A 55959-nucleotide genomic window follows, 5' to 3' on the forward strand; every position below is an offset into this window, starting at 1 on the left:
ATCCGGCCCCACCAGACGTTGTACCAGCGCCACGCGCTGCACGCGGCGTGCCTGCATGGTGTCGACCAGCGTGGAAATGGCCTCGGCCACCGGGCCGAGTTCGGCCGCCTTGTGGCGCAGCGCGGCCTGGAACTGCTGCTGCAACAGCGTGTTGAGGGTTTGATAAGCTTGCAAATCGTCGGCGATGCCGCCCAGCAGCAGGCGCATGGCGTCCTGGCGGGAGAGCGCGGCCACGGCCGCGCCCGGGGTGTTGAAACTCACTGCTCGCTCCCATGGAAACGCTGGATCAGGCCGGCCAGCTTGGCGGGATCGAACGGCAGCTCGCCCTTGGCCAGCGCATCGCGCAGCATGTCCACTTTTTCCTGGTCGATTTCCGGCATCTCGCGCATCGCTTGCAGCGCGGGCTGCAGCACGGCCGATTGCAGGGGCGCCGGCGCGGGGGCGGCGAGCGCTTCGGCGGCGTCCACTGGGGCGCTGTCGGCCACGCGCTGGACGGCCATGCCGTCCGGGGTCGAAGTCGTGATTCTCATGCGGGTGCCTCGTGTTGGCTTGGTTTCCATACGAACTCTTATTTATTGCGGCGCAGATCACGCAACGGACTGTCGCCGCCGAGCTTGCTGCGCAGCTGCTGCAGCAGCGTGGCGTCCGGCAGGGCGGTGTCAACATCGTGGGTCAGCGGATCGGCAGCATCGGGTACGCCAAACATGGTGGCGATGGTCTTGGCTTGCGCCGTGGTCAGGATCAGCAATTCAATGCGGCGGTTGACGCCGGCATCGACGCGCTTGGTGTCGAGCGGCGCGCGGTCGGCCATGCCCACCACCTGCAGCACGGACTCGCGGTTCATGCCGCCCGCCAGCAGCTGCGCGCGCGCCGACATGGCGCGGTTGGCCGACAGCGTCCAGTTGGAGAATGCGGCGTAGCTGGTGTCGGCATACTGCAGCGAATCGGTATGGCCGACAATCAGCATCTGGTTGTCCATTTGCGCGAACAGCGGCCCCATCTTGCGCAGCAGCGCGCGGAATTTGTCGGTCGGCACGGCGCTGCCGCGCACGAACATGCCCTGGCGGTCGGTGTCGTGCAGCATCACGCGCAAGCCATACGGCGTGACGATGGATTCGAGGTTGCTCGACAGGCCGGCCTCGGCGCTCATCTTGGTCAGCACCTTGGAGAGCTGGGTCAGGTCGTCGGGCGAGTCGTACTTGACCTTGGACGACGGCGTGGTCGGCACATCGGTCTGCTCGGCCGTGGCCTTCTGCTTGCCTTCCGATTCCGAATTGCCAAAGTGCGGCATCGGGAAGCGGTCGATCAGGCTGCCGCGCGGGCCGCCCACCTGTTCCGGCATCACGCCTTTACCCTGGTCGGTCTTGGCGCCATCGGCCTCGGTCAGGATCTGCTGCAGCGATTCGGTATTACGCGCCGCCATCAGCCACAGCACCAGGAACAGACACATCAGCGCCAGACAAAAGTCGGCAAACGCTACCTTCCAGGCGCCGCCGTGATCGTCGTGCTTGTGCTTGCCGCCACCGCGTTTGACGATGGTCTGGTCATGCCCCTTGTCATGCGGCTTTAGCACCACGGCCTCCGCGTCCCGAATCCGAAGGCTCGCTGTCGCGGCCTTCCAGATCGTTAATCCAGCGTTCCAGCTGAGCGAAGCTCGGCTTGATGTTGAGCTGCACCAGGCGGCGGCCGGCGTCAATCGCCAGCAGTGGCGGTTTGCCGGCCACGTGGGTCACCAGCACCACCTTGACGGTTTCCTTGTTGGCCGCTTCCGAGTTGACCAGCTGTTTCAGCATATTGCACAGCGGGTCGATCAGGCCGTAGCAGAAGAAAATACCAATGAAGGTACCGACCATGGCGGCGCCCACGTGCTCGGCGATCTCGCCCGAGGTCGCGCCTTCGCTCACGGTGTTCATGGTAATCACGATGCCCAGCACGGCGGCCAGAATGCCGAAGCCCGGCATCGCCTCGCCGATCTTGTTGAGCGACTTGGCCGGCTGTTCCTGCTCGGTGTGGATGGCTTCCAGTTCCTGGTCCAGCACGCCTTCGAGTTCGTGTGCGTTGATCTTGCCCATCGCCATCAGGCGGAAGTTGTCGACGATGAAGGCCAGCAGTTTCGGCTCATCCAGCACGCGCGGATAGCGCTGGAACAGCGGGCTGTCCTTGGGCGCCTCGACGTGGGCGTCCAGCGCTTTCAGGCCGCCGGCGGCCAGTTGCAGCAGTTCGTACATCAGCAGCAGCAGCTGACGCTGGAACTCCGAGTCGTACTTCTTTTTCATGATCTTCTTGATCTGCGTGCCGAGCTCTTTCAACACATGGCTCGGGTTACCGATCACCAGCGCGCCCAGGCCCGAACCGGCAATCACGATCAGCTCGATCGGTTGCCAGATCTGATGGAAAGCCCCGCCCATCATGAAGAAGCCGCCGAAGACGCTGCCTAAAACTATGAGTATGCCGACTATTTGCTGCATGATGATTCGCCTTTCCGCGTCATTTTTCTAATCCCTAGCTGCGCTGCGCCAGTGCTCAGGCGCTTTGCAGTACTGCCTTCATTTTGTTGAGCGCCGCCTTGTTCAGCTGGCACACGCGGGCGTCCGTCAGGTCCAGCACGGCCGCGATTTCCTTGTAGCTCAGCTCGAATTCGTAGTACATCTGCACCACGCGCTGTTCGCGCTCGTCGAGACCGCGCAGCGCCTGCTCCAGGCTGCGGCGCACCACCAGCTGTTCTTCCGGGCTTGGCGCGCTGTCGTTGCTGACGCTTTCCTGCAGCACCTCGTCAAAGCTGGCAATCAGTTCGGCATTTTCGTCCATCAGGTAGGCCTGATAGGCTTCGGCCGTCAGCCCCAGCCCGCTCATGATTTCGTGCTCGGTCGGTTCGCGGCCCAGCTTGCGGGTGAGGGCGCGCACGGCGTCGCGCAGCTTGTGGCTTTGCTGACGCACTGCACGCGGACGCCAGTCCTGGCGGCGCAGCTCGTCCAGGATCGCGCCGCGGATGCGCAAGCTGGCGTAGCTGCCGAAGGCGCCGTCCGGCTCGCCGTAACGGCGCAACGCTTCCAGCAGGCCCATCAGGCCGATCTGTTCCATATCGTCGCGGTCGATGGCGCCGGCGATTTGCGAATTGAGCTGGCGCACGATGCGCTTGACCAGCGGCGCATATGCCAGCAGATGCTTTTGCTCGTCCGCTACGCTGTGCGTGAACGGCGCGTTGCCGTTCTCGCTGTAGCTTTCGGCATAAGCGTCTGCAAATTCCTCTACATATCCCATGCCCGCTCCACTTGTGTTCATGCTGCTTTGGCCTACTCCAGGATGAGCTTGCCAATCATGACTTCGTCAAACGGCTTTTCCCGGTTTTCTTCTTCGAAGGTGTGTTCAAACGCTTTGTTCAATTCTGCGGCAAACTGGTCGATGGTCATGACGCGCGCGGTGGCCATCGGCAGGCCGGACAAGGTCCGCACGGCCACGCTGCGCAGCAGCGGCAGGTTTTCCTTGGCTTCTTTCTCGCGCTTGGCGTCGGTGCTGACCACCAGGTCGGCCGACAGGTAATGCGTCAGGTTGTCGCCTGGCTGGGCCTTGAGCATCACCACTACCTTGTCCACCGTCAGATACTTGGGCGGCAGCTCGGATTTTTTCTCTTCCTTCTTGGCCGGTTTTTTCTTGGCGTCCTTGGCATCCTTGCCCTTGGCGTCGGCGGCCGATTCTTCGCTGTTACCTTTCGACATATACCAGACGGCGCCTCCGGCCACGGCGGCGCCAACCACGGCGACCAGGACAAAGGCGATGATGACTTTCATATTCTTCATTGTGCGAATTACTCCCCGGTCATGGCAAAGGTGGCGGTGCTGTCATCGTCGGACAGTGCGCGGCCTGGCGTGCGGCCGTCATCCTGGCCGCGCTGCTGGCCATTCTTACCATTCTGGCCGCCCTGGTCGGCCTGGGCCTGGGCGCGCGACGACGACACGGTCACCGCCACATCCACGAACTGCTTGTTGGACAGGTCCTGGCGTACGCTGTCGCCGATGGTATTGAGTTGACGCACCACCTCGCTGTTATTGGCCGACAGGTTGACCTGCAGCGCGCCCGCGCTGTGGCGGATCGAGATTTCGATGCTGCCCATATTCGGCGGTTCCAGGCGGATCACCGCGTGGTCGTTATTGCGTTGCAGTTGCACTTGCAGGCGGTCGCCGAGCGCGTCGCGCAGCGGCTGCTGCCACTGGTCCGGCGTGCCGGCCAGCTTGACCGTGGTGGCGGCCTGGCTGGTGGTGGCCGGCGTGGCGCTCTGGTTCACGTTGACGGTGGTGCTGGTCGCGGTGGTGGCAAAGCTGTGGCTGCTGTCGTCCTTGCTGGCGGCGCTGCTGACGCTTGGCGCTGGCGCCGCGCTCGCGCTGGTGCTGGCAGTGCTGCTGGCCACATCGGCGCTGCGTGGCGCCGCGCGCAGGGTGTTGGCGGCGATCACTGGCGTGTCGCTGGCCACGGTATCGGGCGCCACCGGTGCGGCGGTATCGACGGCCGGAGCCGGGGCGTCGCTGGTGGCGGCGCTGGTATCGCCCTGCAGCTGGCGGGCGGCAGCGGCGGCCAGTGTGGCGTTGTTGGCCAGGTTGTAGATGTTTTGCGGCACGGCGGCCTGGTTGGCGTTGACCTGGGCGGCGGCGTTGTCGTCGTTGACCGGCGCTGACGGCATCACGGCCACGCTGGCGGCGGCCAGGTTCAGGCGCGTGGCGCTGGCGTTCAGTATCGAAGTGGCGCTGATGGCGTCGATGCGGCCGGCGTCGCTGTCGGTGCTGGCGACCGGCGTGGCCGGCACCGGCGTCGCCAGGTTCAGCATCGAGCTGACCATGGCGGGCAGCACGGCGCTGGCGGTGGCGCTACCGCTGCCGGTGGCATCCGTGGCGACATCGGTGCTGGTGTCGGTTTTGCTGTCGTCGCCGGCGGCGGTGACATCGGTCAGGTTCAGCAATTGGGAAAACAGCGGCGCCACGACCGGCACCGCATCAGCGGCGGCCTGTGCCAGCTGCGCAGCGGCATCGGCGGCGCTGTTGCGCTCTGGCGGTTGCGCGGCTGGCGCAGCCTGGCGGCCCGGCGTGTTCTGTGCCGTGTTGCTGGGCTTGGCCGCAGCTGGCGGGGTGTTCTTGGTGTTGTTGGCGTTGCCTGCACTGGCGCCGTTGCTGGCGGGCGCCGGCTTGGCCACCGGCGCGCTCCTGGTGTTATTGGCGCTGTTGGCAGCCGCTGCCGCGAGAGCAGAATTATTGGCCGCCACCGGTGCGGTGAAGTCGGCCTGGTCGGCTTTGGCGGCCTTGGCCGCTGCGCTGGAGAGAGTCATGCTCATGCTCATGCTTGGATTCCGGTATCTGCGTGTTCGCTGTCGAGGGCGTAAGCCAGCCAGCCCTCTTTGTTTGCCTGCATTTCTTGCAACTTGCGTCCCAGTGCATCGGTGGCAAGGTTGCAGCGCCTGACTGCTTCGTTGTGCATCTGGTGCAGCGCCGACAGGGCGGCCCGCTCGGCCGCGCTCAACGGTCCCTGCGCCACCAGCTGCGGCAGCGTCGCGACCATTAACGTGTTAATCGCCGCCAGCGTCTTCCAGTCTTCGGAAGCGATGGCGGCGCTCATTTTCTGCGTCATCTGCAGTAACGTACGTTGCCTATCCATTGGTTTTGGCCTGCACGCCCAGCCAGCCCTTCTTGATCGTGGTCAGCAGTTTGGTGACCTCGTCGATGATGGCCGGGTCCAGGCTGACGCCGGCCGTGTACAGGCGGCCGGCGCAGTACTCGTATAAACGGCCCAGGTTTTCGACCACTTCACCGCCGTTGTCGAAGTCCAGCGAACTGGACAGGCCGTTGATGATGTCGGTGCATTTGTTCAGGCTTTTAGCCTTGAGCTCGTAACGCTTGCCGACGATGTGGCCACGCGCGCGCGCCAGCTCTTCGAGCAAGCCGTCGGTGAGCACCAGTACCAGCTCAATCGGCGACGCCCGCGAGACCTGGGCGTCGAGATTGGTGGAGTGATAACTGCTATAGGCTTCCTGGTTCAACATGGTATTCACCGTACGTTCAAAAAAATACTGAGGTTATGCTTAACTGTTGCTGGACGAGAACATCGCCGTGAACATATTCGAGGTGCTGGTCATGCTCGCCTGCAGCTGCTGCAGCGCGGTGAACTGCGTCAGATAGCGCTTGTAGGCGCTGTCGAACTGGTTCTTGAGCGTGGCCTGGCGGTCGGTCAGGTCGCTTTGCAGCTTGTCGTTCTGTTCGCGGCGCTGCACCAGGAAGCCACCGGCAGCGGTGGTCCACGAGGTGGTCAGCTTGCTCATCGCGCCCAGCACGCCGGTGTTGACACCGATGCCGGCGCGGCCGAACAGATTGTCGATTGCGCCCGGGTTGGCGGCAATCGTCTTGTTGAGACGGTTGGTGTCCAGCGTCAGCGAGCCATCCTTGGCGGCCGAGATGCCAAAGCTGATCAGCGATACGCCACCGGTGGCGCTGCGCAGCAACGAACCCAGGCGATCGCGCAGATTGTTGACGCCAGCATCGTTGTAGAACGCCGCATCTTCCGCAGTCGCGCTCGGCGAACCGTTCGGGTCGGTGGACTCCACCACGGTGTGGTCACCGGCCTTGGTCAGCGTGTTGAGCGCGGTCAGCAGGGTGTTGTAGGCGGTCACGAAGGATTGCACGTTGGCTGCGGTGCCGGTGTTGTCGGGACCGACCGTCAGCGTGACGGGCGCATCGCTGGCGCCTTGCGCCTGGTTGATGGTGAACTTGACGCCATCCACCACGTTGAACGTGTTGGAGGCCTGCTGCACCTTGGTGCCGTTTTTGCCGCCGACCCAGACGATGGCGTCCTTGGCGGTGGTCAGCACGTTTTGCGACGACAGGTTCGATTGCAGCGATGCGCTGCCCAGGCCGCTCACATCGATCGAGGCCACGGCATTGTTGGCGCCGGTCTGGGCCGAGGTCATCACGAGCTGGGTCTGGCCGTTGACGGTCATGGTCGAGGCGGTGACGCGCGAGCTGTTGTTGGCGGCCGAATTGATCGCAGCCGCGACTTCCTTGGCACTCAGCACGCCGTCCATATTGCTGTCGGCGTTGGCCAGGTCGACCTGGAACGAGGAACCGTCAGCCAGCACCACATTCATGGCGCCTGCATTGGTGGCGACGCTGTCGGCGACGTTGTAGGACACCTGGCCTGCCGTGGCCAGCTGCTCGACGTAGAAGGAATAGCTGCCAGCGACCGCGCTCGACGACGCGGTGGCGGTGCCGATCGCGGTATTGCTGAACGTGGCCGAGGTGGCGCTCACCGATTTGGTGCTCGACGCCAGCGCATTCAGCGAGGCCTGGAACGCGCTCAACGCCGAACCCAGCGTGGTCAGACCGGTGCCGACCGCCGTGGCTTTGGTGCCTTGCTTGTCCAAGATGGCCTTGGTCGGGGCGACATAGGCATTGGCCAGATTGGTCGCCGTGGTGGTTGGATCGTAAGTAGGGCTGGTGATGACTGCCATGATCGTGCTCCTGGAAAGGATAATGAAGTGTACCCTGATATAAGGCGACCTTAATCGTTTCCGTATGAAAATATTTCTAACTTTTTTTTGTAACCGCGCTTATTTCTGTCCACGCAGCCACAACTGGGTTGCCAATTCATCATGCTGCTTGCGTTCCTTGGCATTTTGCTGAGCTGACACCACCTTTTGCTCCTTGTTCAACACCTTGCCCATGACTTCGCGTTTGGCCCAGGCCGCGTTAAGCGCCTGTTGCGATACCGCCATGTCGGCCTCGTGCATGTGCAGGTCCAGGCGGTGGCTGTCGGCCATGGCCATCACCGCCTGCTTGTAGTCGCCGCAGTTACCGGCCAGGGCAGGGTGCAGATTGCCGCTGGCGCCGCTGTTGGTGTACAAGCTGGTCAGGCGCTCCAGATTTTTCTGGTAGCGGTCGCGCAGATTGGTCTTTTCCGCCATTTCCGTCTGCAGGCGCTCCACCTCGGTGTTGCGCAGCGCCACCAGCGTGGTCAGATTGCGTATCTTCTGGCTCATGTCATCAGCTTTTCAAGTTGAGCAATGCAGTGGGCGATCGGGGCTTCTTCCTTGGTACCCTGGCACAAAAATTCTTCCACGCGCGGGTGCAGCTGCACCGCCTTGTCGGTGACGGGATCGGCGCCCGGCACGTAGGCGCCGAGCGGAATCAGGTCGCGCACGCGGTCATGGCGCGCCATGCTGGCCTTGAGCGCGCGCGCTGCCATCACGTGATTGTGGTCGATCACCTGCGCCATGCAGCGGCTGATCGAGGCGGCAATATCGATGGCCGGATAGTGGCCGCGTTCGGCCAGTTCGCGCGTCATGACGATGTGGCCGTCCAGGATGGCGCGCGCGGTATCGACCACCGGATCCTGCTGGTCGTCACCCTCGGCCAGCACGGTGTAGATGGCGCTCATGCTGCCGTTCTGGTTTTCGCCGTTGCCGGCCGATTCCACCAGCTGTGGCAGGTTGGAAAAGACCGATGGCGGATACCCCTTGGTGGCGGGCGGCTCGCCCAGCGCCAGGGCCACTTCGCGCAGCGCCATGGCGTAGCGCGTCAGCGAGTCGACCAGCAGCAGCACGTTCTTGCCCTGGTCGCGGTAGTGGGCCGCGATCGAATGGCACAGTTCGGTCGCCATCACGCGCATCAGCGGGCTCTCGTCGGCCGGCGCAATCACCAGCACGGCTTTTTGCAACCCTTCCTTGCCCAGCGACATATCGACAAACTCGCGCACCTCGCGCGAGCGTTCGCCGATCAGGCCGACCACCACCACGTCGGCCACGGTCTGGCGCGTCATGATGCCCAGCAGTACGGATTTGCCGACGCCCGAGCCTGCCATGAGGCCGACGCGCTGGCCCTTGCCCAGGGTCAGCATGGCGTTGATGGCGCGCACGCCGACGTCGAGCGGTTCGGTCACAGGTTTTTTGCGCAGCGGATGGACGCGTGGCGGCTGCGATTCCAGCGGAAAATCGCCGCTCAGCTTGCCGAGGCCGTCGATGGGCTCACCGAGGCCATTGACCATGCGGCCCAGCCAGCCGGAACCAATCTGCAGACTGACTTTTTCAGGGGAGGGCAGCACGCGGGCGCCGGTGGTCAGGCCCACGGCTTTCTTGAACGGCATCAGGTAGGACAGTTTTTCGCGGAAACCCACGACTTGCGCATCCAGCCATTCGCCGCTGACTGTCTCAATCTGGCAACGCTGACCCGTGTGCAAAGGGCAACCTACGGCCTCAAGCAACAAACCGGATGCGCCCACCAGGCGGCCCGTCGGCGTCGCCATGGGTACCGAACCCAGTTCGAGATTGCGTAAGGCATCTGCGATCACTCTTCGCTCTCCGGTTCATCGCCGCTGTCGGCGATCTGTAATTGATTATCGACCTGTTCCATGACTGCCGCAAGGCGTTGATGGCAACCGGCATCCACTTCATTATCGCCAGCCTTGATGCGGCACTCGCCTACTTCCAGGCGGGCGTCGGGAATCAGGTTCCAGCGCTTGGAGCGTTTCGGGTCCAGCTCGGCAATACGCTTGAGCTCTTCCGGATTCAGGAAGACGTCGATTTCATCGCGTGTCGGCGGCATCGAGGCCAGGGTTTCTTCCACCAGCGCCATCAGTTGCACCGGCTGCAAGGCCAGTTCCGCGCGGATCACCTGGCGCGCCACCTTGGCCACCAGATCCACCACTTCCTTGCGCTGGGCGGCGCGGTAGTCGGAGCGCAGTTTCTTGAGGCTTTTCAGCATGGCATCGACCGGGCGCGCCATCTGGTCGTAGGCCACCAGCGTTTCGTGGCGGCCTTCTTCGCGGCCCTGTTCCTGACCGGACTGGCGGCCTGCTTCAAAGCCGTCTTCCTGGCCGCGTGCCAGGCCGATTTCGTAACCGTCGCGCTGGCCCTGTTCAAAGCCCTCGCTGACCGAGGCGGCCCATTGCGCACCGCCGTCGCCGCCGTGGCCGTGGGCATGGCCGTGCGCCGCTGCAGCTGCTGCGCGCTGGGTGGTGAATTGCGCCAGCGGCGGGAAACGGTAAGCGCGGAATTGCTTCATTCAACCACCTGTTCGGCAAACAGCTGCACTTCGACCTCGCCGGCATCGGCCAGCGCCTTGACGGTGGCCATGATTTCCTGGCGCGTCTGTTCGATGCGCGACATCGGCACCGGACCGGCGCGGCGCATCATGTCTTCGAAAGCCTGGGCCTGACGTTTCGGCATGGTTTTCAAAATCGCATCGCGCACCGAAATATCGGCGCCCTTGAGCGCGATGGCCCATTGTTCCAGCGGCACGTCTTCCAGGATGCGGGTGATCGCCTGTTCGGTCTGGTTGCCGAGGATGAAGAAGTCGTACATCGACAGCTCGATCTTGGACACCACTTCCGGATCATGGGCGCGCAGCAGCTCGACCATTTGCGCACGGTTGCTGGGCAGACGATTGAGGATCTCGGCGGTCTGGCGGATGCCTTCGACGCTGGTGCCTTGCGAGTCGAACGAGCTCAGGCAGCGATCGACGAGTTCGTCGAGTTCCTGCAGCAGGTCGCTGTCCACTTCTTCCATACGCGCCAGGTTGAGCAGCACCAGGTCGCGGCTGTCCTGCGGCAGGCCGTCGATGATCTGGCCGGCCAGCGCGGCGGGCAGGAAGGCCACAAACACCGCCTGCATCTGCACGTGTTCGTTGGAGATGTATTCGGCCAGCCATTTCGGCGACGCCCATTGCAGACGCGCCATCTTCGGCCGCAGTTCGTCGCCGTAGATGTTGTTGAGCACGGTATTCGCGAGGTCGCCGCCCAGCGCCAGGTCCAGCGAGCGCTTGAGGTAGGAGCGCGAGGCGCCGTGCACGCCGGACTGCTCGCGGTAGTCGTCAAAGAACTTTTGCATGGCGTTCTTGACGGACTCCACCTTGATGCCGCTCATGCGCGACATCACTTGCGTGACTTCGAGCAGCTCTTCGCGGCTCAGGCAGCGCAGCACGGCGGCAGCCGGTTCTTCGCCAATGCTGAGCAGCACGATGGCGGCTTGTTCGACCGGGGTCAGCTTGGTCGGGATGGCGTATTCGCCATCATCATCCATGTTATTGAGTTCGGCCATTTTTCTGCATCCATTGTTTGACGACTTCGGCTACGCGTTCCGGCTCTTTTGCTGCCAGCACTTTCAGGTGATCGACCATGACATCGACGGCAGAGCCTGGTGGCGGCAAGTCGTAGTTTTCCAGCAGCGGTACCACTGGCATGCCCGGCTGCGCGGAGGCGCCGCCCAGGGCTGGCATGGCGCCCGGCGTGCCTGGCGCGGCGGTGCCGGCCAACACGGCCTGTTCCTTGGCGCCGGCTTCCTTGGCTTCCTTGGCGGCGGCCACGGCAGCCTGCTCAGCAGCACGGCGTTCAGCGGTGATGCGTGCGGCTTCCTTGGGATCTGGGGTCAGACGCATGGTAATCAAGCGCAGCAGCGGACGCGCCAGCAACAGGTAGCCCAGCAGTGCGGCGATGGCATAGCCGGCGTATTTGCTCACATCGACAATGTTGTCGCGCTCTTCCCACCACGCGACCGGCGCGGCTTTGGCGGGGAAGTTCATGGCCGATACCACGAGCTGGTCGCCGCGCTCGGCGTTGATGCCCAGGCCGTTACGCAGGATCTTGTCGATGTTGGCAATCTCGGCCGCGCTCCAGCCGGTTTTCGGCGTTGGCGAAGCTGCTTGTGCCAGCACCACGGCCACGCTGAGTTTCTCCAGGCGGCCACGGCTGCGCTTGGTCTGGATGATGCTGCGGTCGTACGCGTACTGGCGCGAGGTGGCGTTCTTGCGCGCCGTGCCGTCCGGCTGGGCGGCGTTGGGATCAGCGGCGGTGCCGGCGGTCTGCTGGTTGGCGGCGGCCGGGTTGGCGGCAGCGGGCGGCGGCCGGTTGGACAGCGTGCCCGGCACCCCCATCACCATGCGGTTGCGGTCCTGCTCTTCACGCATGGCTTCGCTGGTGACTTTGGGATCGGCGCCATATTTTTCAACGGTTTCTTCGACGCGGTCGTTATCGACGGCGGCCGCCACCGACATGCGGTAGTTGTCTTCGCCAATGACCGGGCCCAGCAGGCCCTTGATGTTGTTTTTGACTTCGTCCTGGTAGTGCTTGCTGGCGTCGTTGCTGCTGGTGCCGGCATCGAAGCCGTCCGCCAGGTCAATGTGGGCCGACAGCAGATTGCCGGCCTGGTCCACCAGGCTCACGCGCTGCGGCGCCAGGCTGGCGACGCTGCCAGCCACCATGTTGACCACGGCGGCAATCGCTTCCGGCTCCAGCGTGCGGCCCGGCTTGAGCTGCACCACCACCGAGGCCGAGGACTTCTCGCCATCGGACGACACGAACGAGGTCGACTTGGCGATCGACAGGTGCACGCGCGCATGCGAGATCGCATCCAGCGTCATGATCGATTGCGCCAGTTCACCTTCAAGGCCGCGGCGGAAGCGCACGTCCTGCACGAATTGCGACACGCCCAGCGGATCGTTCTTGTCCATCAGTTCCAGGCCGGCCGGCAGCTGCGCGGTCACGCCCTTGGCGGCCAGCAGCATGCGGACCTTGCCCAGCATCGATTCCGGCACCAGCACCTGGCCGCTTTCCGGGTGGATGCGGTAGGGGATGTGGTCGGTATCGAGCACGGTCATCATGTCCGGCGCCGAGACTTTTTCGCGCGCGCCGAACACCGGCTTGTAGCCGGCCTGGTTGTTCCACATGTACATGAGCACCAGCGCCGTCAGGCCGATGGCCAGGATCAGCATGGGGTACAGGGTTTTCAGCAGGGCAGGCGACAGCGATGGCGCAGACGGGTTCGCTCGCCAGCGCTCAAAGGCGGACTTGATGTTGTTGATCACGTTGTTTGCTTTCGCAGAAACTTACAGCGGTAATTTGATGAGTTCGTCGAGACCGCCCATCACTTTGTTGCGTACTTGCATCAACATCGAGAAGGACAGGCCAGCTTCCTGGCTGGACAGCATGGCGCCGACCAGGTCGTCGCTCTTGCCGGCATCGACATCGGCCATTTTCTGGCCCGCTTCGACGTCCTGGGTATTGACCTGGTTGATGGCGCTTTGCATGGACTGGGCAAAGGAGAAGGTGGGTTGGGCGTCTTGCGCCCCAAACTGGTTGGCGGCAGCGATGGTTGGGCTGCTGTTTGCCAGGTTGTGCGCCGCGTTGGTCAACGACGCCAGATCGGCCTGTATCAGGCTGGAGAATCCATTACTCATCTTGCTACCCCCCGTTTTTACCGCGTTTTTTGCTGCATTGGATCCAGATGACTACCTTAGCGAGATTGCCGAAAAGCAGCAAGCCTCAAAGGCAGATATTGTGACGTCCTATACCAAACGCGCGACACATCCGTTGCCGCATGTCACAGTCTTGTAAGAAAGATAGTGTAGCCATGTCGGTCAAAATCGGACGCGCAGGGTGAGCAATTGCTCGGCGTCGCGGATGGGTGGTCTGCCTGGCAGGCGCCGCTTTTATTTACTCTATGTAAATTTTCGCACCGTGTGTTTCGAGGCTGATTAGAAGTGTTTTATTTAAGCAAATATCGTTATAAATCATTCACTAAGCGCCGTTTGTTGAGGTGTGTTGCAGAGCAATGTAAGCCGCTGACAAGCTGGAGCAAGCTTACCTGCTAGCAACATTCCTGTAAAGCGGTATTTGCCCCAGGATAACTTATTGGGCCAAATATTGATTATTAGCAATAATGTGAATTTTGATGTATGCTGCTACCGAGATCGTCCTACTTTAAGTTACGATTAGCTATCGAGCCTGAAAATTGCGCTGGAAGTAAGCAGTTTTTAGCTGGATAGTGCGATGATGGAGGAGTGGGGAAGAATTATCCGACATGGCCAACACATGACAACGACAAAACAGACGCAACATCAAGTCCTGGACCCCTCCCTGCTGGGACGTCCGGTGCACCTGCTGCATATTTTTGCAGCGCAGTTGCGCGACGATCTGGCGCAGTCGATGCGCCTGAATATGAACCGCCGCTACTGGGGCGGCTTCCAGGTGGACGACGTGGGCTTCAGCCGTCTGGAAGGCAATGACATCCGCAGCCGCTGGCTGAGTTTTTCCGCACCGGCGGGCCAGATTGCGTTTGCAATGGAACGCAAGGTGCTGCTCAGCGTTCTCAACTACCGCTATGGCAGCGGCGCCAAGAGCGAAGCCAAGGCCGATACCTCCTCTGCAGTCGATGAAAGCACGGTGCGCGTGACCGCCACCGAAGAGCGTCTGGCTGTGGTGCTGGGGCAACAGTTGGCCGGCACGCTGGCCGGCCGCATCGAACTCAACTTGCCAGCCATCGAGAAACCGGCGCTGGCCGAGGGCGGGACTGCGTCAGCGGACGAGCCTGCCGATACCGAATTCAAGCCCGTGCCGGGCTCGCATCCGCCGAAAGGCACCTGGGTCATCACCGTGACCGTGGCCGACGTCGCCAGTGGCGCCACCGGCCAGTTCTGGTTTGCGCTGGACAAGCACCTCATGTCCAGCGTGCTGCGCGGCCTGCTGCGCGACCGCGACGCCGGCAAAAAGAGCAAGACGGCCGCACCGCTGGCGCAGCGCCTGCAGGTCGGCCTGGTCGGCCGCCTGGCCAGCAAGGAAGTCACGCTGGGCAGCTTGTACGATTTACAGGTTGGCGACGTCATCCCGATCAGCCTGGCCAGAGCAGACGTCTTGCTCGAAGATTCCCGCCTGTTTACGGCCGCAGTCACCGAGCACAAAGGCAAACTCTGTTTAACCTCTTTTGAAGACGCAGAATAATGATGAACATGAACGTAGCCAATCCTAGCGACGCCCTGCTGGAAGACCTGTCGGAAGAAATGATCATCGATCAGCCCGGCACCGAGCTGACCGATATTCCGGCCTCGGCGCCGCGCCGCGACCTGCCAGCCATGATGCGCAAGATCCCGGTGACGCTGACGCTGGAAGTGGGGTCGGCCCGTATCTCGCTGCAGGACCTGATGAATATTGGTCCGGACAGCGTGGTGGAGCTCGATGTGCTGGCCGGCGAACCGCTGGTCATCAAGGTCAATGGCACCGCCATCGGGCGCGCCGAAGTGGTGGTGGCAGGCGAAAACTACGGCCTCAAAGTGATCGACCTGGATGGCCTGAATCTCGACATGATGGCTCCATGACCTGGAGCGTGAACCTGCAGTGGCGGCGCCGTCTTGCAGCGCTGGCGCCAGCCGCTGTTGTCTTGCTGGGCCTGGCGTGCATGCCGGGCATGGCCCAGGCAGTGGACCTGCTGGCCAACGTGGTGCCGGGCGCCAAGACCGAACTGACGGTCAAGATGCAGATCCTGATCGTCATGACCTTGCTGGGCTTGCTCCCGGTGATGGTCATGATGATGACCAGCTTTACCCGTTTTGTGATTGTGCTGTCCTTGCTGCGCCAGGCCCTGGGCCTGCAGCAGGGCTTGCCCAACCGCGTGATTACCGGCGTGGCGCTGATCCTCACGCTGCTGGTGATGCGGCCGATCGGCAACCAGATCTGGACCGATGCGTTCGTGCCGTATGACCAGGACAAGATCGGCCTGGACACCGCGCTGCAGATTGCCGAGAAGCCGATTTCGCGCTTCATGCTGGCGCAGACCAGCAAGGCGGCGCTGCAGCAGATTGCCCACCTGGCCGGCGAAGACAAGATTACCGAGCCGGCGCAGCACGCGTTCACCGTCAAGCTGGCGGCGTTTGTGCTGTCCGAACTGAAGACCGCGTTCCAGATCGGCTGCATGCTGTTCATCCCGTTCCTGGTGATCGACCTGGTGGTGTCGTCGGTGCTGATGGCGATGGGCATGATGATGCTGTCGCCGCTGGTGATTTCGCTGCCGTTCAAGCTGCTGCTCTTCGTGCTGGTGGACGGCTGGACGCTGACCGTGAATACGCTCGTGACGAGCATCCAAGCTTATTGATAGGGATAGGGCGGACCGATGCTGACTCCTGAAGTTGCCGTCGACCTGGTGGTCGAGTCGCTGCACATCGTCATGCTGCTGGTGGTGATCCTGGTCGTGCCCGGCCTGATTACCGGCCTGCTGGTGGCGCTGTTCCAGGCCGCCACCCAGATCAATGAGCAGACCCTGAGCTTCCTGCCCAGGCTGCTCATCACGCTGCTGGCCATCATCCTGACGGGGCGCTGGATGGCGACCTACCTGATGGACTTCTGCGTGTCCATCTTCACCCGCGCCGCCACCCTGGTCGGCTAGCCCGCCGCGCACCCGCCTCATGGAAGCCATCTTCGCCCAGTTGCTGCCGATGCTGACCGCCCTGTGGTGGCCGTTCTGCCGCATCCTGGCCATGTTCATCGGTGCGCCGGTGCTGGGCGAGGCGGTGACGCCGACCACGGTGCGCATCCTGATCGCGCTGGTGCTGGCCATCATCATGATGCCGCTCACCAGCGGCGTCGACTGGGGACCGGCCGCGATCAACCCGTTTTCGCTGCATGGCGTGGTGGCCACCATGGAGCAGGCGCTGATCGGCTTTGTGCTGGGGCTGGCATTCCATTTTGCGATGTCGGTGATCGGCGTGCTGGGCTTCATGGTGTCGTCGCAGATGGGCCTGTCGATGGCGGTCATGAACGACCCGCTCAACGGCCAGTCCTCGGACGTGACCTCGGCCTTGCTGTCGACGCTGGCCATCATCATCTTCTTTGCCATCGACGGCCACCTGGTGATTGCCAATGTGATCGGCCAGAGCTTCCGCGCCTGGCCGCTGGGCCATGGCTTTGGCCCCTTGCTGCTGCAGACCGTGGCCTACAACGTCGCCTGGATTTTTTCGGCCGCCATGCTGCTGGCGATTCCCGTGGTGTTTTCCACGCTGGTGGTGCAGCTGGGCTTTGGCTTCCTGAACCGCGTGGCGCCCAGCCTCAACCTGTTTGCGCTGGGCTTTTCCGTGATTACCATTTTCGGCCTCATGATGCTGGCCCAGGTGGTGCGTTTCATTCCCGAACACTATGTCCGGATGACTAATATGGTGCTGGAAATGATACGCCAGCAGATGCAGGTGGCGCTCCATGGCTGACGACAGCACTGGCGATAAAACAGAAAAGGCTTCACAGCAGAAGCTCAAGAAATCGCGCCAGGAAGGGCAGGTGGTGCGTTCGCGCGACCTGTCGACTGCGATCGGGATCCTGGTCAGCCTCAAGCTGTTCGTCTACCTGCTGCCTGGCTACCTGATGGAGTTCAACGAGATTTTCCACCAGAGCTTTGCGCCGTTCAGCAGCGAGGGCGCGATCGACAACACCATGTCGATCGTCTTCAGCAGCTCGATGTGGCTGCTGATCAAAATGGTGCTGCCGCTGTTCGTGGTGCCGCTGTTCATCATGCTGGGCGCGATGGTGCCGGGCGGCTGGGTGGTTTCAACCAAGCACTGGGAACCCAAGCTGTCGCGCATGAGCCCGATGGCCAACCTGGGCCGCCTGTTCAGCGGCAAGCACGCGTTCGAGCTGGCCGTGTCGATCGGCAAGGCGGGCGTGCTGATTGCCGTGCTGATCCACGTGGCGCGCTCGTCCGTCAACGATTACACGCAGCTGCAGAACATGCCGATGGGGCAGGCCATGTTCATGGGCTCCAACCTGATGCTGGACGGCCTGATGTCGATGGTGGCGGTGTTCATCATCTTCGCACTGATCGACGTGCCGGCCCAGGCCTGGTTCTTCGCCAAGAACCAGCGCATGTCCAAGCAGGATTTGAAGGAAGAGCACAAGTCGACCGAGGGTCGGCCGGAAGTCAAGAACCGCATCCGCCAGCTGCAGCGCGCCATGGCGCGGCGCAGCGCCCGCAAGACCGTGCCCAGCGCCGACGTGGTGATCGTCAACCCGGAGCACTATGCGGTGGCGCTCAAGTACGATCTCGACAAGGCGGAAGCGCCGTATGTAATTGCCAAGGGCCTGGACGAGATGGCGCTGTACATCCGCCAGCTGGCCATGGAATTCAAGATCGAAGTGATGGAGCTGCCGCCGCTGGCGCGCGCCATCTACAACACCAGCCAGGTCAACCAGCAGATCCCGGTGCAGCTGTACCAGGCCGTATCGCAGGTGCTGAACTATGTGCTGCAGTTGCAAGCATTCCGTGCCGGACGGCGTAACGCCGAGCCGGTACGTCCAGAAGAAGTTGTTGTGCCCACATCCATGAGCGAGGTTAAGCAGTGAATTTTTTACAGACGCTGATCGCGGAGGCGCGTCGCCACAAGTTCGCCACCCCGGCATTCTTGCTGATGATTTTGGCGATGATCATTCTGCCGTTGCCGCCGGTGCTGCTGGACGTGATGTTCACGTTCAATATCGTGCTGGCATTGATTGTGATTCTGGTGTCGGTGTCGGCGCGCCGGCCGCTGGACTTCTCGGTGTTCCCGACCGTGATCCTGGCCACCACCATGCTGCGGCTGACGCTGAACGTGGCGTCGACCCGCGTGGTGCTGCTGCACGGCCATGAAGGCACGGCCGCTGCCGGTCAGGTGATCGAGGCCTTTGGCAAGGTCGTCATCGGCGGTAACTACGTGGTCGGTATCGTGGTGTTCGTGATCCTGATGATTATTAACTTCATGGTGGTGACCAAGGGGGCGGAGCGGATTTCCGAAGTGTCGGCGCGCTTCACGCTGGACGCCTTGCCCGGCAAGCAGATGGCGATTGACGCCGACCTCAACGCCGGCCTGATCAATCAAGAGAAAGCCCAGCTGCGCCGCCTGGAAGTGGCGTCGGAAGCCGACTTCTACGGCGCCATGGACGGCGCCTCCAAGTTCGTGCGCGGCGATGCGGTGGCATCGATCCTGATCCTGATCATCAACATGGTCGGCGGCGTGGCGATTGGCGCGCTGATGCAGGACATGTCGTTTGGCGACGCCTTCAAACAGTACGCACTGCTGACCATCGGTGACGGCCTGGTGGCGCAGATCCCGGCGCTGCTGCTGTCGGCAGCGGCCGCGATCCTGGTGACCCGCATCTCCGATTCGGGCGACTTCGAACAGCAGGTGGGCAGCCAGGTGCTGACCTCGCCGCAGGTGATGCTGAGCGCGGCCGGCATGATGATGATACTGGCGCTGGTGCCAGGCATGCCATGGCAGATGTTCGGCCCGTTCTCGCTGGTGCTGGCGTATGTGGGCTGGAAGCTGCTGAACCGGGTGAAAATGCCCGATACCAGCAATCTCGACGCGATCGAGGCCGCGCTGCGCGATGACCGCGCGCCGGATCTGGACTGGCACAGCCTGCCGGCAGTGATGCCGCTGCAGATCGCGGTCGGCTACAAGCTGGTCGGCCTGATCGATAAGGCGCATGGCGAGCCGTTGACCAAGCGCGTCAAAGGTGTGCGCCAGAGCCTGTCCGAATCCATGGGCCTGCTGCTGCCGCCGATTTCGGTGCGCGACGACCTCGGGCTCAAACCCTCGCAGTACTCCGTGATGCTGTCGGGCAGCGTGGTGTCGCAGGCCGAGGTGTTTGCCGACCGCCTGATGGCGATTCCGTCACCGAACGTGTACGGCCAGATCGACGGCATCCCCGGCATCGAGCCGGCTTACGGCATGCCGGTGACATGGATAGAAACCAGCGAGAAAGCCAATGCGCTGGGGCTGGGCTACCAGGTGGTGGAAGCGCCAAGCGCGATTGCCACCCATTTGTCCAAGCTGATCCGCGAATACCTGCCCGAGCTGTTCCGTCACGAAGACGTGCCGGCGCTGATGGAGCGCCTGAGCGCGATCGCCCCCAAGCTGGCCTCCGCGCTGGACAAGGCGCTCACGCATACCCAGATGCTGCGCGTGTTCCGCGTGCTGCTGGCCGAAAACGTCTCGCTCAGAGACATCGTACCGATCGCCACCACGCTGGTGGACAGCTCGGAAACCACCAAAGACCCGATCCTGCTGGCGGCCGAAGTACGCTGTGCGCTGCGGCGCCAGATCGTCACCAGCCTGTTCGGCCAGAAGACCGAGATGCAAGCCTTCAACCTGGGCGGCGACCTGGAAAACATGCTGCTGGGATCGTTGAACCAGGCGCGCCAGAGCGGCAAGGTAGTGCTGGACAACTATCCGATCGACCCGCACCTGCTGGCCCAGCTGCAAGTGAACATGCCGGTCGCGCGCGAACAGATGAAGCAGCAGGCGACGCCGCCGCTGCTGCTGGTGCTGCCGCAGATCCGGCCGCTGCTGGCGCGTTACGCGCGCCTGTTCGCGCCCGGCCTGCACGTCCTCTCCTACAACGAAATCCCGGAAAACCGCGAAGTCAGCATCATCGGCACCGTCGGCTAACCACCGCGCTAACGCCCCGGAGTGTTTTATGGTGTGACGAATCGGCCTGGGAGTTCAGGCGGATTCGGAGAAGAGGTCGTCGGGGACGGTGGGTTGCGATAGCAGGACGGCGACTTCGGCCATGGCGCGGAACAGGGCTTGGGTCAGCGCTGCCGTGTGCAGGCGGCTCGGGTAGGCGTGTTCGCCGGAAGAGGCCGGCAGTTCGCGACGCAGGCGGCAGCGCAGGATGCTGAGGCCCGAACGGCTGACCACGGCCGCTAGTTGCGGCAGCATGTCGCGCATGTGCTGCATGGCCGAGGTCTGCGCGGCGCCGACTTCCATCACCACGCCATTGCCGCTGGCCGGCTCCATCTGGATCACGACGCGGCCGACGCCGGGCAGCATCAGTTCCAGCCGCAAGGCCACGCGTGAGCGGCGCCGGCGGTTGCGGTCGTATTCTTCATCATCCTTGACCACCACTTTCAGCACCAGCCGTTCGGCGCCCCAGGCGTAGACGGCAAAGCGCCACGGTTCCATTTCGGTGACCAGGGGCAGGCCGGGACGGCCGTCGCGCAGCGAGGCGGCGGCGTTGTCGGTCATGAACAGGCTGGCGGGCAGGTGCTGGCCGGTGGCTTGCTCGAGCCAGGCAGCACGCTGTTCGCCGTAGGTGCGGACCATGACCTGCCAGGAGGCGGCCATCATGTTGGTGTCGGGCGGCTGCCATACCATCTGGCGCGACAGGAAGACCTGGTTGGGACGCATCGCAGCCGGGTCGCCGGCATCGGGCACTTCGGCCAGCGCTGCAGCCAGTGCTTCGGCGCCGCCGGGCGGCAGTGTCTGGGGTTCCGGTCCATCGAGGATGGCGCCGACGGCATTGGGGCCGTTGGTGCTGTTGGGACCACCGGGCAGCAGCGGGCCGACCGGGAAGTCGATATCGAGCGGTCCTTCGACGCCGGGGGCGCGCGCAACCGGGCCTGGCTGCTGCACGGGCTGCCGGTCCGGGACGCCCAGGGGGCGTAATGAAGGTCCGATACGATCTACGGCCATCAGGCTCGCTTTCTACTTTGCTGATATAAAAAAAGCCAACCGAAATGCTCCGGTTGGCCCTTTTAGTATTCCGGATATGCCAACTATGCCAACATATCCGGATATTACTACGATTACTGCAGCAGGGACATAACCAGCGACGAGGTGCTGTTCGACTGCTTCAGCATGGCGGTGCCAGCTTGCAGCAGCATCTGTGCCGAGGTCATGTTCGACGATTCAGCGGCGAAGTCGGTGTCCATGATACGGCCGGTCGCGGCCTTGGTGTTGGTCGACACGTTGGCCAGGTTGTTGTAGACGTGGTCCAGACGGTTCGAGACAGCACCCAGTGCCGAACGCACGGTCGACACGTTGTCGATGGCGGTTGCCAGTTTGTCGATCGACGCATTGGCGGCGGTCGCGGAGGCAACTTCGGTACCAGCGGTGGTGGCGCCAGCTGGGTCAACGCCGTCAGCGCCGAAGTGGGCCGATGCGCCGGTCAGGCCGGAGGTGTTCATCGCGGTCAGTTCGGTGGTCAGGTCGACGCTCATGGTCTCGCTCGACGAGGTGCCGATCTGGAAGGTCACGGCGGTGCCCGAACCGAATTTCGAACCGGTTTTGGTGCCCAGCAGCGAGGTGCCGCCGAACGAGGTGTTGGCCACGATGTTGGTCAGCTCTTTGCCCAGTGCATCGTATTCAGCTTGCATTGCGGTACGGTCGGAATCGGTCGACGAACCGTCAGCCGATTGGGTGGCCAGATCTTTCATACGCACCAGAATGTTGGTGGTCTCGTCCAGCGCGCCTTCGGCGGTTTGCATCATCGAGATCGAGTTCTGGGTGTTGCGCATTGCTACGGTCATGCCGCTGGTCTGATATTTCAGACGGGTGGCAATTTGCAGGCCCGCAGCGTCGTCCATGGCCGAATTGACACGGAAGCCGGTGCTCAGACGAGTCTGCGAGGTCGACAGCTGCGACTGGGTGCGGGAGATCGAGTTCTGTGCGGAAAGGGCCGCAGAATTGGTGTGAAGGCTCAGCATGAAATAACTCCTGGTAGGTGGATTCAGTTCGGAGCAACGGATCCATTGTGCTCTCCCAAGTACAAGACGACCGTATCTGGAAGGACATTAAATGCTTTAAGGAAATTTATGAAAAATTTTTTAAGGGCGGCGCCAAAACCGCTGTTTACCGCCACTTGCGCCCTGTCTGCATCCGCCGATTATGGGCCGATTGCCGGGCCGGAGCAAGAATTCGTACCGTGTGCCAAAAGAAAAACAGCGCGGTGGAAGGCCGCGCTGTGGTCAAAGTGTTGCTTTTTTACATATTCGGATAATTCGGGCCGCCGCCGCCTTCCGGCGTGATCCAGACGATATTCTGGGTCGGGTCCTTGATATCGCAGGTCTTGCAGTGGACGCAGTTCTGGGCGTTGATCTGCAGGCGGTCGGCGCCGTCGTCGGTTTTGACGAATTCGTACACGCCGGCCGGACAGTAGCGCGCCTCCGGACCCGCATACTGGGCCAGATTGACGTCCACCGGCACGCTCGGGTTCTTCAGCGTCAGGTGAATCGGCTGGTCTTCAGCATGGTTGGTGTTCGAAATAAACACGGACGACAGGCGGTCGAAGGTCAGCTTGCCATCCGGTTTCGGGTAGCTGATCGGCTGGAACTGCGACGCCGGCTTCAGGCATTCGTGATCGGCGTGCGAATGGTGCAGCGTCCATGGCGCCTTGCCGCGCAGGATCAGCTGGTCGATCGCGGTCATGACGCTGCCCAGGTACAGGCCTTTGCTCAGCCATGGCTTGACGTTACGCGCCACATGCAGCTCGTCGTGCAGCCACGATTGCTCGAACGCGGCCGGGAAGGTGGCCAGTTCGTCGCCCTGGCGGCCTGCGCCCAGCGCTTCAAACACGGATTCCGCGGCCAGCATGCCGGATTTGATCGCGGCGTGGCTGCCCTTGATGCGGCTCATGTTCAGGAAGCCGGCGTCGCAGCCGATCAGCGCGCCGCCCGGGAACACCAGTTTCGGCAGCGATTGCAGGCCGCCGGCGGTAATCGCGCGGGCGCCGTAGGAAATGCGCTTGCCGCCTTCCAGGAAGTGGCGGATTTCCGGGTGGGTCTTGTAGCGCTGGAATTCCTCGTACGGCGACAGGTAAGGATTTTCATAATTCAGGCCCACCACGTAGCCGACCACGACCTGGTTGTTTTCCAGGTGATACAGGAAGGAGCCGCCATAGGTCTTGGCGTCCAGCGGCCAGCCGGTGGTGTGGACTACCAGGCCAGGCTGATGCTTGGCCGGATCGATTTCCCACAGTTCCTTGATGCCGATGCCGTAGGATTGCGGGTCCTTGCCCTTGTTCAGGTCGAACTTGGCCATGAGCTGCTTGCCCAGGTGGCCGCGTGCGCCTTCGGCAAACAGCGTGTATTTGCCGTGCAGTTCCATGCCCAGCTGGAATTCCGGGCCCGGTTCGCCGTCGCGCTTGACGCCCATATTGCCGGTGGCCACGCCTTTGACGGCGCCGTCATCGTTGTACAGCACTTCGGCAGCAGCGAAGCCCGGGAAGATTTCCACGCCCAGCGCCTCGGCCTGCTGGCCCAGCCAGCGCACCACATTGCCCAGCGAAATCACGTAGTTGCCGTGGTTTTCGAAGCACTTCGGCAGCAGCATGTTGGGGGTCTTGAAGGAACCGGTTTCGGTCAGGAACAGCACGCGGTCTTCGGTGACCGGGGTGTTCAGCGGTGCGCCTTTTTCTTTCCAGTCAGGAATGAGCTCGGTCAGAGCCTTCGGGTCCATCACGGCGCCCGACACGGTGTGCGCGCCCAGTTCGCCGCCTTTTTCCAGCACGACGACCGACACTTCCTGGCCTTTGGCCGCAGCCAGCTGTTTGATCTTGATCGCTGCCGACAAGCCTGCTGGGCCGCCGCCGACGATCACGACGTCATACTCCATCGCATCGCGTGGGCCGTACTGTTCTACGAGGTTTTGAGGCTCTGTCATGGTCTGTTGTTATAGTGATTGTGGTGAATAAAAAAATTTTAGCACGAACGTTCTGTTTTTTGTTGCCGGTTTGCGTGTGGCGCCATTTTCCGCGACATTATTAGACACCGCAATCTAATACTGGCGATTTATGTAATGATTATGCTTCGACAGGTATTATCACCAACACTAGGAGCAGCCCGTGGGCATAGAAGTTAACTTTGAGGGAAAAATTGCGCTGGTCACCGGCGCCTCCAGCGGTCTGGGAGCCCGGTTTGCCAAAGTGCTGGCTCAGGCAGGTGCCCAGGTGGTGCTGGCCTCGCGCCGCACCGAACGCCTGAAGGAATTACGCGCTGAAATCGAGGCCGATGGCGGCGCCGCCCATGTGGTCAGTCTGGATGTGACCGATTACGCCAGCATCAAGTCGGCGATTGCCCATGCCGAGACGGAAGCGGGGCCCATCGATATTCTGGTCAACAACTCGGGCGTATCGACCACCCAGCGGCTGGTCGACGTGACGCCGGAAGACTATAACTTTGTGATGGATACCAACCTGCGCGGCGCGTTTTTCGTGGCGCAGGAGACGGCCAAGCGCATGATTGCGCGCGCCAAGGGCGATCCCACCAAAAAACACCGCATCATCAATATCGCGTCGGTGGCGGGCCTGCGCGTGCTGCCGCAGATCGGCGTGTATTGCATGAGCAAGGCCGGCGTGGTGCAGATGACCAAGGCAATGGCGGTGGAGTGGGGCAAATACGGCATCAATACCAACGCCATCTGCCCCGGCTATATTTCAACCGAAATCAATGAAGACTATTTCGCCTCCGAGCAGGGCCAAAAGCTGATCGCCATGCTGCCGCGCAAACGGCCCGGCAAGCCGGAAGACCTGGATGGCCTGCTGTTGCTGCTGGCGGGCGAGGATTCCAACTTCATCAACGGCGCCGTGATCTCGGCGGACGACGGCATGACCGCGATGTAAGGCTCAGAGCTGTACGCCGACCAGCTTGTGCACGAGTTCGGACGAGGTGGCGGCGGAGAATTTACGCATCAGTTTGGCGCGGTGCATTTCCACCGTGCGCGGGCTCAGGTCGACCTGGCGCGCGATGGTTTTGCTGGTCTTGCCTTCCACCAGCAGGGCGGCGATCTCGCGTTCGCGCGGAGTCAGCTCGGCGGTGACGGGACGTTTTTCGCTGACATCCTCAAAGGTCCAGATGCCGGGACCCAGCGGCGCGCTCGACAGCATGGCGTGGCCGGTCACATGGCACCAGAACAGTTCGCCATCGGCGCGGCGCATGATGCGCTCGTCCGAGTAGCGGCCTTTGGCGTTCATGATGGGGATGATGCGGTCGCCGGTGCGCAGGAATTCGTCCATGGTGGGGTAGAGCGCGCGGAAGGACAGGCCATCGAGCTGGGCGCGGGTGTAGCCAAACATGCTGGCCAGCGCCTCGTTGCTGGACTGGATGACGCGGTTTTCCGAGATGCACATGCCCACCGGCGCGTGCAGGAAGATGGTTTCGTAATCGATGACGGGCTGAACGCTCATGGTGGTGGCAGCAGGTATTTCTACGGTATTGAACTTTCGATGTGCGTATTCTATGCTGAGTCGCCGCATCGCTAACGCATTTAATAACGTTGGCTAGGCTCATGCAACATAAATCATAAGGGACACCCATGAATAAAATCTTTCCGGACGCGGCCAGCGCTTTGGCCGGCGTCGTGCAAAACGGCCAGACCATCGCGGTTGGCGGTTTCGGCCTGTGCGGGATTCCTGAAGCGCTGATTGGCGCGCTGCGTGATTCCGGCGTGACCGGCCTGACCGCCATCTCCAACAACGCCGGCGTGGACGGCTTCGGCCTGGGCCAGTTACTGGAAACCCGCCAGATCAAGAAGATGATCGCTTCCTACGTGGGCGAGAACAAGGAATTCGCGCGCCAGTACCTGGCCGGCGAACTGGAGCTGGAATTCACGCCGCAAGGCACGCTGGCAGAAAAACTGCGCGCCGGCGGCGCCGGCATTCCTGCCTTCTTCACCAAAACCGGCGTTGGCACCATCGTCGCCGACGGCAAGGAAATCCGTGAATTCGACGGCGAACAATATGTGATGGAACGCAGCCTGGTGGCCGATGTGGCGCTGGTCAAGGCCTGGAAGGCCGACCACGCTGGCAACCTGGTGTTCCGCAAGACCGCGCGCAACTTCAATCCGAACGCCGCCATGGCGGGCAAGGTCTGCATCGTCGAAGTCGAAGAGCTGGTAGAAACCGGCAGCATCGACCCGGACCAGGTACACCTGCCGAGCATTTACGTGCATCGCATTGTGGTCAACGCCACGCCGGAAAAACGCATCGAGCAGCGCACCATCCGCGCCGCCACTCAAGAATAACGGAGATTACTATGGCATGGACTCGTGATGAAATGGCTGCGCGCGCGGCCAAGGAACTGCAGGACGGTTTCTACGTCAACCTGGGCATCGGTCTGCCGACCCTGGTGGCCAACTATGTACCAAGCGGCATGGAAGTGTTCCTGCAGTCGGAAAACGGCCTGCTGGGCATCGGTCCTTTCCCGACCGAACAGGAAATCGACGCCGACCTCATCAACGCCGGCAAGCAGACCGTGACGGCGCTGCCAGGCGCGGCGTATTTCAGCTCGGCCGATTCGTTCGGCATGATCCGCGGCGGCAAGATCAACCTGGCGATCCTGGGGGCGATGCAGGTGTCCGAACATGGCGACTTGGCCAACTGGATGATCCCGGGCAAAATGGTCAAGGGCATGGGCGGCGCGATGGACCTGGTGGCCGGCGTCAAGAAAGTGGTGGTGCTCATGGAGCACGTGGCCACCGCCAAGGACGGCTCGACCTCGCACAAGCTGCTGCCGAAATGCGACCTGCCGCTGACCGGCGTCGGCGTGGTGGACCTGGTGATTACCGACCTCGGCGTGATGGCCGTGACGGACGCCGGCCTGAAAGTGACGGAACTGGCGCCAGGCGTGACCAAGGACCAGATCCAGACCGCCACCGGCGTCAAACTGGATTTCTCGGCGCTCTGAGTGTAGACCTCCGCATGAGAACGGCACGCTGCGGCGTGCCGTTTTTTTTTATTTTTTATTTCGTAGAAGTAATTTCTCGTAGTAGACTGATTTTGATTTTAAGATAACGTTAATCATTCATGAGCTACGAATTCAATCCCGAAAACAAACTCTTCGAGTTTCCCAATCCTTATAAAGTGCAAAACCTTGCCTTGCTGGTGGCTGGCGGCCTGCTGACCATTGGCGGCATCGGTACGCTGGTGTCGGTGCGCGAGCGTATTGCACAGGGCACGGACCTGGCAGCGCTGAAAGTCATCGGCATCGCCGTGGTGCTGATGGTGCTGGGTTTTGCGTTTCTGGGCCGGGCTTTTGTGCAGCTGCGCTTTTTCTTCGGCCGCAACCGCCCAGCCAGTCTGGCGCCGGTGATTGCCCCCGATGCGGATGGCGACAGCCGGCGGGCGGCGGAACATAAGGAAACGCTGCGCCAGAATGCGCTGACCTACGCCGAACCCAAGGGCGCACTCAATGGCTTGCTGTACTCCTTGCTGCCGGCGCTGATTTTTGCGCCGCGCGAGGTGCGCTTGTCGGCGCAGACGCAGTTCTATAACTTCCTGGCGCTGGCGGCGACCTTCCTCAGCTTCCTGGTCTGCTGGGTGGCGTTTGGCCAGAGCCCGGCCGCTGGCTGGATCGGCCTGGCGTATGGCCTGTTTGCGTTTGTGCAGATCATCCGGCCGATGATGCGCGGCCGTACCGAGGAAGCCCAGCTTGGCGTGGGCAGCCTGGTGGTCCTGGTGGTGGTGGCCGTGCTTGGGCCGGTGATACTGGGCATGCTGGCCAAGGGGCTGCCTGCATTGGGCGAGGTGTCGATTAACAGCGTGGTCTGCGTGGCCTTGCTGTGCGCGCTGGTCAGCTGCGCGGTGTTTGGCTTGGCGCTGAAAAAGCAGCTGCATCCGGCGCCGGAGACGGTGGGCGCGGCACGCGTGACGGAAACCGTGACCATGAATGCCCATCCGAACAAGCTCATCGAGGAGCTGGACCGTATCCTGATGACGCGCTGGTACAGCAATATTCCCAACCGCCGCTATACGCGGCATTCGCCGCAGGTCGATGGCCGCCAGGGGCAGTTCACGGCAGAGCTGTTTGAGGAAACCCAGCCGCGCCCGCAAACCAGCCGGGTTGCCGAGGGCCTTGGGCACGCATTTTCCAGCCCGCGGTTTTTCTGGCTGACCTGCCTGACCGCGCTGGGACTGATATTTACCCTGGCTGGCCTGGTGGCCGCGCTGCTGGTCAGCCAGCACATCCTGCATGGGGAGCCAGTGGCCAGCACGGCCGCGTTTGCGCTGAGCCAGTTTGCCGTCGCCATCTATTGCCTGCATGCGGCGCAAAGCCTGTGGGGCCGCTTTGACTTCGTCTCAGAGTTGATCTGGGTCGATATCAACGGCAGCTATGAATCGGCGCAGATGAATGTGGGGAATCAGGTGACGTCGCAGCTACACAGCAGCAAAAGCGTCATCAATATCGAGGCGATGACGGTGCGCGTCTGGGTGTCCGAGATTGACACCGTCATCTTCGGCAAGGATGGCCAGCGTCAGATGGTGGGCATGCGCGGCTTGCCCTTGCTGGCGGACGAATTGGCAAAAATGCTCAAGGGTTTCGGCGAAACCCGTTCGGCCATTGTGGCGCCGACGTCGCAGCAGGACTTGCAACGGGCGCAGAGCATTGGCGTGCTGGGCAAGGTGGTGGCCGGCGTGGTGCCGCCGGAGGCAGCGGGGCTGTCGGCGGTGCAGCCTGCGGAAGCCATCGCTGCGCTGCCAGCCTGCAAGCAATGCGGCGCCAGCATGGGACGTGATGCGCGCTTTTGCTCCGACTGCGGCACCGCCGTCTAGATTTCTGATAGGGTGAGCTGATGCACTTCGTGTTTGCGGTACTGGGATTTCTGTTGCTGTGCGCCGGTGACGCGCAAGCCAGGTCGGACGCTTATAAACCCGGCGCGCCGCCGGCCTGGGTGCTGGCGCTGCCGGCCGAGCCGCCGCCATCGCCTTCGCCATCACCGCAGCGCGGCAGCGTGACCTTCCTGCTGCGCGATATGCAGACGCGCGTCGACCAGCGCGGCAAGGTGACCTACTTCCACACGGCCAGCAAGGCACTGGATGGCAGCGGGGTAGAGAAGGTCGCCAACCTGAGCATCAACTTTGATCCCTCGTTCCAGACCCTGACGCTGCATGCGATCAATGTCATCCGCAATGGCAAGGTGATTCCCAAGCTGGCGGGCGCGCGCGTGCAGGTGCTGCAGCGCGAGACTGAGCTGGACTATCTGGTGTACGACGGCAGCATGACCGCCAGCGTGCTGCTGGACGATATCCGCATCGGTGACATCGTCGAATATGCGTTCAGCCTGGACGGGGTTAATCCGGTGTTTCAGGGGAAGGTTTCCAGCCGGGCCGAGATGGCGTGGTCGGTGCCGGTGGCGCGTTCCTTCGTGCGCCTGCTGATGCCGCGTAACCGTCCGCTGCGCATCGTCGCGCACAACAGCAAGATGGAACCGCAGATCAGCGAAGCTGACGGCTATCGCGATTACCGCTGGGAGCAATACGCCACGCCGGGCTTCAAGACCGACAAGGGCGCGCCGGAATGGTTTAATCCCTATGCCGCCGTGCAGTGGACCGAGTTTGCCGAATGGGCTTCGGTGGTGCAGTGGGCCTTGCCCCTGTATCAGCCGCCGCATGAAGTGGGGCCGGCCCTGCGCGAGGAGATCGCCCGCATCGGCCGCGACTACACCGATCCCGCCGCGCGCACGGCCGAAGTGCTGCGTACGGTGCAGCGTGAAATCCGCTACCTCGGCATCGAAGTCGGCCCCGGCTCACATGCGCCAACCCCGCCGGACAAGGTCTACCAGCGCCGCTTTGGCGACTGCAAGGACAAGACGCTGCTGACCATCACCATGCTGCGCGCGCTTGGCATCGACGCCGTGCCCGCGCTGGTCAATACGGAAATCACACGCGATATCGAACACTGGGCGCCGACGCCACTGGCCTTTAACCACGTGCTGGTACGTGCACGCGTGGACGGCAATGTGTACTGGCTCGACCCGACGCGCAGCATGCAGCAGGGCGAGCTGGCGTATCTGCACCAGCCGGATTATGGCTACGCGCTGGTGCTGGAACCGGGCAGCACGGCACTGAGCCTGATGGGGCCACGCACCGGCGGCGTGAAGCGCGTGCGTGCCGTCTTCGATGCTACCGATGGCGTGGACCGGCCGGTCAACTACACCATCAGCACCACGGTGCAGGGCGACCGCGCCGACAGTCTGCGCACGCAGCTGCAGCATAGCCGCGCCGAGCTGGAGACGCAGTATCAGAACTTTTACGCGCGCGGCTACGAAAGCCTGCGCGCCAATGGCGGCATGGATGTGCAGGACGATGAGCGCCGCAACGAGCTGACGACGGTGGAACACTATCGCATTCCCGGCTTCTGGACCTTCAACAAAAAGCGCGCGCGCAGCGAGGCTTATGTCGAGGTGTCGGAAATCGACAGCTCGCTCAAGGCGCCCGAGGCGATCGGCCGTAATGCGCCGCTGCGGCTGGAGTACCCCTACGAAATCACCGAGACCACGGAAGTACGCCTGCCGGAGCGCTGGAATATCAAGACCAGCAAGGTGGAAGTCCACGATCCGTCGTTCGCGTTTTCATACAAGGTCACCCAGGGGCCGGATAGCCGCAGCGTGCTGATTACCGCCTACTACAAGGCCTTGCGCGATCACGTGGAGCCCGGCGACATGGGCAATTACGCCGCCCACCTGAAGCAGGCGCGCGATGCGCTGGGCTATAACCTGTACAGCAGCGCGGCCGGCGCCGGCAGCGAGGAAACGAGCAGCAGCGTGAGCGGCCGCAGTGGCCTGCTGCTGGCCGCGATGATGATATTGATGGGAGCCTGGCTATGGCTGGCAATGCGCATGCAGCGCGCGGCGCCAGCGCACGGAGAAGTCAACCGTCGCCTGCTGCTGGCGGTGGTCATCATCAGTGGCACGGTGGTGACGTGCTGGATGTCGCCCATCCCCCTGTCGAAAGCCGTGCCGCCAGCGCTGGTGATCCTGGTCGTGATGGCGCAGTACCTGTTGCGCACCGTGCCGCAGGTGCCGTCAACGCATCTGGCCTACCCATGGGCGCTGCGGCTGTACCGGGCGCGCAACGGCACCGGCCCGTTGGTGATGCGCTCCATGCTGCGCAAGCTGGTGCCGTTGATTGGCTGGTTCGCCATCGGCACCTCGCTGGTCAAGCTGATACGTTGAAAGGCAGCCGGATGCCGCGGTAACGGCGTTTGTAGATCACCACGCCCACCGCTGTCGTCACCACCAGCGCCGCTGCCATGAGCAGATCCTGGCCGCCATGCGTTTCTACGGCAGGCTGGCTGGAGATCATGGTGGCGGCATGGAACTTGTTGCCGGTACTGCGCGCACCGATCACCAGCTCCTGGTTGTTGATGGCATTGACCAGGTACAGGCCATGGCCGCCCGGGTGCACGGTCATCTTGCCGTCACGGTAGACGAAGGAACGGCGTTCATCGCCGATGCGGATGCTGCCGACCACGTGGCCGGCGTTGTTGACCGCAGTGGCAAAGCTGTCGCCATAGCCGATCAGCGCGCCGAGATCGGTCATCTTGCCCTGGTCCCAGACGAAAGCGTGCCAGCGCCGGCCTGCAGTTTCCGATGCGCCGACCACCATGCCATTGTCGTTGACGGCCGTGGCGCTGCTGGAGCGGCCGCCCAGCGTGCCGATGTCCTGCATGGCGCCACCGGCTTTGTACAGGAAGGCGTGACGGTAGCCATCCATCATGGCCGAGGTGCCGACGATGTCGCCGTGGTTGTTGATGCCCGCCGCGTAGCTGATTTTTCCACCCAGCGTGCCCAGATCGACCGGCGCCTTGTCGCCGTCGGCACTGAAGGCGCGGTAATAGCCGTCGGTGGTGTCGGCATAGCCGACGATGTGGCCATGGTCGTTGACGGCGGCGCCATAGCTGCTGTTGCCACCGAGCGTACCGATGTCGCGCATCTTGCCGCCGTAAGGCACAATGAAAGCGCGCCAGTAACCACGGGCGTCCTGCGAGGTGCCGACGACATCCCCGCGCGCATTGATCGCTTTGGTAAAACCCTCGCTGCCTCCTAGCGTGCCCAGTTCGATCGGGCGCTTGTCGAACAGGATGGCGCGCTGGTGGCCATCGTCATCCTCGATAATGCCGGCCATCTGGCCTTGTGCGTTGATGTCAACGGCGATGCTCTGCTCCTTGCCGCTGGCGCCCAGTGTCAGGTCCCCCATGATGTCTCCTCTCTCAATAATGGAAAAAAGAACTGCAAGTCCCATGCCACGCCGATTTGCGCCTGGTGGACGCCGAAACTGTTCAAAAACGGACGCTATCGCTGTCCGCTTTCGGACATTAAGTCCCTTGCACGCTCGGCTTGTTCGCGCAAGGCAGACTGGTAACGATGACGCTGCGCCTTCAACTGATTTTGCGCCAGCGCCTGCTCGTAGGCTTCGCGCAAAGCTTGTCCTTGATCGCTTCCGGCGCCGCGCCAGCCGGCAACTGTACTCAGGTGGCGGAGCGAGATTCAATTCCGGCACATAAGAACAACAACGCTGGTATTTCCTGGACTGGATCTGCAGCAGTCGCGGCCAGTGCGGTCAAACCCGCAAGCACGCAAGCAGGACGCGGCGTTTAATCACAGCCATCTCCAATGGTGTCGAAGAATTCCAGTATGTGAGAGCGGATGGCAGATGCTTGGATTTTGCTCATCATTTATCTTGCCGTAGTGTGATTTCGCTTGCCAGCACTGCTTTCATCGTCAATGCGGACTTCGGATAGTGGCGCGTGAATCCTGGCCTGAACAGATAGACAGGACCATCCGGACAGTCTTTGTGCGCATCGATCAGTTTATACCAGCTCACCAGAATATCGCCTTTGCCCTGTAGTTGCGACCAGCCTTTTTTGTCGGCGGTGATGAAATAGACGCCATCCGCCCGCGCTGAGACTACAAAGGGCGGCTGCAGTTTGCTTTCGCCGGTGATCCATTCGAGGAACGAAAGACTAGGAGCATTGACCGGTTCCCAGATGCCGGAGCAGGGATGGCCAGAAAAAATCTGCCGTTCGAAATTAGATGGCAGCATGCCTTTGAGCGCTGAATCGTTCATGGGCTTTCCTGGCTCAAGATGCGCAGGGTGGTGCTGGCTTCAAAGTTGCGCAAGTCATGCGTTGGCGGCTGGGACGCGGAACCGATATCAACCTGTGTCGATAGTTCGATCCGTACGCTGATGTCAGTTCGCCGTGAGCGGAATTCAGTGAGTTCCCTTGCTTTGAGCACAGACGAAAGATGTACTACATCCCCGGGTTTGACAGTCGTGAGGACGTTCTTTAGCCCGAATTTGGGTAGACCGGTCTTCAGCACAACCTTGGTCTGCGTTGCGTTATCAATCAAGGTCAGATAGGGGCCTTTCGCTTGGATGTATTGGAGTGGCAGACCAATCGTGTACGGCGATATATTCTTGACCGCGATATCGAGGGTCAGATCCCGGTTTTCGAACAAGCACTCCATCTTGCCGTTGCAACTTGCCTGGACCAACAAGAGCTCGCTGTTCATGTCGACTCCTTGCGCAGATTGAAAAGCAGCCAAACTAAGTATCAGTAGTAAGCTTAGTCGATATCTCATTCTTTAAATGCGCTTATTGGCGGACGGTGTGTTGCAGTATTCTCTGGGGGAGACATTATCTGCCGGAATGGCTAAGAGGGCAGTAAATGTGTACCAATTCTCTGAGGGGGAACTGTTCAGTAGCATTCCAATCAGAAGGGGCTCGGATCATGCAATACCTCTCGTCAGGAAGTGGAAGGGCAGAGCATCTAACGCGGCATACTGGATTGACCTTTCTCGCGCGTTTGGTGCATAACTTTTTAGCCGAGAACGTAAATAGCCACCTTTCACTAGCGCCTTGATAATGGCCGCGTAGCGGATCACGGAAAATTTTTCAAGAGCAGGCCTATCCATTTCCAGATCAAGTTTTTTCAATGCAAGGACAGTGTTAAAACGGTCTTCTTGCGCCTATGTAGCCACACCCAAGATCAGCATTTTTACTGGCAGACCGTTCAACTACCTTTTGCGGCGTTGATAAACTCCTGCAGTTTCGTGCGGCGTGCCGGGACAAGTTTTGCCTTGCCGAGGCGTGCCTTCAAAGCGGCTGTCAGTGCTGGGTCGGGCAGCCATGCAGTGGCGATGAAGTCTTCGGCTTCGGCCTCGGCACGCTCGGCTTGTTCTGCCAACTTGAATTGATAGTTGAAACGCTGGGTGGACAGCTTGTTGGCCGACAGCGCTTCCTCGTATTTTTTGCGGACCGCTGGATCTTTGATGCTGTCTGGCGATGCGCCGGCTGGCAGGCCGGATTCCGGCGGCGGAATGACGGTCATCTGAGGCAATGCCTCGGGATTAAAGTCTGGGGCGATTTCGCTATCCAGGGCGCCGAAAATCGCTAGCCAGGCGGAGAGTTTGTCGGTGAGCAGTGCTGATGGCGCTACTGCTGACGCGTCGTTCGGTAGGGCGGCGGCCAGCGAGATTGCCTGCGACAGCGCCGGCAGGTCCTGTTTTTTCTGGAACAGCGCAAGCTGGGCGATGATTTGTTCGTATTGCTTGGACATAGGTTTTTTCACCTGAGAGTTATGCCTGGCGGCGGGAGCAGCAGTCTGGCTGCCTTGCGCTGGCAGCTGGCAGGCGCATCCGAGGGCCATCATGGTTATTAGTACAGCATAGCGCATATTGCATTCGCTCTAGTATGTGGACGTTGGATCGTTCAATTGGGCGGCACCGTTTGCTCCTGCCTTGCTGACAGTCATATCGCCAGCGGCGTTAATGGTAAACCGTTGATGCACTGTCGCGAACACTTTATCTGCGCCGCCATTGAGGCGGAATTTCCATGGGATCGGCCAGTCAAACGTGCCCGCGCTATACGGCGTGCCGAAGTTGCAATAGCCGGTGTAAGCCGTATCGTTGGCGATCACCTTCGAGCCTTTGCCGGCCACCGGCGAGCCTACGATCACCCACGTGCCTGCGCCATGTGTGCCATGGCGAACGCCGTCCAGCGGGGTGCCGACGAAATAGCCGGTGACCAGACCGGGACAGTCATCTTCCGAAATTTCAATGAACTGGAATGACACTGTATCCGGTTGCAGGAAGATTTCGGTCCTGACGCCGACCGACGGAATGCCCTGCGTGTGCGCGAGGTTCGTACCCGGTGCGCGCTGCATCAGCACACCGGATGGTTCAATCACCGTAAAGGTCACCGTGCTGCTGCAGCCGCCGCCAGTGGCCGTCACCGTCACCGAGCCTGCGCGGTCAGGCGCCTGCAGCGTGACCATCTGGCCATTGGGCGAAGTCAGTGTGCCTTTGGTGGTGGTCCATGCGGCGCTGCCCAGGCTATAGGTCAAGTCGATCTGCTCGCCCACGCCAACCGTGGTGCGATCGCGTTTTGCCGGGCGAACTGCTTGCGCCCTGATGGTGATGCTGGCTCTGCTGCAAGGAGAGCTAACTTGCGCTGGCGTGCGGGTTTTCACTTCTTTCGGGGTGGTGCTGCTCGAGGCCACCGTTTTCCATGTCGTCATCGTTCAACCCTGTGCGATTTCCAGCGACAGTGATTCCGGCGCCGTGGTCGAGACCAGATGCGTGTGTCCGGCTTCATCGGTCACGCCTTCCTCATACGTGCCATCGGCAAGCTTGATGCGGTAGCGCTGATTAGGAACAGGCAGTCCTGTGGTTTCGTCTTTTACGACAAATGCCTGGTCAAATAATTTAAGCCGCGTATCTGGCAGCGCAGTCGCTGCCACCGTTGCACTGGCGCCGCCTTCAAACACGTGCTGGCCACCCTTGACGGTAAAGCTGCCAGGGCAGGCGAAGGTGATGTCGCCGCCTTCCAGCGTGATGGAGGACTGGCCGGCTTGCAGCACGATTTTCTGGTTGGCCTTGATCTCGATACTGTCGTTGACGGAGATGACCTTGACGGCTTTGTCGGCCAGGATTTCCAGCTGGTCGGTGTGCGCCTGCAGCGATACCGGGCCGTTGGCTGCAATCGCCTGGATGCCGCCCGCGTGGCTGAAATAGCCCGCCGCATTGGCGGAGACGGACGACAGCGTATGCTGCGCCGTCATGTGGATGTCGCCTTGCGAAGTCCATTGCAGCTGCTCGCCGGTGAACAGCACGGTCGATGCGGGCGTGGCCCAGTTGATGCTGGCCGGTGCGTCCATCAGCACCAGCGGATCGGCGAATTTTTCTACCGGTTGTGAGGCATCCAGATCGCGCGCGCCTTCCTGCGTCTTGCTGGCCTGCTGGCCGTTGACGGCGCCGTCGTGCTTACCTTTTTCTTTGGGATCGATGCGGGCCAGCATATCTTCCTGCGCTTTGGCTGCATCGGCACTGGACAGCGCCTGCTGCTGTTTGGCGGCATCGACCATGATGCGGCTGAGTTCACGGCCGGTTTTCAACGCCCGCACGGCTTCGGCCATGTCCATCTGCGTGGAGCTGATGCCGCTGCCTTGTGCGTTGCGCGCGCTGGTGGTGAGTAGCACGCCGGCGCCGCCGCGGATCACGGCCCAGGCATCGGTGCGCAGCTCAAAGCCGGAACCGCGATAGGCGCCGCGTTGCGCAGAGGCGGGCGCCTGCTCGATCAGATAGCCCAGATTGAGCTGGGTGGCCGCGCTGCTGGTGGCCAGCCGTGTGCGTACCTGGCCCGGCGTGTCGTCCAGCTGCCATTGGTTGTAGCCGCCGCCATCAAAATTATGGCTATGGATGCCGGACAGCGTGCCGGCGTGGTTGGCGCCGGAATCCTCGCCGGCAGCGTAGGGCGGCGTGTCAGAGCCGGTGTACAGCTGGGCCACCACCAGCGGGCGATCCATGTCGTTGTCAATGAAGTCCACCAGCACTTCGGTGCCGATGCGCGGTGTGAACTGCGAGCCCCAGTTGGGGCCGGCCAGCGCTTCCGCTACGCGCACCCAGGTGCCGCTGCTATCGTCGCCGGGGGCGCTGCCGTGTGCGTCGGTGTCGTGACCCAGGCCGCCAGCATTGGCGCCGTGGCCGCGTTGCCAGGCAAACTGGATGCGTACCTGATGGTCGCGCGTGGTGGTGGATACGGCATTGTTGGCGCCGACCACGATGGCGGTCTGCGGTCCGAGTGCTGTCGCAGCCTGCGGCGCGGCGATAGCGCGCGGGACGATGGGCACAGCGGAACGCACGCAGCCAAAGCGGTTGCGATACGTCCCGGCTTCCAGCAGGTCGGCCAGTTTCTGCACTTGCGACGTGAAGTTGTTGCGCGCTTCGTGGTCGACCCACAGCACGGTAAAGCGGTTGTCTTCCAGGTAGCGCTCATGCTGCGTGAGCGCGAAGGCGTGACCGGCGGCCAGCTGGCGCACCGCGCCTTCGCCTTCAAACACCTTGTTGTTCAGCTCCAGCGCTTGCAGCATCAGCTGGCTGTACTGGTCTGGTTCGCCGCTGGCGTTGGCGATGCGTTCGCCGCCGCCGTCGTACACGGGCAGCGACGGCAGTTCGCCCGCGTCCAGCGAAGATTCCTGTTCAGCGGCGGGCGCCAGCAATTGCGCCGGGTCCCAGCTGCTGATGCCGACGGCATTCGGCTGTACCTGTCGGCGTGCCGAAAACTGGTCAATGGCGTCGGCGCTATCGGTGGCGCGCACGCCGTGGAAACGGATGTCGGCGCTGCCCGGCATATCGGGCGCCTGCGCTTTGCTGTCGAAGATCACCAGCTTGTGGCGTGCCTGGCCGTCCTGCGTTTGCTGGTCCGGCTGGTCGTGTTCGAAGCGCCAGCTCAGGCCCTCGGAGGCCAGCAGGCGGGTGAAGAATTCCAGGTCGCTTTCGCGGTACTGGGTGCAGATCGCGCGTGGCGCCAGTGTTTGCGTGACGTCGAATTCAAAGCGCAACTGCGGATAATCCGCCAGCAGCTCGGTGACGATGTCCTGGGCGTTCAGATCCTGGAAGATGTAACTGTCGCGGCGCAGGCGCAGCAGGGCCAGCGCCGGTTCCAGCCGCAGGCGATAGCGCGCGGTGCCGCCATCGGCGCCCAGCCACGCGGCTTCGGTGCAGATGCCGTGCCATGCGCGGCGGCTGCCGTCAGCTTGCAGCAGGGTGATGGTGAGCTCTTCGCCTATGAACTGGTTCAGGTCCAGATTCGTCGAGGTGCTCAGCGCATCGACTTCAAACGCATACAGCTCATTGACGCCTTCACGGCCGGCGAAGCGTTCCGCCATCAGGGATTCCGGCAGCGACGAGTCCTGCGCGCTGGCCAGCGTAATCAGGCGCGCGTGCTGGCTCAAGCCGGTGCCAAACAGCCCCAGTGCCGAGGGGATTAATGCAGCGATATCCATTTACGGCAAGGTGATCGTCAGGTTGGCCTGGCGCGGCGCCAGCTTGACGACATCGTTATAGGCCGCCACCTGCTGCTCGGTATTGCGGTTCAGCGAGGTGCGCAGGCCGATGTAGCCCAGCACGCAAATCAGGCCAAACACGGAACACAGCACCCACAGCGGCAGGTCGCTGCGCAGCTTGTGGACGATCTGGTCGGGACGTTCCGCATGCGGCGCAAAGCCGCCACGCTTGCCTTTCATGTTGGCGATTTCGTCGCCGAGGCGCGCGGTCAGGTAGTTGAGTTTCTCCGACCCTTCCAGGATGTAGCGGCCCTGGAAGCCCAGCAGCAAACACATATGGAACACTTCCAGCGCCTGCAAATGCGCGCTGCCGCGTGCGCGCAATGCTTCCAGGCGATGGAAGAAATTTTCGCCGGCCAGCTGTTCGCCGAACAGCGCCAGTTGCAGCGGACGGCGTTCCCAGGCGTCGCGGATGGCGAAGTTGGAACGCAGGATGATCTCATCCACGGCCGCGCAGAACGCGTATTTGGCGGCGTCGATATCGTCGGGCGAGGCGCCATGCTTGCGTGCGGCGCGGTTGAAGTCATCGAGGAACTGCGACATCTTCTGCGCAAATTCGGCGTTCTCCTGCGGCCCGTTGCCGTTCTTGAGCATGAACAGCGCGTAGAAGCCGTCGTACATCAGGTCGAGCAGGGTTTGCGGCGCGTTGCTGGCCACTGGCGCAGGCGCTGCGCCCATCAGGGAAGGTGCGGAAACGGTATTCATGGTTTCGGGTCTCAGGAAGTAACGGCGACCAGTTCCAGCTTGAGGTCATGGATGCCGCTAGGGACGTAAATGGAGATCGACTGCGCCTGCAGCATGCGTTCGTACATCTGGCCCTTGGCTTCGATGGAGAAATACAGGGCGTCCGGACGCACCGGCACGGCGGCCGGCACTTGCGGCGCGTGCTGCAGCCGCACGCCGGGCATGGCCGACAGCACGAATTTATCGACATCGTCCGGCGCACCGACCTTGAAGCGCAGCGGCACCACGTCCACCAGTTCACTGGCCGGCATGGCGGCGGAGACGGCGACGTAGAACGTGGTCTTGTCGTCGATCTTGCCGGAATCGAGCATGCCGTGGTGGTAGGACGGTTTCACTTCGCGCAGCGCGATGGCGAAGTAGCGCGACGAAATCACGGTGTCCAGCAGTTCGCGGATGATCTGGTGCAGCGTGGCGAACGCCGGACCCGGATCGTTGTGCTGGTAGGGCGGCAGGTCGGCCAGGGTCCAGCTGCGCGAGAAGGTCATGAGCGCACCGGCCAGGCCGAGCAGCTGTTCGTACAGGCGCTCCGGATGCAGCGCCGGATGCTGGAAGTAGTGGGTCAGCGAGGCGAACGAGGAGCTGGCCGTATGCAGCAGCCAGAACGAGGACATATCCCCCGAACGGAATTCGATCACGTGTTTGCTTGGCTCGCGGTGATGGCCATACAGCGCCGCCACCTTGGCCTGCAGCGCATCGAGCAGGCGGCGCAGTTGCAGGAACAGCAGCGGCGCGGCGCGCAGGCTCAGGCTGGGCGGCACAAACGAGGCGTCGAGTTCGAAGCCGCCGGTGGCCGCGCGGCGCAGGCGCAGCAGCGGGAAGTGGGTGTACGAATCGCGTGGATCGAATTCCGGCACCAGGCGCAGCGTTTTTTTCAGGTAGCTGAGCTGGGCCGACGCGGCTTGCGTGTACAGGTCCGGCGTGTCCTGGTTGCTCTGCTGGTAGCGCACCGCGCCTTCACCGAAGTTGCCGCCGAACGGTTTGAACGCCGGCAGCGCCGCATAGTAGGTGATGGTCTGCTGCGATTGCGGCAGCTGGCTCAGGTCGACAGGATCGGGCAGGTCGTCGGCGCCGGGCGCATCGAAGAATTCGCCGTCCTGGAAGCGCACCGACAGCTCCAGCAGGCGCAGGCTGTTATTCGCCAGCGCATCGCGGTCGAGCTGGAGCTGGTTGACGCCCCATGCGTACGGGTGCAGCGCCTGCACGCTTTGATGCAGGCGCTGCTCGTGGTAGCGGTCCTGCTGCTGAAAGTGTTGTGGGCGGAGGAACAGGCCTTCGCCCCAGAGAATCTTGCTGCTCATGCTGTGGCCTTTTTTGAAAGTATCAGAACACTAACATTTCTTTCGTTAAAGGGTCGCACGGATGGGTTCGTATTGTGCGCAGGGGTTGCCCGCACACGGTTGAGTTCAATTGAACGCGGTCAATAATAAATTTCTGATAACGTGGCGCCAGTCGCAGAACTTGTGTTTTTAATATTCCTATTTGATATCGTATTTGAGGTAAGCATGAAAACCGTATTCGCCCTCGGCCAAGTCGGCCGTTTCGCCAGCGCCGCTATCTGCGTGGCCGCGCTCAGCGCCTGTACCACCACCGCGCCAGTTACACCCGCAGTGGCCGCCAAGCCGAGTTTGCAATCGATGCTGTCCCAGGCCAGCACGGCCTCCGGCGCCGGCCAGAAAGAACAAGCCGTCACGTTGTGGAAGCAGGCTGCGGTCGCTTACCCAGCCGATAAATCGCCGTGGCTGAGCATCGCGCAGACCCGTTACGAGGCCGGCCAGTACGGCGACGCCATCGTCAACGCCCAGGAAGTGCTGGTGCGCGATCCGAACGACACGCTGGCCAACAGCATCATCGCCATCAGCGGCCTGCGTCTGTCGACGCGTTCGCTGGCGGACCTGAGCCGTCAGAACAACCTGTCCGGTTCCCTGCGCACCGAATCGCAGGATCTGGCCAAGCTGCTGCGCGAGAGCCTGGGCGAAACGGTATTGGTGCCGCCAGCGCAGCCGCCGGTGCAGCAGGCGGCCACGCCGACACGTGGCAAAGGCAAGAAGGCCCCGGCCACCCGCAAACAGCAGGAAGACGATGCCAGCGCGAATCCGTTTGGCGCTTTGAAGTAACCAGAAGGGAAAAGACCATGTCCAAGAACACGAGTGTGCAGAAGAAGCTGCAAAAAATCCGCCCGCCACGGGTGCAAATGACTTACGACGTCGAAATCGGCGACGCCATCGAGAACAAGGAACTGCCGTTCGTGATGGGCGTGGTCGGTGACTTCGGCGGCAATTCGGAAGTCGAGCAAAAGCGCCTGAAGGAACGCAAGTTCGTCAACATCGACCGCGACAACTTCGATGAAGTGCTGAAAGGCGTGGAGCCGCGTGCCGCGTACCGCGTGAAGAATGAGCTGAGCGAAGGCGGCGGCGAGTTTGCGGTGGATCTGAAATTCAAATCGGTGGACGACTTCCGCCCTGAATCGGTGGTGCAGCAGGTGGAACCGCTGCGCAAACTGCTGGAAGCGCGTACCAAGCTGGCCGACCTGCGCAACAAGCTGGCAGGCAACGACAAGCTGGAAGACATCCTCAACGATGTCCTGCACAGCACCGAGAAGCTGGCCGTGCTGGGCCAGCAAACCGCAGACAAGAAGGAGGACTGATATGTCCGCACAACTGACGCCAGGCGGCGCACCGGCCGTCGCCGAAATGGCTTTGCTGGACCAGATCGTCGAGCAAAGCAAGGTCGCCAAGTCCAGCACGGAACATGCGCGCGCCAAGGATCTGATCGCGGAGCTGGTCAACCAGGTCATGGAAGGCACGGTCGTGGTGTCCGACAATCTGGCCGCCACCATCGATGCCCGCGTGGCCGAACTGGATCGCCTGATTTCGGCGCAGCTGTCGGCGGTGATGCACGCACCGGAATTCCAGAAGCTGGAAAGCAGCTGGACCGGCCTGCATTACCTGGTCAAGCACAGCGCCACCGGCCAGAACCTGAAGATCAAGATGCTCAACGCCACCAAGAAGGAACTGGTGAAGGACTTCCAGTCGGCGCTGGAATTCGACCAGAGCACCATGTTCCGCAAGGTCTACGAAGAAGAATTCGGCACCTTCGGCGGCGCCCCGTTTGGCGCGCTGATCGGCGATTTCGAAATCACCCGCCAGCCGGAAGACATGTACTTCATCGAGCAGATGTCGCACGTGGCAGCAGCCGCGCATGCGCCATTCATCTCGGCGGCGTCGCCCGAGCTGTTCGGTCTGGAGAGCTACAGTGAGCTGGGTAAGCCGCGCGACCTGTCGAAAGTATTCGATACCGTGGAATACGCCAAGTGGAAGTCCTTCCGCGAATCGGAAGACTCGCGCTACGTCGGCCTGACGCTGCCGCGCTTCCTGGGCCGCCTGCCATTCAATCCGGCCGATGGTGCTACCGTGGAAGGCTTCAATTTCGTTGAAGACGTGGACGGCACCGATCACCAGAAATACCTCTGGTGTAACGCCGCCTACGCGTTCGGCACCAAGCTGACTGCAGCATTCGAGGACTACGGCTGGTGCGCAGCGATCCGCGGCGTGGAAGGCGGCGGCCTGGTGGAAGACCTGCCGACCCACACCTTCAAAACCGATGAAGGCGAAGTAGCGCTCAAGTGCCCGACCGAAATCGCCATCACGGACCGCCGCGAGAAAGAACTGAGCGACCTCGGTTTCATCTCGCTGGTCCACTGCAAGAACACCGACTACGCGGCCTTCTTTGGCGCGCAGTCGGCACAGAAGGCCAAGAAGTACAACAGCGACGCCGCCAACGCCAATGCGGTGCTGTCGGCCCAGCTGCAGTACATCTTTGCGGTATCGCGCATCGCCCACTACATGAAGGCCATGATGCGCGACAAAATCGGCAGCTTTGCCGCTGCCAGCAATGTCGAGGACTTCCTCAACCGCTGGCTAACGCAGTACGTCCTGCTGGACGATAACGCCAGCCAGGAACAGAAGGCGCAGTTCCCGCTGCGTGAAGCGTCGGTGCAAGTGTCGGAAGTGCCGGGCCGTCCGGGCGTATATCGCGCCGTGTCGTTCCTGCGTCCGCACTTCCAGCTGGACGAACTGTCTGTTTCACTCCGATTGGTCGCGGAGCTCCCGGCATCGACCAAAACCTAAGCAACGTAGTAAAGCAATCTCTTTAAATTTTTGAAAGGAATCCCCATGGCAATCGACGTCTACCTGCAAATCGACGGCATCAAAGGCGAATCGGCAGACACCACCCACAAAGACTGGATCGAAGTGAAATCGGTACAGTGGGAAGTGCTGCAACCGAAATCGGCCACTGCGTCGACCGGCGGCGGTCACACCGCTGAACGTACCGAGCACAAAGACATTGTAGTGAGCAAGCTGGCTGACCTGGCGACGCCACTGCTGCTGCAAAATTGCTCGTCGGGTAAAACCCTGCCGAAAGCAAAGCTGGAATTCCTGCGCGCTGACGGCCAGGGCGACCGCGTGAAGTACTTCGAAATCGAACTGGAAAACGTGCTGATCTCCAGCGTGGCGCCAGCTGTCGAACCAGGCAATATCCTGACCGAAGACGTGTCGCTGAAATACTCGAAAGTGAAGTGGAAATACACCCAGCAAAAAGTGGGCGGCGGTTCCGGTGGTAACACCTCCGGCGGTTGGGATCTGTCGGCCAACAAAACGGCCTGATAGCGCATGAAAGGATTTACTCCGGGTTTATTCGATCGCCTGATGGATGCGCCGCTCCACGGCGCCAGTGGCACATTACCGCGCCTGTCCATCGAGGACATGAAGGATGCGGTAGCGCGCGACCTTGAAGCGTTACTCAATACGCGTGCGGTCATCCCGGAGGAACTCCTGAAACGTTTTCCAGAGTGCGGCCGGTCGATCGCGACTTATGGCCTGAATGATTTTGCCGGCCTGTCGCTGTCCAGCACGGACGACCGTGCTTTCATCTGCCGCAGTCTGGAAAGGGCGATCGCCCGCCACGAGCCTCGCCTGCGCAATGTGCAGGCGTCGCTGGAGCTGCGGGCGGACGCCGTCAACCGCCTGAATTTTGCCATTACCGCGCTGTTGGTGGTTCACAGCGCACATGAACCGGTCAATTTTGACGCGGTCCTGCAGCCCTCAAGCCTGCATTACACCATCAGCAAAGCGAGACGCGTTAGCCCGTTGCCGCTGGGAGCCTGAGATTGGAACAATTATTACCGTATTACGAACGGGAGCTGGGATTCCTGCGCCGCTACTCGCGCGAATTCGCTGAACGCTACCCGAAAATCGCCGGCCGTCTGCTGATCGCCGGCGAGGTGTGCGAGGACCCGCACATCGAACGCATGATCGAGTCGTTCGCGCTGCTGAATTCCCGCATCGCCAAGCGGCTCGATGACGACTACCCCGAATTTACCGAAGCACTGTTTGAAGTGCTGTACCCGCACTATCTGCGGCCGTTTCCATCGTGCTCGATCGCGCGCATGGACTTCAGCGGCGCGGCGGCGCAGCTGACCACCGCCAGCGAGATCCCGCGCGGCACGCAGCTGACCACGCGCCCGGTGCGCGGCGCCGCCTGTACCTTCCGTACCGCTTACCCGGTGACGGTCGCACCGCTGGCGCTGAGCGCCGCACAGTTCGACGCCATCATCGCCGCACCGGAAGCGCTGCGCCCACCGCAGAACGCCACGTCCAGCATCAGCCTGACCCTGTCGGTGACGGCGGAGCAAGTAACGCTGGGCCAACTGGGCTTGGGCAAGCTGCGCGTATTTATCGACGGCGAACCGTCGTTCTGCGCCGCGTTGCGCGATGCGCTATTCACGCGTGCGGTCGCCGCCTATGTGGAAGCGGATGGCAATGGCCGCTGGACGCCGCTGCACAAAATTCCCGTCACGCCGGCCGGCTTTGCCGAGGAAGAAGCGCTGATTGATTTTTCAGCACGCTCGCACACCGCTTACCGTCTGCTGACCGAGTACTTCTGCTTCCCGGAGAAGTTCAATTTCTTCGACATCGACCTGCATGCGCTGAGCGGCGTGGTGCCGGCGGGCTGCAAGTCGGTGACGCTGCACCTGGCCTTGTCCGGCATGCGTACCGACTCCAACCTGGCGCGCATGCTGGCGACCCTGAGCACCAATAACGTGCTGCTGGGCTGCACGCCGGTGGTCAACCTGTTCCGCCAGCGCGGCGAACCTATCCGCCTGACGCATGCATCGGCCAGCTATCCCGTGCTGGCCGATGCGCGCCGCGCCTTCGCCTACGAGGTGCAGGCCATCGAGTCGGTCAAGCTGGTGCGCCAGACGCCGCAAGGCGAATCAGTGCAGGAGTTCCGTCCGTTCTACTCGCTGCGCCATGGCCAGACGCCGGACAAGAACGGCCACTACTGGGTTGCGCGCCGCGATGAGGACATCGCTGAAAAGAGCCCCGGCTACGAAACGCACATCTCGATTGTCGATATCGACTTCGATCCGGCCGAGGTAGAAACCGATACCCTGAGTCTGGAACTGAGCTGCACCAACCGCGATCTGCCCGCAGCGCTGAGCTACGGCATGCGCGGCGGCGACCTGTTCCTGGAGGGCGGCTCCAGCGTGCGCGCGATCAGCTTCCTGCGCAAGCCGACACCATCGTACCGTTTTGAACGCGGCCGCGGTGCACACTGGCGTCTGATCTCGCATCTGTCGCTGAACCACCTGTCGCTGACGGGCGGCGGCCTGGACGCCTTCCGCGAGATGCTGACGCTGTATGACCTGCCACGTTCGCCGTCGTCGCAGCGCCAGATCGGCGGCATCGTCGCGGTAGCGCACAAGGCCGCCAATACCTGGCTGCCGGGGAATCCGTTCGCCTGTCTGGTGCGCGGTATTGAAGTAACGCTGACGGTGGATGAAGAAGCCTTTGTCGGTAGCGGCATCCACGCTTTCGCGCAGATTGTCGAACGCTTCCTCGGCCTGTACGTACACGCCAACAGCTTCACGCAGCTGGTCATCAAATCGAATAAAAACGGAGAGGAACTGCTGCGATGCTTGCCCCGAAGCGGCGATTTGAGCCTGCTGTAATCGAGCGGCTGTTCGCGCAGCCGCATCGTTTCGAATACTTCCAGGCGGTACGCATGCTGGAGCTGTGGCTCAAGAAGCACGGCGCGCCGCAGGATGGCGCGGTCGCGAACTTCCTGCGCTTCCAGAACTCGACTTCGCTGGCGTTCCCCGCCAGCCAGCTGGAGGCCCTGCAGCCGGAACCGCGCAATATCGCCACCAATGCGTCCAGCCTGAGCGAAGCACTGCAAACGGCGCAGCTGCGCTATATCCGCATCACGCCCGCGTTCATGGGTTTTTTGGGCAGCAACGGCACGCTCCCTGCGCATTACACCGAACGCATTGCGGCGCACATGCTGTACCAGAAGGACGATGCGCCGCGCGCGTTTCTGGATACCTTTTCCAACCGCGCGCTGGCCCTGTTTTACGAGGCGTGGCGCAAATACCGCCTGGAGCTGAAATACCAGATCGACGGCAAGGATGGCTTTCTGCCGCTGCTGCTGTCGCTGGCCGGCATGCACAATCCGTCGCTGCGGCGCCGACTGTCGGATAGCGGTGATGGCGTGCTGGATGAATCGGTGGCGTACTTTGCCACCGCCATGCGGCAGCGTCCGGCGTCGGCAGTGCAGATTGCGCGTGTGTTGTCGGAATATTTCAATCAGCCAGTGCGCGCCGAGCAGTTTATCGGTTGCTGGTACACGGTGCCGGATACCCAGCAGACCATGCTGGGCATGGCCAACGCGGTGCTCGGTGGCGGCGCGATGGCCGGTGAACGTGTATGGCAGCGCGACCTGCGCGTGCGGCTGGTGATAGGCCCGCTGGACCGGAAAGGCTACGAATCCTTTCTGCCCGGCGGTATCGCAGCGAAAGCGCTGGAGAGCATGCTGACCATGTTCACCGGCGTAACGCTGGAGTATGAAGTGCAGCTGGTATTGCGCGCCGAAGACGTGCAGGGTGCCCGGCTGGAACAACCGCGTCATGGCGGACGTTTGGGCTGGGATAGTTTCCTGGTCACCGAGACGCAGCAGCAGGACCGCAGCGACGTGCGCTACGAGATCCACGCAATGACATCATAAAAGGATAAGAACATGAGCATCAATCTGAAAACGCTGATCGGCAAGTTGAACGACACCAGCCGCGCCGCTGCCACGCGTGCCGCCAGCCTGTGCGTGTCGCTAGGCCAGTACGAGGTCGATATCGAACACCTGTTCCTGGCATTGCTGGAGCAGCCCAAGAGCGACGTGGTGCTGATCGCCCGCCAGAACGATATCAGCGTGAACCAGCTGGAAGCCGATCTGCGCGCGGAAGTAGGGCGCTTCAAGAACGGCAATACGCGCACGCCGGTGTTCTCGGCCCGTCTGCCCAAACTGTTTGAAAACGCCTGGCTGATCGCCTCGCTGGATTTACAGGACAACACGCAGGTGCAGATCCGCAGCGGCCATCTGCTGCAGGCGCTGCTGACGGATACGGAGCTGGGCCAGCTGGCTGCGCGCAGCTCCAAGCTGTTCGCCCGCTTCGACCTGGAACAGATCAAGCACAATCTGGACAAGCTGACGGCTGGTTCGGAAGAGACGCCTTTGTCGCAGCCCGCTGGCGCCGACGATAGCGGCGACCCGGTCGGCGAACTGCAGGCGCGCGCCGCCACCAAGACGCCAGCGCTGGACCAGTTCACCACCAACCTCACGCAGCGCGCGCGCGATGGCAAGGTCGATCCGGTGATTGGCCGCGACGTGGAAATCCGCCAGGCCATCGACATCCTGATGCGTCGCCGCCAGAACAATCCCATCCTGACCGGCGAAGCTGGCGTCGGCAAGACCGCCGTGGTGGAAGGCCTGGCGCTGCGCATCGCGCAGGACGACGTACCGGACGTGCTGAAAGGCGTGGAGATCCACACGCTGGACATGGGCCTGTTGCAAGCTGGCGCCAGCGTCAAGGGCGAATTTGAAAACCGCCTGAAAAACGTCATCGACGAAGTCAAGAAAAGCCCGCATGCCATCATCCTGTTCATCGACGAAGCGCACACGATGATCGGCGCCGGCGGCCAGGCCGGCCAGAACGACGCGGCCAACCTGCTGAAGCCAGCGCTGGCGCGCGGCGAGCTGCGTACCATTGCCGCCACCACCTGGGGCGAGTACAAGAAGTATTTTGAGAAGGATGCTGCGTTGGCGCGCCGCTTCCAGGTCGTCAAGGTTGAAGAACCGAGCGAAGAACTGGCCTGCGCCATGTTGCGCGGCATGGCGCCGCTGATGGAAAAACACTTCGGCGTGCGCGTGTACGACGAGGCGATCACCGAGGCGGTACGCCTGTCGCACCGCTACATCATGGGCCGCCAGTTGCCTGACAAGGCCATCAGCGTGCTGGATACCGCATGCGCCAAAGTGGCGCTGGGCCAGAACGCGACGCCGGCGCACATTGAATCGCTCGCGCGCCAGATTGAACGCATCGACGCGGAAGTCACAGCGCTGGAGCGTGAACAGGCCGAAGGCGGGGCATCGCGCGTGGTGCGTCTGCAAGAGCTGGGCGATGCCCGCACGGCGGCGGATGAGCAGCACAAAACGCTGTCCGAACGCTGGGAGAAGGAAAAAGCACTGACGGCGGAAATCATCGCGGCCCGCTCTGCGGCTGCGGCGCCCGCAGTGGAAGGACAGGGCAGCCAGACCCGCGACATCCAGGCCATGCTGACCGAGCTGCGTACCCTGCAAGGCGAAACGCCGATGGTACCGGTGCAGGTGGATGGTCATGTGGTGGCTGAAATCGTCGCCGGCTGGACTGGTATCCCGCTGGGTAAAATGGTCTCGGACGAAATCAAGACGGTGCTGCGCCTGAAAGACATGCTGGAACAGCGCGTGCTCGGCCAGACCCACGCAATCGAAGCCGTGGCGCAGCGTGTGCGTACCTCGCGCGCCAATCTGGACGATCCGAACAAACCGAAAGGCGTGTTCCTGTTTGTCGGTCCGTCAGGCGTCGGCAAGACCGAAACCGCGCTGGCGCTGGCGGACGTGCTGTATGGCGGCGAGCGCAAACTCATCACCATCAACATGAGCGAGTATCAGGAAGCGCACAGCGTCTCTGGCCTGAAAGGTTCGCCACCGGGCTATGTTGGCTACGGTGAAGGCGGCGTACTGACCGAAGCCGTACGCCGCAACCCTTACAGCGTGGTGCTGCTGGATGAGGTGGAGAAAGCCCACCCGGATGTGATGGAGCTGTTCTTCCAGGTGTTTGACAAAGGCGTGATGGACGATGCGGAAGGCCGCGAGATCGACTTCAAGAACACCATCATCATCCTGACTTCGAATGTGGCATCGAGTGCGCTGATGCAGGCTTGCCTGAACAAGACGCCGGAGGAACTGCCAACGGTGGAAGCGCTGGAAGAACTGGTGCGTCCGCAGTTGATGAAGCAGTTCAAGCCAGCTTTCCTGGGCCGCCTGAAAGTGATTCCGTTCTATCCGATTCCGGATGATGTGCTGGTCGAGATCATCAAGCTCAAACTCGGCAAGATCGCGCGCCGCATTGCGATCAACCACAAGGCGGAGTTCAGCTACGACGAGGCGCTGGTGGAAGCTGTGCTGGCGCGCTGCACGGAAGTGGACTCCGGCGCCCGCAACGTCGATAACATCCTCAATGGCACGCTGTTGCCGGAGATCGCGGAAGCGGTGCTGGCCCGCATGGCGGAGGGTACGGCGATTGGCAAGATCAAAGTCAGCGCCAGCAAGGCTGGGCAATTCAAATATACTGTGAAGTAAAGCGCCAACCCGGCGGTTCGCGCCGCCGGATTGGCTTTCCTGCAAAATCAGGAGTAAGACTCATGGTTAGTCGATACTCCCTTTGACTTCGGCTATGGTCCGTAGCGCGTCTTCCGGTACTGCCTCACTGCGCCGCCTCATGGTGAATGTTTCGCCGGTTGGTGCATTGCATGTCAGTGTCTGGCTGGTTACGCTGTAAAGACAGGGAAAGCTGGCTTTTTCCAATTTTGCAGACTGCACGCCGTTAGGCAAGAACGGCTTCACCAGCAGTCCATCACTTGTCACATTTGCCCGGACCGGAAATCCTATGATTGCCCGTGGGCCGGGCTTTCCATCATCGCTGCCGTCTGCACGCTGCGCTGGCGTCGTTGAACCGGCAAGCAATCCGAAACCATCTGCAAGCAAGTACATCTCGGTTTGCTTGTCTGAGCCGTCGTACAGCGATTTTCCGGTACCCCAGGTGCCTGTTAAATTTGCTGGCAACGGATCTGCCGCATGTGCGGAGAAATGTAAACAGCCGCATACCACTAGAACCTGCGCACGTTTCAGGCAGATGATGGAGAACATGGAAATTAAGCCTCAGGTAGCACAGCTGTCGACCAGGGAGCGATGACTTGCCAGCCGAGGCGGGTGTAGAGCGCCCGGCCATCTTCCGTTGCCACCAGCAGCCTTTCGCTGGCGCCTGCCTTGGCGGCGATAGTGTCCAGTGCCTGCATGACTACCGATCCCAGGCCGCGCCGGCGATGGGATTCGGCAGTTTCGATCTGGTCAAAGACGGCGCAGCCCTGATGCAGCGTCATGCGGCCGGACGCCGCCTGTTCCTGGCTTTCGTGCATGACGCGTACCAGATGACCGTTGGGCTGCGCATCGACCACGACCTGGTAGCCGGAGGGCGTCGCCGTCCGGTGTGGTGGCTCGGATGGACCCAGCATCAGATAGCCAGGGGCCTCCACATGCCAGCGTGCCGGCAAGGCCTGGCGTAAGATGTCCGGTTCGACGGCCGCCTTGAGGAAAATGAAGGGCTCGTGTATGCGGTCGGCACATGCCTGCAGGGCTGGGCCGGCATCGGCAAACACATAGCGTCGCAACTGCGTCGGCAAGCCGACTTCCACGACCAGGCCACCTTCACAAGGCTGCGGCATCGGCACGCCGCGGGATAAAGTCCAGCCGATCAGCCAGCGTTCGGCAGTTGCAGGGTCTATCGTTTTCAAGCCAGGTTCTCCATCAGCTTATTTGGCCAGGCGGAGGCGGGTGACGACCGGGAAGTGGTCGGACGGATAGCGTGCCTCCACCGAGTCGGTGAGCACCGCATAGCGCAGTACCTGCCACTGCGGGCTCAGAAAAATGTAGTCGATGCGTTCCCGGGCCGGCTTGGCGACATCGAAGTCGTTGAAGGTGGCGGCGGGGCCGTAAGGCGGCGTCAGGCTGATCGACTTCGCATCGCGCAGTGCGGCGTTCACGGTGGCGAAGGCTGTGCTGTCCGGTGTGCTGTTAAAGTCGCCCATCACGATCAGCGGCAGTGAACCTGCCAGAGCACGGCCGCGCTGGACCAGCAACTGCGCCGACTCGCGCCGTGCGATTTCGCCTTCATGATCGAAGTGTGCATTCAGTACCACGAACACTTGGCCACTGGGTTTATCGCGCAGCCGTGCCCAGGTTGCGATGCGCTTGCAGCAGCGGGCGTCCCAGCCCATGGACGGCTTGTCCGGCGTGGCGCTGAGCCAGAAGTCACCGTGGTCTTCCAGCGCAAGGCGCGCGCTGCGATAGAAGATGGCGGAATGCTCGCCGGCGTCCTTGCCGTCGTCGCGGCCGACGCCGACGCGGGCGTAATCGCCCAGCGCATCCAGATCCTTGAGCTGATTTTCCAGGCCTTCCTGCGTGCCCCAGAGGTCGAAGTCATGGTAGCGCACCAATGCGCGCATGGCGTCACGGCGCGCCGGCCAGACGTTCTTGCCGTCGTTGGGATTGTCGTAGCGGAGGTTGTAGGTGGCGACGTTCAGGTCAACCTGAGCGAAAGCGAACGGTGCGAACAGCAGAAGCAGCAGGGCGAAGCGGCGCATAGGACTCCCGTCGAAAGTGAACGTCGATTCTATCAAAATAGCGGCTACGCGTCTTTTGCGCCCAGCAGAATGTCAAGCATGCGTTTGGGGTTGACCACGAAGTCGTGCATCACCTGAAAATGCTCGGTGTCTTCGTAGCGAATCCGCTGGATGCCGGTGTCCGAGCATTGGTAGACGTAGGCGTCTGGATAGGCCATCAGGATCGGCGAATGGGTACTGATGACGAACTGCGAATCATCGTTTGCCAGTTCGTGGATGCGGCTGAGGAGCGCGAGCTGGCGCTGGGGCGAGAGTGCTGCTTCCGGTTCGTCCAGGATGTAGAAACCTTTGCCGCCGAAACGGTGCATCACGAGCGACCAGAAGGACTCGCCGTGCGATTGCTCATGCAGGGATTTTTTGCCGTAGGAGTTGATGATCGACGGCCCGCCTGGCCCTTTGTCCAACTCCTCGATTTCTGTCGCGAGGTTGAAGAAGCTTTCCGCGCGCAGGAAGAACCCATCCCTCGGACGCCGGATGCCTTTGGATAGCCGGATGTACTGGTGCAGCGTTGAATGGGACGCACGCGTGTTGAAGCCAAAATTTTTGCTTCCGCCCTCCGGATTGAAGCCGAACGATACCGCGATTGCTTCCAGTAGCGTCGATTTCCCCGAGCCGTTTTCGCCGACAACAAACGTGACTTTGGGATGAAGCTCAAGGACGTCAAGATGGCGCACCGTCGGCAGGCAAAACGGATAGCGGTCAAAGCTTTCGATGTCGTCGGCTCTCAGGCGTACTTGCGAAACGTATTGTTTGGAGATCATGCATCGGATTGTACGCCCAACAGCTCCTCGATGTGGGCAAGTGATGCCTGGTCTTTTACCACGGAGCGCAGCCAGGTGTGCAGATCCTGTTCAGCTGCCGCTGCGGCCTTGTCGGCAAAGTAGGAGGCAGGACTATGCGGCTCGCTGCGACGGAAAAAGTCCGCCACCGCGCGCAACTGTGCCACCGCCTGCGCGCGATTGCTGATGACGCCAGGGCGCGCCGGCGGCATCGGCGCAGTGTTTGCAGCGCCGGCGTCGGCGCCGATACCGGTCGACAAACCGGATTCCTCCGCTTCACCCGGCTCGCTGGCGCCAGTAGCACCGCCAGCTGCAGTCGCCAGGGCAGGTACGGCGCGCAGCATGGCCTTGACTGCGTCGCGCGCGGCGGCGAAGCCTGGAGCATCGTTGCCGAGACGTGCGTCAGCCACGCGCTCCAGCTGCTCCAGCGCTTCAATGCAGAACTGCGCATCGGCACGGAAATTGGCGGAGAACTGTGCCGAGTTATTGCGCTTGGCGGTTTCGATATCAGCCAGGCGCGGTGTGCGGCTTTGCTGTGCTTCATCGCCGCTGGTGGCGCGCTTGCGGGCTTCTTCGATATCAATGGTGGAGTAATCGCCATTTTCGGTCAGGCCGATTTCGCGCACCAGCCCTGGAGTGCGCGACAAGATCCAGCTCAGGTTACCAATGCGCTGTTCGTTGTCGCCATCCTCCGCGCTCGGATACAGGCCCTGGTCCCAATACTGGTCGCACAGGCCGGCCAGCAGCTGAAAGCCTTCGCCGAGACCGCGCAGCTGGTGCACGCGTGCGCCAGCTTCGGTCAGCCAGACGGCCAGCCGCAAGTCCTTGCTGGATTTCTGCAGCAGATGGGCGCAGCGGTCAACCACGAATGGCCAGTCGGCTTCTTTCAACTCGGTCACCCATTCGCCCTGGTCGAGCGAAGGGTCGTCAAACTTGCGGGCCTGGGCAATGGCGTCCAGCTCAGACGAAAACGACAGGTCGGCGCCGGCCGGCTGGCTGTCGCTGATGGGTTGCAGCAGTTCTTGTGCGGAATACATGGTGTCCTCTTTCGGTCGACGCTTACTGCGCCATGCGGAATTCGATGCGGCGGTTGCGCGCGCGGCCTTCCGGCGTGTCATTGCTGGCCACCGGGCGGTCCGGTCCCTGGCCGCTGGCGCTCAGCAGATCGCTGTTGATGCCGTGGCTGGACAGATAAGCCTTGACCGCCTCGGCGCGCGCCTGGCTCAACCCCTGGTTGGTGGCGCGCAGGCCCGCACTGTCGGTGTGGCCGATGATTTCGACCTTGCGATTACTCAGCTTGCGCAGCGCAGCGACCATTTCATCCAGAATGCCTTTACCGGCCGGCGTCAGCTCGGCTTTGCCGCTTTCGAATTCAACGATGCGGTTGGCCAGCGCGCTATCGAGCACGCTCTGGTCGGCGGCCGATACGCGCAAGCCGTTATTTACCGTGTAGGTCGGATTCAGGCTGGTGGCGATGTTGCTGGCGATGCGCTGGCGTACTGCCTCGTTGCCCACTTCTCCGCGCAGGCTCACGGTGCTGCCGTCGATTTTTAACTGGCCACGGCTGATTTGCTTGAGGTCCGGGGTAAGCAATTTCTGCACGTAGCCATTCCAGTTGGCTGGCGTCGCCACTTTGTCGATGGAGATCTGGTCCACCACCTTGTCGGCGCCATAGACTTCGCGCAGCTTGGCCAGCACGGCCGCCTTGCTGGCTTCATCGGGCAGGGTGCCAGCCGCCAGCACCTGGCCTGGCTGTGGCGCCGCTGTCTGGGCAAGGGCGCTGCCGCCGGTCAGCAGCAGGACGCTGAAAATAAGAGTACGCATGATTCAGGTTCCAATAAACGCCGTGCGGACCGACTCCAGCGCGGACTTGAGTGACAGGGATGGCTGCGACAGATAGGTGGACAGCTTCTTGACGGCGTAATCGCTGTCGGCTTGTTCTTCCACCCAGTCCAGCTGCTCGAACGCGATGTGCTGTTCCTGCGCGGCTTGCGGGTCCATGATGCCGTGCAGCGTCGCCGCCGACGCACCCGAGAAGCCGAGCAGCAGCACCGGCTGTTCGTGCTGGCGGGTCAGGAACATGGCCAGTTCGAAGTCGGCGCGTGCCAGGAACGGCGTAATCAGGTGCATCCAGAAAGCGGCCACCAGGTTGCGGTACATCGGGTCCTGCGGCAACGGCAGCAGCAGTGTCTTGTCGAGACGGCTGGAGCTGCTGGCCAGTACCGGCTGCAGCAGCATGCCGAGCGCCAGCAGCACTTGCCGCGACGAGCCGCGGAAGCCTGCCTGCGACAGCAGCGCATCGAGCCCGCCGATGGTTTGCAGTTCGAGGAAGTCATCAAACGTGGCTTGATAGGCGGCGCTGCGCAGATCCAGTTCGACGGCTTCGCTGGCAGCAAGCTGTAACGGCACTGTGGGGTCACCGGCAGCGACCACGCTGCTGCTCAACGCGGCGAGACGTGTCCACAGGCGGTTGAAGACCAGCGGTGCGGTCGGCACAAAGCTGGCCGGTTCGGCGACTTCCACGCTGCTCGTCATCAGGAATGGAAAGCGACGTTGCGACTGGTCGCTGCTGGCGACGATGTGGCCGGCGATTGCATGTCGCCGGCGCGGGCCGACGAAGGCGAAATGCAGCGGTGCGACGGCGTCGTAGTTGAGTTTCCAGCGGGCGTCGGTGCTCATCAGGTCCATGGCCTGGGCCAGCCAGTCGTCCAGGACTTTAATCAGCGCAGGACTGTCGCCGCCTTTGACGAAATCGCCGCGTCCGGGGATTTTGCCGAAATAGCCAATGCTGGCAATGGTGGCGCCGCGGCTCATGGCTGGGCTCCTGCGGTGCGGATTACACCGGGCTGCACCGGCGCTGGCATGGTGGCCGGCGTTGGCGTTGGCGTTGGCGTGGACGGCGGCGGCGCTGCTGGCGCGCGCGGCGGCGTACCGGCAGGGCTGACTG

At 62.1% G+C, this 55959-nt stretch carries 57 protein-coding genes (2 of these 57 running past the window's edge); 21 read left to right on the top strand and 36 right to left on the bottom strand.

Annotated features, from left to right (window positions below):
- The 16 genes from flgN to fliE all read right to left on the bottom strand — a co-directional run.
- Nucleotides 1-261, bottom strand: the 5' portion of a protein-coding gene (flgN, locus tag BUA36_RS10590; RefSeq protein WP_229255667.1) for a flagellar export chaperone FlgN. 195 nt of this gene lie to the left of the window's left edge; only the first 261 of its 456 coding nucleotides appear in the window; its start codon is at nt 259-261; its stop codon lies off the left edge, out of view.
- Nucleotides 258-530 (bottom strand): flagellar biosynthesis anti-sigma factor FlgM, encoded by a 273-nt coding sequence (locus tag BUA36_RS10595; protein WP_072784228.1) that lies wholly within the window; start codon nt 528-530, stop codon nt 258-260. Before BUA36_RS10595 ends, flgN begins: the two co-directional genes overlap by 4 nt.
- Nucleotides 531-568: 38 nt before the next feature.
- Complete coding sequence (locus tag BUA36_RS10600) at nt 569-1573, bottom strand: flagellar motor protein MotB (RefSeq protein WP_072784230.1); 1005 nt, start codon at nt 1571-1573, stop codon at nt 569-571.
- Complete coding sequence (gene motA / locus BUA36_RS10605; RefSeq protein WP_072784233.1) at nt 1557-2468, bottom strand: flagellar motor stator protein MotA; 912 nt, start codon at nt 2466-2468, stop codon at nt 1557-1559. Before motA ends, BUA36_RS10600 begins: the two co-directional genes overlap by 17 nt.
- Before the next feature lie 55 nt (nt 2469-2523).
- Entirely contained in the window at nt 2524-3261 is a 738-nt protein-coding gene (locus tag BUA36_RS10610) for a FliA/WhiG family RNA polymerase sigma factor (RefSeq protein WP_072784235.1), read from the bottom strand.
- 32 nt (nt 3262-3293) lie between these two features.
- Nucleotides 3294-3797, bottom strand: coding sequence for a flagellar basal body-associated FliL family protein (locus BUA36_RS10615; protein WP_084560094.1), 504 nt, complete (start codon nt 3795-3797; stop codon nt 3294-3296).
- Between the two features lie 8 nt (nt 3798-3805).
- The gene (locus tag BUA36_RS10620) at nt 3806-5314 is read right to left on the bottom strand and encodes a flagellar hook-length control protein FliK (protein ID WP_229255668.1); all 1509 of its coding nucleotides are present in this window, start codon (nt 5312-5314) and stop codon (nt 3806-3808) included.
- 8 nt (nt 5315-5322) lie between these two features.
- Complete coding sequence (locus BUA36_RS10625) at nt 5323-5601, bottom strand: hypothetical protein (protein WP_229255669.1); 279 nt, start codon at nt 5599-5601, stop codon at nt 5323-5325.
- Nucleotides 5602-5632: 31 nt separating this feature from the next.
- Nucleotides 5633-6025 (bottom strand): flagellar export chaperone FliS, encoded by a 393-nt coding sequence (gene fliS, locus BUA36_RS10630; RefSeq protein WP_072784646.1) that lies wholly within the window; start codon nt 6023-6025, stop codon nt 5633-5635.
- 39 nt (nt 6026-6064) lie between these two features.
- Nucleotides 6065-7486, bottom strand: a complete 1422-nt coding sequence (fliD, locus tag BUA36_RS10635; RefSeq protein WP_072784244.1) for a flagellar filament capping protein FliD — start codon at nt 7484-7486, stop codon at nt 6065-6067.
- A gap of 99 nt (nt 7487-7585) precedes the next feature.
- Nucleotides 7586-8014: a flagellar export protein FliJ gene (fliJ, locus tag BUA36_RS10640; protein ID WP_072784247.1), complete on the bottom strand. Its 429-nt coding sequence runs from the start codon at nt 8012-8014 to the stop codon at nt 7586-7588.
- Nucleotides 8011-9321 (bottom strand): flagellar protein export ATPase FliI, encoded by a 1311-nt coding sequence (fliI, locus tag BUA36_RS10645; protein ID WP_072784248.1) that lies wholly within the window; start codon nt 9319-9321, stop codon nt 8011-8013. Before fliI ends, fliJ begins: the two co-directional genes overlap by 4 nt.
- The gene (gene fliH, locus BUA36_RS10650) at nt 9318-10034 is read right to left on the bottom strand and encodes a flagellar assembly protein FliH (protein WP_072784249.1); all 717 of its coding nucleotides are present in this window, start codon (nt 10032-10034) and stop codon (nt 9318-9320) included. Before fliH ends, fliI begins: the two co-directional genes overlap by 4 nt.
- Complete coding sequence (locus BUA36_RS10655) at nt 10031-11068, bottom strand: flagellar motor switch protein FliG (RefSeq protein WP_072784250.1); 1038 nt, start codon at nt 11066-11068, stop codon at nt 10031-10033. Before BUA36_RS10655 ends, fliH begins: the two co-directional genes overlap by 4 nt.
- Nucleotides 11052-12830 carry a flagellar basal-body MS-ring/collar protein FliF gene (gene fliF / locus BUA36_RS10660; RefSeq protein ID WP_072784251.1) on the bottom strand — a complete coding sequence of 593 codons (1779 nt, stop codon included), beginning with the start codon at nt 12828-12830 and terminating at the stop codon, nt 11052-11054. Before fliF ends, BUA36_RS10655 begins: the two co-directional genes overlap by 17 nt.
- A 21-nt stretch (nt 12831-12851) precedes the next feature.
- A complete protein-coding gene (fliE, locus tag BUA36_RS10665; protein WP_072784252.1) occupies nt 12852-13202 on the bottom strand; it encodes a flagellar hook-basal body complex protein FliE in 351 nt (116 codons plus the stop codon).
- 634 nt (nt 13203-13836) lie between these two features.
- Here fliE and BUA36_RS10670 point away from each other — a divergent pair.
- Genes BUA36_RS10670 through BUA36_RS10700 form a run of 7 tightly spaced genes read left to right on the top strand, consistent with a single transcriptional unit; the run spans nt 13837 to nt 20207 of the window.
- Nucleotides 13837-14742, top strand: a complete 906-nt coding sequence (locus BUA36_RS10670) for a FliM/FliN family flagellar motor switch protein (RefSeq protein ID WP_072784253.1) — start codon at nt 13837-13839, stop codon at nt 14740-14742.
- Nucleotides 14743-14744: 2 nt separating this feature from the next.
- The gene (locus tag BUA36_RS10675; protein ID WP_208861883.1) at nt 14745-15116 is read left to right on the top strand and encodes a FliM/FliN family flagellar motor switch protein; all 372 of its coding nucleotides are present in this window, start codon (nt 14745-14747) and stop codon (nt 15114-15116) included.
- Nucleotides 15113-15889 carry a flagellar type III secretion system pore protein FliP gene (fliP, locus tag BUA36_RS10680; protein ID WP_072784255.1) on the top strand — a complete coding sequence of 259 codons (777 nt, stop codon included), beginning with the start codon at nt 15113-15115 and terminating at the stop codon, nt 15887-15889. The genes BUA36_RS10675 and fliP overlap by 4 nt, the downstream gene beginning before the upstream one ends.
- An 18-nt stretch (nt 15890-15907) precedes the next feature.
- Nucleotides 15908-16180, top strand: a complete 273-nt coding sequence (gene fliQ / locus BUA36_RS10685) for a flagellar biosynthesis protein FliQ (RefSeq protein WP_072784256.1) — start codon at nt 15908-15910, stop codon at nt 16178-16180.
- Between the two features lie 19 nt (nt 16181-16199).
- Nucleotides 16200-16994 (top strand): flagellar biosynthetic protein FliR, encoded by a 795-nt coding sequence (locus BUA36_RS10690; RefSeq protein ID WP_072784258.1) that lies wholly within the window; start codon nt 16200-16202, stop codon nt 16992-16994.
- Nucleotides 16987-18123 (top strand): EscU/YscU/HrcU family type III secretion system export apparatus switch protein, encoded by a 1137-nt coding sequence (locus BUA36_RS10695; protein WP_072784261.1) that lies wholly within the window; start codon nt 16987-16989, stop codon nt 18121-18123. Before BUA36_RS10690 ends, BUA36_RS10695 begins: the two co-directional genes overlap by 8 nt.
- A complete protein-coding gene (locus BUA36_RS10700; protein ID WP_072784263.1) occupies nt 18120-20207 on the top strand; it encodes a flagellar biosynthesis protein FlhA in 2088 nt (695 codons plus the stop codon). Before BUA36_RS10695 ends, BUA36_RS10700 begins: the two co-directional genes overlap by 4 nt.
- A 54-nt stretch (nt 20208-20261) precedes the next feature.
- On the opposite strand, the gene BUA36_RS10705 is transcribed toward BUA36_RS10700, so the two are convergent.
- Complete coding sequence (locus tag BUA36_RS10705) at nt 20262-21233, bottom strand: hypothetical protein (protein WP_072784265.1); 972 nt, start codon at nt 21231-21233, stop codon at nt 20262-20264.
- Between the two features lie 113 nt (nt 21234-21346).
- Nucleotides 21347-22246 carry a flagellin N-terminal helical domain-containing protein gene (locus BUA36_RS10710; RefSeq protein WP_072784267.1) on the bottom strand — a complete coding sequence of 300 codons (900 nt, stop codon included), beginning with the start codon at nt 22244-22246 and terminating at the stop codon, nt 21347-21349.
- A gap of 47 nt (nt 22247-22293) precedes the next feature.
- Here BUA36_RS10710 and BUA36_RS30245 point away from each other — a divergent pair, with 47 nt between their 5' ends.
- Entirely contained in the window at nt 22294-22539 is a 246-nt protein-coding gene (locus BUA36_RS30245; RefSeq protein ID WP_139260471.1) for a hypothetical protein, read from the top strand.
- Here BUA36_RS30245 and BUA36_RS10715 read toward each other — a convergent pair.
- Nucleotides 22524-24200 carry an electron transfer flavoprotein-ubiquinone oxidoreductase gene (locus BUA36_RS10715; protein WP_208861877.1) on the bottom strand — a complete coding sequence of 559 codons (1677 nt, stop codon included), beginning with the start codon at nt 24198-24200 and terminating at the stop codon, nt 22524-22526. The genes BUA36_RS30245 and BUA36_RS10715 overlap by 16 nt on opposite strands.
- Before the next feature lie 181 nt (nt 24201-24381).
- On the opposite strand from BUA36_RS10715, the gene BUA36_RS10720 reads away from it, so the two are divergent.
- Nucleotides 24382-25158: an SDR family oxidoreductase gene (locus BUA36_RS10720; protein WP_072784272.1), complete on the top strand. Its 777-nt coding sequence runs from the start codon at nt 24382-24384 to the stop codon at nt 25156-25158.
- 3 nt (nt 25159-25161) lie between these two features.
- Here the strand turns inward: BUA36_RS10720 and BUA36_RS10725 are convergent, their stop codons facing one another.
- On the bottom strand, nt 25162-25722 hold the full coding sequence (locus BUA36_RS10725; RefSeq protein ID WP_072784274.1) for a LuxR C-terminal-related transcriptional regulator: 561 nt from the start codon (nt 25720-25722) through the stop codon (nt 25162-25164).
- 128 nt (nt 25723-25850) lie between these two features.
- On the opposite strand from BUA36_RS10725, the gene BUA36_RS10730 reads away from it, so the two are divergent.
- The 4 genes from BUA36_RS10730 (at nt 25851) to BUA36_RS10745 (ending at nt 31487) form a co-directional block, all read left to right on the top strand.
- Entirely contained in the window at nt 25851-26558 is a 708-nt protein-coding gene (locus BUA36_RS10730; RefSeq protein ID WP_072784276.1) for a CoA transferase subunit A, read from the top strand.
- 11 nt (nt 26559-26569) lie between these two features.
- Nucleotides 26570-27220, top strand: a complete 651-nt coding sequence (locus tag BUA36_RS10735; protein WP_072784278.1) for a CoA transferase subunit B — start codon at nt 26570-26572, stop codon at nt 27218-27220.
- 119 nt (nt 27221-27339) lie between these two features.
- Nucleotides 27340-29085 carry a zinc ribbon domain-containing protein gene (locus tag BUA36_RS10740; RefSeq protein WP_072784280.1) on the top strand — a complete coding sequence of 582 codons (1746 nt, stop codon included), beginning with the start codon at nt 27340-27342 and terminating at the stop codon, nt 29083-29085.
- Nucleotides 29086-29105: 20 nt separating this feature from the next.
- Complete coding sequence (locus BUA36_RS10745; protein ID WP_072784282.1) at nt 29106-31487, top strand: DUF3857 domain-containing transglutaminase family protein; 2382 nt, start codon at nt 29106-29108, stop codon at nt 31485-31487.
- Here BUA36_RS10745 and BUA36_RS10750 read toward each other — a convergent pair.
- From BUA36_RS10750 to tssK, 8 genes are all read right to left on the bottom strand, one after another.
- Nucleotides 31471-32511: an HAF repeat-containing protein gene (locus BUA36_RS10750; RefSeq protein ID WP_072784284.1), complete on the bottom strand. Its 1041-nt coding sequence runs from the start codon at nt 32509-32511 to the stop codon at nt 31471-31473. The genes BUA36_RS10745 and BUA36_RS10750 overlap by 17 nt on opposite strands.
- A gap of 474 nt (nt 32512-32985) precedes the next feature.
- Nucleotides 32986-33381 (bottom strand): hypothetical protein, encoded by a 396-nt coding sequence (locus tag BUA36_RS10755; RefSeq protein ID WP_072784286.1) that lies wholly within the window; start codon nt 33379-33381, stop codon nt 32986-32988.
- Entirely contained in the window at nt 33378-33827 is a 450-nt protein-coding gene (locus BUA36_RS10760; RefSeq protein WP_072784288.1) for a hypothetical protein, read from the bottom strand. The genes BUA36_RS10755 and BUA36_RS10760 overlap by 4 nt, the downstream gene beginning before the upstream one ends.
- Nucleotides 33828-34327: 500 nt before the next feature.
- A complete protein-coding gene (locus BUA36_RS10765) occupies nt 34328-34873 on the bottom strand; it encodes a hypothetical protein (protein ID WP_072784290.1) in 546 nt (181 codons plus the stop codon).
- Between the two features lie 129 nt (nt 34874-35002).
- Entirely contained in the window at nt 35003-35833 is an 831-nt protein-coding gene (locus tag BUA36_RS10770) for a hypothetical protein (RefSeq protein ID WP_139260473.1), read from the bottom strand.
- Between the two features lie 3 nt (nt 35834-35836).
- Nucleotides 35837-38599, bottom strand: a complete 2763-nt coding sequence (locus tag BUA36_RS10775; protein ID WP_072784294.1) for a type VI secretion system Vgr family protein — start codon at nt 38597-38599, stop codon at nt 35837-35839.
- Nucleotides 38600-39364, bottom strand: a complete 765-nt coding sequence (gene icmH / locus BUA36_RS10780) for a type IVB secretion system protein IcmH/DotU (RefSeq protein WP_072784297.1) — start codon at nt 39362-39364, stop codon at nt 38600-38602.
- Nucleotides 39365-39375: 11 nt separating this feature from the next.
- Nucleotides 39376-40701: a type VI secretion system baseplate subunit TssK gene (gene tssK / locus BUA36_RS10785; protein WP_072784299.1), complete on the bottom strand. Its 1326-nt coding sequence runs from the start codon at nt 40699-40701 to the stop codon at nt 39376-39378.
- A gap of 204 nt (nt 40702-40905) precedes the next feature.
- Here tssK and BUA36_RS10790 point away from each other — a divergent pair, with 204 nt between their 5' ends.
- Genes BUA36_RS10790 through tssH form a run of 8 tightly spaced genes read left to right on the top strand, consistent with a single transcriptional unit; the run spans nt 40906 to nt 50134 of the window.
- Nucleotides 40906-41517: a tetratricopeptide repeat protein gene (locus BUA36_RS10790; protein WP_072784301.1), complete on the top strand. Its 612-nt coding sequence runs from the start codon at nt 40906-40908 to the stop codon at nt 41515-41517.
- A 17-nt stretch (nt 41518-41534) separates the two neighbouring features.
- A complete protein-coding gene (tssB, locus tag BUA36_RS10795) occupies nt 41535-42047 on the top strand; it encodes a type VI secretion system contractile sheath small subunit (RefSeq protein ID WP_072784303.1) in 513 nt (170 codons plus the stop codon).
- Between the two features lies 1 nt (nt 42048).
- Nucleotides 42049-43530: a type VI secretion system contractile sheath large subunit gene (gene tssC, locus BUA36_RS10800; RefSeq protein ID WP_072784305.1), complete on the top strand. Its 1482-nt coding sequence runs from the start codon at nt 42049-42051 to the stop codon at nt 43528-43530.
- A gap of 45 nt (nt 43531-43575) precedes the next feature.
- The gene (locus tag BUA36_RS10805; protein WP_072784307.1) at nt 43576-44067 is read left to right on the top strand and encodes an Hcp family type VI secretion system effector; all 492 of its coding nucleotides are present in this window, start codon (nt 43576-43578) and stop codon (nt 44065-44067) included.
- 6 nt (nt 44068-44073) lie between these two features.
- A complete protein-coding gene (gene tssE / locus BUA36_RS10810) occupies nt 44074-44568 on the top strand; it encodes a type VI secretion system baseplate subunit TssE (RefSeq protein ID WP_072784309.1) in 495 nt (164 codons plus the stop codon).
- Nucleotides 44569-44570: 2 nt separating this feature from the next.
- Complete coding sequence (gene tssF / locus BUA36_RS10815) at nt 44571-46415, top strand: type VI secretion system baseplate subunit TssF (RefSeq protein WP_072784311.1); 1845 nt, start codon at nt 44571-44573, stop codon at nt 46413-46415.
- Nucleotides 46379-47467 carry a type VI secretion system baseplate subunit TssG gene (gene tssG, locus BUA36_RS10820; RefSeq protein WP_072784648.1) on the top strand — a complete coding sequence of 363 codons (1089 nt, stop codon included), beginning with the start codon at nt 46379-46381 and terminating at the stop codon, nt 47465-47467. Before tssF ends, tssG begins: the two co-directional genes overlap by 37 nt.
- 12 nt (nt 47468-47479) lie before the next feature.
- Entirely contained in the window at nt 47480-50134 is a 2655-nt protein-coding gene (tssH, locus tag BUA36_RS10825; RefSeq protein ID WP_072784313.1) for a type VI secretion system ATPase TssH, read from the top strand.
- Between the two features lie 66 nt (nt 50135-50200).
- Here tssH and BUA36_RS30250 read toward each other — a convergent pair whose 3' ends face one another.
- The 8 genes in view from BUA36_RS30250 to tssM are tightly spaced (at most 44 nt apart) and all read right to left on the bottom strand, a layout consistent with a single transcriptional unit that may run on beyond the window.
- Nucleotides 50201-50701 (bottom strand): hypothetical protein, encoded by a 501-nt coding sequence (locus BUA36_RS30250; protein ID WP_139260475.1) that lies wholly within the window; start codon nt 50699-50701, stop codon nt 50201-50203.
- 5 nt (nt 50702-50706) lie between these two features.
- The gene (locus BUA36_RS10830; RefSeq protein ID WP_229255670.1) at nt 50707-51345 is read right to left on the bottom strand and encodes a GNAT family N-acetyltransferase; all 639 of its coding nucleotides are present in this window, start codon (nt 51343-51345) and stop codon (nt 50707-50709) included.
- 18 nt (nt 51346-51363) lie between these two features.
- On the bottom strand, nt 51364-52194 hold the full coding sequence (locus BUA36_RS10835) for an endonuclease/exonuclease/phosphatase family protein (protein ID WP_072784315.1): 831 nt from the start codon (nt 52192-52194) through the stop codon (nt 51364-51366).
- Nucleotides 52195-52238: 44 nt separating this feature from the next.
- Nucleotides 52239-52994, bottom strand: coding sequence for an AAA family ATPase (locus BUA36_RS10840; RefSeq protein WP_072784317.1), 756 nt, complete (start codon nt 52992-52994; stop codon nt 52239-52241).
- Nucleotides 52991-54049, bottom strand: coding sequence for a type VI secretion system protein TssA (gene tssA / locus BUA36_RS10845; RefSeq protein ID WP_072784320.1), 1059 nt, complete (start codon nt 54047-54049; stop codon nt 52991-52993). The genes BUA36_RS10840 and tssA overlap by 4 nt, the downstream gene beginning before the upstream one ends.
- Nucleotides 54050-54071: 22 nt before the next feature.
- The gene (locus tag BUA36_RS10850; protein WP_072784322.1) at nt 54072-54836 is read right to left on the bottom strand and encodes an OmpA family protein; all 765 of its coding nucleotides are present in this window, start codon (nt 54834-54836) and stop codon (nt 54072-54074) included.
- A gap of 3 nt (nt 54837-54839) precedes the next feature.
- Complete coding sequence (gene tagF / locus BUA36_RS10855) at nt 54840-55826, bottom strand: type VI secretion system-associated protein TagF (protein ID WP_072784324.1); 987 nt, start codon at nt 55824-55826, stop codon at nt 54840-54842.
- On the bottom strand, nt 55823-55959 hold the final stretch of the coding sequence (tssM, locus tag BUA36_RS10860; protein ID WP_084560115.1) for a type VI secretion system membrane subunit TssM. 3805 nt of this gene lie beyond the right edge of the window; 137 of the gene's 3942 nt are visible here — the last part of the coding sequence; the start codon falls outside the window, past its right edge — the gene reads right to left on this strand; the stop codon is at nt 55823-55825. The genes tagF and tssM overlap by 4 nt, the downstream gene beginning before the upstream one ends.

Origin of the sequence: Duganella sacchari (assembly GCF_900143065.1) — a bacterium.
GTDB lineage: Bacteria > Pseudomonadota > Gammaproteobacteria > Burkholderiales > Burkholderiaceae_D > Rugamonas > Rugamonas sacchari.

Excerpts from the sequence above, each read along its gene's own strand:
- BUA36_RS10595 (WP_072784228.1), bottom strand. The coding sequence starts at position 530 with ATGAGAATCACGACTTCGACCCCGGACGGCATGGCCGTCCAGCGCGTG.
- motA (WP_072784233.1), bottom strand. The coding sequence starts at position 2,468 with ATGCAGCAAATAGTCGGCATACTCATAGTTTTAGGCAGCGTCTTCGGC.
- BUA36_RS10610 (WP_072784235.1), bottom strand. The coding sequence starts at position 3,261 with ATGGGATATGTAGAGGAATTTGCAGACGCTTATGCCGAAAGCTACAGC.
- BUA36_RS10615 (WP_084560094.1), bottom strand. The coding sequence starts at position 3,797 with ATGAAGAATATGAAAGTCATCATCGCCTTTGTCCTGGTCGCCGTGGTT.
- BUA36_RS10620 (WP_229255668.1), bottom strand. The coding sequence starts at position 5,314 with ATGACTCTCTCCAGCGCAGCGGCCAAGGCCGCCAAAGCCGACCAGGCC.
- BUA36_RS10625 (WP_229255669.1), bottom strand. The coding sequence starts at position 5,601 with ATGAGCGCCGCCATCGCTTCCGAAGACTGGAAGACGCTGGCGGCGATT.
- fliS (WP_072784646.1), bottom strand. The coding sequence starts at position 6,025 with ATGTTGAACCAGGAAGCCTATAGCAGTTATCACTCCACCAATCTCGAC.
- fliD (WP_072784244.1), bottom strand. The coding sequence starts at position 7,486 with ATGGCAGTCATCACCAGCCCTACTTACGATCCAACCACCACGGCGACC.
- fliJ (WP_072784247.1), bottom strand. The coding sequence starts at position 8,014 with ATGAGCCAGAAGATACGCAATCTGACCACGCTGGTGGCGCTGCGCAAC.
- fliH (WP_072784249.1), bottom strand. The coding sequence starts at position 10,034 with ATGAAGCAATTCCGCGCTTACCGTTTCCCGCCGCTGGCGCAATTCACC.
- BUA36_RS10655 (WP_072784250.1), bottom strand. The coding sequence starts at position 11,068 with ATGGCCGAACTCAATAACATGGATGATGATGGCGAATACGCCATCCCG.
- fliE (WP_072784252.1), bottom strand. The coding sequence starts at position 13,202 with ATGAGTAATGGATTCTCCAGCCTGATACAGGCCGATCTGGCGTCGTTG.
- BUA36_RS10670 (WP_072784253.1), top strand. The coding sequence starts at position 13,837 with ATGACAACGACAAAACAGACGCAACATCAAGTCCTGGACCCCTCCCTG.
- BUA36_RS10675 (WP_208861883.1), top strand. The coding sequence starts at position 14,745 with ATGAACATGAACGTAGCCAATCCTAGCGACGCCCTGCTGGAAGACCTG.
- fliP (WP_072784255.1), top strand. The coding sequence starts at position 15,113 with ATGACCTGGAGCGTGAACCTGCAGTGGCGGCGCCGTCTTGCAGCGCTG.
- fliQ (WP_072784256.1), top strand. The coding sequence starts at position 15,908 with ATGCTGACTCCTGAAGTTGCCGTCGACCTGGTGGTCGAGTCGCTGCAC.
- BUA36_RS10690 (WP_072784258.1), top strand. The coding sequence starts at position 16,200 with ATGGAAGCCATCTTCGCCCAGTTGCTGCCGATGCTGACCGCCCTGTGG.
- BUA36_RS10695 (WP_072784261.1), top strand. The coding sequence starts at position 16,987 with ATGGCTGACGACAGCACTGGCGATAAAACAGAAAAGGCTTCACAGCAG.
- BUA36_RS10705 (WP_072784265.1), bottom strand. The coding sequence starts at position 21,233 with ATGGCCGTAGATCGTATCGGACCTTCATTACGCCCCCTGGGCGTCCCG.
- BUA36_RS10710 (WP_072784267.1), bottom strand. The coding sequence starts at position 22,246 with ATGCTGAGCCTTCACACCAATTCTGCGGCCCTTTCCGCACAGAACTCG.
- BUA36_RS10715 (WP_208861877.1), bottom strand. The coding sequence starts at position 24,200 with ATGACAGAGCCTCAAAACCTCGTAGAACAGTACGGCCCACGCGATGCG.
- BUA36_RS10725 (WP_072784274.1), bottom strand. The coding sequence starts at position 25,722 with ATGAGCGTTCAGCCCGTCATCGATTACGAAACCATCTTCCTGCACGCG.
- BUA36_RS10730 (WP_072784276.1), top strand. The coding sequence starts at position 25,851 with ATGAATAAAATCTTTCCGGACGCGGCCAGCGCTTTGGCCGGCGTCGTG.
- BUA36_RS10735 (WP_072784278.1), top strand. The coding sequence starts at position 26,570 with ATGGCATGGACTCGTGATGAAATGGCTGCGCGCGCGGCCAAGGAACTG.
- BUA36_RS10740 (WP_072784280.1), top strand. The coding sequence starts at position 27,340 with ATGAGCTACGAATTCAATCCCGAAAACAAACTCTTCGAGTTTCCCAAT.
- BUA36_RS10745 (WP_072784282.1), top strand. The coding sequence starts at position 29,106 with ATGCACTTCGTGTTTGCGGTACTGGGATTTCTGTTGCTGTGCGCCGGT.
- BUA36_RS10750 (WP_072784284.1), bottom strand. The coding sequence starts at position 32,511 with ATGGGGGACCTGACACTGGGCGCCAGCGGCAAGGAGCAGAGCATCGCC.
- BUA36_RS10755 (WP_072784286.1), bottom strand. The coding sequence starts at position 33,381 with ATGAACGATTCAGCGCTCAAAGGCATGCTGCCATCTAATTTCGAACGG.
- BUA36_RS10760 (WP_072784288.1), bottom strand. The coding sequence starts at position 33,827 with ATGAACAGCGAGCTCTTGTTGGTCCAGGCAAGTTGCAACGGCAAGATG.
- BUA36_RS10765 (WP_072784290.1), bottom strand. The coding sequence starts at position 34,873 with ATGTCCAAGCAATACGAACAAATCATCGCCCAGCTTGCGCTGTTCCAG.
- BUA36_RS10770 (WP_139260473.1), bottom strand. The coding sequence starts at position 35,833 with ATGACGACATGGAAAACGGTGGCCTCGAGCAGCACCACCCCGAAAGAA.
- BUA36_RS10775 (WP_072784294.1), bottom strand. The coding sequence starts at position 38,599 with ATGGATATCGCTGCATTAATCCCCTCGGCACTGGGGCTGTTTGGCACC.
- icmH (WP_072784297.1), bottom strand. The coding sequence starts at position 39,364 with ATGAATACCGTTTCCGCACCTTCCCTGATGGGCGCAGCGCCTGCGCCA.
- tssK (WP_072784299.1), bottom strand. The coding sequence starts at position 40,701 with ATGAGCAGCAAGATTCTCTGGGGCGAAGGCCTGTTCCTCCGCCCACAA.
- BUA36_RS10790 (WP_072784301.1), top strand. The coding sequence starts at position 40,906 with ATGAAAACCGTATTCGCCCTCGGCCAAGTCGGCCGTTTCGCCAGCGCC.
- tssB (WP_072784303.1), top strand. The coding sequence starts at position 41,535 with ATGTCCAAGAACACGAGTGTGCAGAAGAAGCTGCAAAAAATCCGCCCG.
- tssC (WP_072784305.1), top strand. The coding sequence starts at position 42,049 with ATGTCCGCACAACTGACGCCAGGCGGCGCACCGGCCGTCGCCGAAATG.
- BUA36_RS10805 (WP_072784307.1), top strand. The coding sequence starts at position 43,576 with ATGGCAATCGACGTCTACCTGCAAATCGACGGCATCAAAGGCGAATCG.
- tssE (WP_072784309.1), top strand. The coding sequence starts at position 44,074 with ATGAAAGGATTTACTCCGGGTTTATTCGATCGCCTGATGGATGCGCCG.
- tssG (WP_072784648.1), top strand. The coding sequence starts at position 46,379 with ATGCTTGCCCCGAAGCGGCGATTTGAGCCTGCTGTAATCGAGCGGCTG.
- tssH (WP_072784313.1), top strand. The coding sequence starts at position 47,480 with ATGAGCATCAATCTGAAAACGCTGATCGGCAAGTTGAACGACACCAGC.
- BUA36_RS30250 (WP_139260475.1), bottom strand. The coding sequence starts at position 50,701 with ATGTTCTCCATCATCTGCCTGAAACGTGCGCAGGTTCTAGTGGTATGC.
- BUA36_RS10835 (WP_072784315.1), bottom strand. The coding sequence starts at position 52,194 with ATGCGCCGCTTCGCCCTGCTGCTTCTGCTGTTCGCACCGTTCGCTTTC.
- BUA36_RS10840 (WP_072784317.1), bottom strand. The coding sequence starts at position 52,994 with ATGATCTCCAAACAATACGTTTCGCAAGTACGCCTGAGAGCCGACGAC.
- tssA (WP_072784320.1), bottom strand. The coding sequence starts at position 54,049 with ATGTATTCCGCACAAGAACTGCTGCAACCCATCAGCGACAGCCAGCCG.
- BUA36_RS10850 (WP_072784322.1), bottom strand. The coding sequence starts at position 54,836 with ATGCGTACTCTTATTTTCAGCGTCCTGCTGCTGACCGGCGGCAGCGCC.
- tagF (WP_072784324.1), bottom strand. The coding sequence starts at position 55,826 with ATGAGCCGCGGCGCCACCATTGCCAGCATTGGCTATTTCGGCAAAATC.